The sequence below is a fragment of the Salinibacterium sp. CAN_S4 genome (assembly GCF_015752305.1).
Lineage (GTDB): Bacteria > Actinomycetota > Actinomycetes > Actinomycetales > Microbacteriaceae > Rhodoglobus.
Genome location: NZ_JADOVB010000002.1, coordinates 1 through 56,404, shown reverse-complemented (window position 1 = coordinate 56,404; position 56,404 = coordinate 1). Strand labels below are relative to the sequence as shown.

57 protein-coding genes and 4 tRNA genes (1 of these 61 cut by a window edge) are annotated in these 56,404 nt (G+C 65.2%); 44 read left to right on the top strand and 17 right to left on the bottom strand.

Annotated elements, in window-relative coordinates; genetic code table 11:
* Positions 1–2,685, top strand: partial view of an aminotransferase gene (locus IWX81_RS06655; protein ID WP_199280549.1) — the 3' portion only. Its footprint begins 288 nt before the window's first position; the window shows 2,685 of its 2,973 coding nt (coding positions 289–2,973); the start codon falls outside the window, past its left edge; the stop codon is at positions 2,683–2,685.
* A gap of 604 nt (positions 2,686–3,289) precedes the next feature.
* Here the strand turns inward: IWX81_RS06655 and IWX81_RS06650 are convergent.
* From IWX81_RS06650 to IWX81_RS06635, 4 genes are all read right to left on the bottom strand, one after another.
* The gene (locus tag IWX81_RS06650) at positions 3,290–3,964 is read right to left on the bottom strand and encodes an SDR family NAD(P)-dependent oxidoreductase (RefSeq protein WP_199280548.1); all 675 of its coding nucleotides are present in this window, start codon (positions 3,962–3,964) and stop codon (positions 3,290–3,292) included.
* 5 nt (positions 3,965–3,969) lie between these two features.
* On the bottom strand, positions 3,970–4,512 hold the full coding sequence (locus tag IWX81_RS06645; RefSeq protein ID WP_199280547.1) for a 2,4'-dihydroxyacetophenone dioxygenase family protein: 543 nt from the start codon (positions 4,510–4,512) through the stop codon (positions 3,970–3,972).
* 236 nt (positions 4,513–4,748) lie between these two features.
* Positions 4,749–5,819, bottom strand: coding sequence for an AGE family epimerase/isomerase (locus IWX81_RS06640; protein WP_199280546.1), 1,071 nt, complete (start codon positions 5,817–5,819; stop codon positions 4,749–4,751).
* 91 nt (positions 5,820–5,910) lie between these two features.
* Positions 5,911–6,915 carry a LacI family DNA-binding transcriptional regulator gene (locus tag IWX81_RS06635; RefSeq protein WP_199280545.1) on the bottom strand — a complete coding sequence of 335 codons (1,005 nt, stop codon included), beginning with the start codon at positions 6,913–6,915 and terminating at the stop codon, positions 5,911–5,913.
* 327 nt (positions 6,916–7,242) lie between these two features.
* Here IWX81_RS06635 and IWX81_RS06630 point away from each other — a divergent pair, with 327 nt between their 5' ends.
* On the top strand, positions 7,243–9,246 hold the full coding sequence (locus IWX81_RS06630) for a hypothetical protein (protein ID WP_199280544.1): 2,004 nt from the start codon (positions 7,243–7,245) through the stop codon (positions 9,244–9,246).
* Positions 9,247–9,282: 36 nt separating this feature from the next.
* Here IWX81_RS06630 and IWX81_RS06625 read toward each other — a convergent pair whose 3' ends face one another.
* Positions 9,283–10,446, bottom strand: a complete 1,164-nt coding sequence (locus tag IWX81_RS06625) for an ROK family transcriptional regulator (protein WP_199280543.1) — start codon at positions 10,444–10,446, stop codon at positions 9,283–9,285.
* 115 nt (positions 10,447–10,561) lie between these two features.
* On the opposite strand from IWX81_RS06625, the gene IWX81_RS06620 reads away from it, so the two are divergent.
* From IWX81_RS06620 to IWX81_RS06570, 11 genes are all read left to right on the top strand, one after another.
* Positions 10,562–12,724: an alpha-galactosidase gene (locus IWX81_RS06620; RefSeq protein WP_199280542.1), complete on the top strand. Its 2,163-nt coding sequence runs from the start codon at positions 10,562–10,564 to the stop codon at positions 12,722–12,724.
* 75 nt (positions 12,725–12,799) lie between these two features.
* Positions 12,800–14,056, top strand: coding sequence for an ABC transporter substrate-binding protein (locus IWX81_RS06615; RefSeq protein ID WP_199280541.1), 1,257 nt, complete (start codon positions 12,800–12,802; stop codon positions 14,054–14,056).
* A gap of 12 nt (positions 14,057–14,068) precedes the next feature.
* Positions 14,069–14,986, top strand: a complete 918-nt coding sequence (locus tag IWX81_RS06610; RefSeq protein WP_199280540.1) for a carbohydrate ABC transporter permease — start codon at positions 14,069–14,071, stop codon at positions 14,984–14,986.
* Entirely contained in the window at positions 14,983–15,837 is an 855-nt protein-coding gene (locus IWX81_RS06605; protein WP_199280539.1) for a carbohydrate ABC transporter permease, read from the top strand. The genes IWX81_RS06610 and IWX81_RS06605 overlap by 4 nt, the downstream gene beginning before the upstream one ends.
* A gap of 31 nt (positions 15,838–15,868) precedes the next feature.
* The gene (locus IWX81_RS06600) at positions 15,869–16,918 is read left to right on the top strand and encodes a zinc-dependent alcohol dehydrogenase (protein WP_199280538.1); all 1,050 of its coding nucleotides are present in this window, start codon (positions 15,869–15,871) and stop codon (positions 16,916–16,918) included.
* The gene (locus IWX81_RS06595; RefSeq protein ID WP_199280537.1) at positions 16,918–17,913 is read left to right on the top strand and encodes a Gfo/Idh/MocA family protein; all 996 of its coding nucleotides are present in this window, start codon (positions 16,918–16,920) and stop codon (positions 17,911–17,913) included. The genes IWX81_RS06600 and IWX81_RS06595 overlap by 1 nt, the downstream gene beginning before the upstream one ends.
* Positions 17,906–18,991 carry a cellulase family glycosylhydrolase gene (locus IWX81_RS06590; RefSeq protein ID WP_199280536.1) on the top strand — a complete coding sequence of 362 codons (1,086 nt, stop codon included), beginning with the start codon at positions 17,906–17,908 and terminating at the stop codon, positions 18,989–18,991. The genes IWX81_RS06595 and IWX81_RS06590 overlap by 8 nt, the downstream gene beginning before the upstream one ends.
* A gap of 140 nt (positions 18,992–19,131) precedes the next feature.
* A complete protein-coding gene (locus IWX81_RS06585; protein WP_199280535.1) occupies positions 19,132–20,046 on the top strand; it encodes a haloalkane dehalogenase in 915 nt (304 codons plus the stop codon).
* A 183-nt stretch (positions 20,047–20,229) separates the two neighbouring features.
* Positions 20,230–20,592 (top strand): putative quinol monooxygenase, encoded by a 363-nt coding sequence (locus tag IWX81_RS15055; protein ID WP_442977633.1) that lies wholly within the window; start codon positions 20,230–20,232, stop codon positions 20,590–20,592.
* Positions 20,593–20,594: 2 nt separating this feature from the next.
* Positions 20,595–21,182: a DUF1349 domain-containing protein gene (locus IWX81_RS06575; protein ID WP_199280972.1), complete on the top strand. Its 588-nt coding sequence runs from the start codon at positions 20,595–20,597 to the stop codon at positions 21,180–21,182.
* A 1,280-nt stretch (positions 21,183–22,462) separates the two neighbouring features.
* Positions 22,463–23,053 carry a hypothetical protein gene (locus tag IWX81_RS06570; protein WP_199280533.1) on the top strand — a complete coding sequence of 197 codons (591 nt, stop codon included), beginning with the start codon at positions 22,463–22,465 and terminating at the stop codon, positions 23,051–23,053.
* Positions 23,054–23,150: 97 nt separating this feature from the next.
* On the opposite strand, the gene IWX81_RS06565 is transcribed toward IWX81_RS06570, so the two are convergent.
* Together IWX81_RS06565 and IWX81_RS06560 are read right to left on the bottom strand one after the other, a co-directional pair.
* The gene (locus tag IWX81_RS06565) at positions 23,151–23,561 is read right to left on the bottom strand and encodes a hypothetical protein (protein ID WP_199280532.1); all 411 of its coding nucleotides are present in this window, start codon (positions 23,559–23,561) and stop codon (positions 23,151–23,153) included.
* Between the two features lie 10 nt (positions 23,562–23,571).
* Complete coding sequence (locus tag IWX81_RS06560) at positions 23,572–23,982, bottom strand: helix-turn-helix domain-containing protein (RefSeq protein ID WP_199280531.1); 411 nt, start codon at positions 23,980–23,982, stop codon at positions 23,572–23,574.
* Between the two features lie 206 nt (positions 23,983–24,188).
* Between IWX81_RS06560 and IWX81_RS06555 the strand changes: the two genes are divergently transcribed.
* Positions 24,189–25,169 carry a tyrosine-type recombinase/integrase gene (locus IWX81_RS06555; RefSeq protein ID WP_199280530.1) on the top strand — a complete coding sequence of 327 codons (981 nt, stop codon included), beginning with the start codon at positions 24,189–24,191 and terminating at the stop codon, positions 25,167–25,169.
* On the opposite strand, the gene IWX81_RS06550 is transcribed toward IWX81_RS06555, so the two are convergent.
* From IWX81_RS06550 to IWX81_RS06540, 3 genes are all read right to left on the bottom strand, one after another.
* A tRNA-Phe gene (locus IWX81_RS06550) sits at positions 25,170–25,245 on the bottom strand. It abuts the gene before it with no gap.
* A gap of 61 nt (positions 25,246–25,306) precedes the next feature.
* Positions 25,307–25,380, bottom strand: a tRNA-Asp gene (locus IWX81_RS06545).
* 75 nt (positions 25,381–25,455) lie between these two features.
* A tRNA-Glu gene (locus tag IWX81_RS06540) sits at positions 25,456–25,531 on the bottom strand.
* A gap of 262 nt (positions 25,532–25,793) precedes the next feature.
* On the opposite strand from IWX81_RS06540, the gene IWX81_RS06535 reads away from it, so the two are divergent.
* Together IWX81_RS06535 and IWX81_RS06530 are read left to right on the top strand one after the other, a co-directional pair.
* On the top strand, positions 25,794–27,068 hold the full coding sequence (locus IWX81_RS06535) for a peptidoglycan DD-metalloendopeptidase family protein (protein WP_199280529.1): 1,275 nt from the start codon (positions 25,794–25,796) through the stop codon (positions 27,066–27,068).
* A gap of 27 nt (positions 27,069–27,095) precedes the next feature.
* Positions 27,096–28,463 (top strand): C40 family peptidase, encoded by a 1,368-nt coding sequence (locus IWX81_RS06530; protein ID WP_199280528.1) that lies wholly within the window; start codon positions 27,096–27,098, stop codon positions 28,461–28,463.
* A 121-nt stretch (positions 28,464–28,584) separates the two neighbouring features.
* Here IWX81_RS06530 and IWX81_RS06525 read toward each other — a convergent pair whose 3' ends face one another.
* Positions 28,585–29,076 (bottom strand): inorganic diphosphatase, encoded by a 492-nt coding sequence (locus tag IWX81_RS06525; RefSeq protein ID WP_199280527.1) that lies wholly within the window; start codon positions 29,074–29,076, stop codon positions 28,585–28,587.
* Between the two features lie 49 nt (positions 29,077–29,125).
* On the opposite strand from IWX81_RS06525, the gene tilS reads away from it, so the two are divergent.
* From tilS to IWX81_RS06470, 11 genes are all read left to right on the top strand, one after another.
* Positions 29,126–30,106 (top strand): tRNA lysidine(34) synthetase TilS, encoded by a 981-nt coding sequence (gene tilS / locus IWX81_RS06520; RefSeq protein WP_199280526.1) that lies wholly within the window; start codon positions 29,126–29,128, stop codon positions 30,104–30,106.
* 7 nt (positions 30,107–30,113) lie between these two features.
* Positions 30,114–30,665, top strand: a complete 552-nt coding sequence (gene hpt / locus IWX81_RS06515; RefSeq protein WP_199280525.1) for a hypoxanthine phosphoribosyltransferase — start codon at positions 30,114–30,116, stop codon at positions 30,663–30,665.
* Positions 30,666–30,787: 122 nt separating this feature from the next.
* Complete coding sequence (gene ftsH, locus IWX81_RS06510) at positions 30,788–32,791, top strand: ATP-dependent zinc metalloprotease FtsH (RefSeq protein ID WP_199280524.1); 2,004 nt, start codon at positions 30,788–30,790, stop codon at positions 32,789–32,791.
* A gap of 7 nt (positions 32,792–32,798) precedes the next feature.
* Entirely contained in the window at positions 32,799–33,365 is a 567-nt protein-coding gene (gene folE / locus IWX81_RS06505) for a GTP cyclohydrolase I FolE (protein ID WP_199280523.1), read from the top strand.
* Complete coding sequence (folP, locus tag IWX81_RS06500; protein WP_199280522.1) at positions 33,362–34,177, top strand: dihydropteroate synthase; 816 nt, start codon at positions 33,362–33,364, stop codon at positions 34,175–34,177. The genes folE and folP overlap by 4 nt, the downstream gene beginning before the upstream one ends.
* Complete coding sequence (gene folB / locus IWX81_RS06495; protein ID WP_199280521.1) at positions 34,174–34,572, top strand: dihydroneopterin aldolase; 399 nt, start codon at positions 34,174–34,176, stop codon at positions 34,570–34,572. Before folP ends, folB begins: the two co-directional genes overlap by 4 nt.
* A gap of 2 nt (positions 34,573–34,574) precedes the next feature.
* Positions 34,575–35,096, top strand: coding sequence for a 2-amino-4-hydroxy-6-hydroxymethyldihydropteridine diphosphokinase (gene folK / locus IWX81_RS06490; protein ID WP_334593380.1), 522 nt, complete (start codon positions 34,575–34,577; stop codon positions 35,094–35,096).
* Positions 35,093–35,575, top strand: coding sequence for a DUF3180 domain-containing protein (locus IWX81_RS06485; RefSeq protein ID WP_199280520.1), 483 nt, complete (start codon positions 35,093–35,095; stop codon positions 35,573–35,575). The genes folK and IWX81_RS06485 overlap by 4 nt, the downstream gene beginning before the upstream one ends.
* Positions 35,572–36,057, top strand: a complete 486-nt coding sequence (locus tag IWX81_RS06480) for a PH domain-containing protein (RefSeq protein WP_199280519.1) — start codon at positions 35,572–35,574, stop codon at positions 36,055–36,057. Before IWX81_RS06485 ends, IWX81_RS06480 begins: the two co-directional genes overlap by 4 nt.
* Entirely contained in the window at positions 36,054–37,667 is a 1,614-nt protein-coding gene (locus IWX81_RS06475; protein ID WP_199280518.1) for a PH domain-containing protein, read from the top strand. Before IWX81_RS06480 ends, IWX81_RS06475 begins: the two co-directional genes overlap by 4 nt.
* Positions 37,667–38,377, top strand: coding sequence for a Rossmann-like and DUF2520 domain-containing protein (locus tag IWX81_RS06470; protein ID WP_199280517.1), 711 nt, complete (start codon positions 37,667–37,669; stop codon positions 38,375–38,377). The genes IWX81_RS06475 and IWX81_RS06470 overlap by 1 nt, the downstream gene beginning before the upstream one ends.
* Before the next feature lie 4 nt (positions 38,378–38,381).
* Here the strand turns inward: IWX81_RS06470 and IWX81_RS06465 are convergent, their stop codons facing one another.
* Positions 38,382–39,254: an alpha/beta fold hydrolase gene (locus tag IWX81_RS06465; RefSeq protein ID WP_334593377.1), complete on the bottom strand. Its 873-nt coding sequence runs from the start codon at positions 39,252–39,254 to the stop codon at positions 38,382–38,384.
* Positions 39,255–39,425: 171 nt separating this feature from the next.
* On the opposite strand from IWX81_RS06465, the gene panC reads away from it, so the two are divergent.
* From panC to IWX81_RS06440, 5 genes are all read left to right on the top strand, one after another.
* Positions 39,426–40,289 carry a pantoate--beta-alanine ligase gene (panC, locus tag IWX81_RS06460; protein WP_334593375.1) on the top strand — a complete coding sequence of 288 codons (864 nt, stop codon included), beginning with the start codon at positions 39,426–39,428 and terminating at the stop codon, positions 40,287–40,289.
* Positions 40,290–40,605: 316 nt separating this feature from the next.
* Positions 40,606–40,956: a TraR/DksA family transcriptional regulator gene (locus IWX81_RS06455; protein WP_199280514.1), complete on the top strand. Its 351-nt coding sequence runs from the start codon at positions 40,606–40,608 to the stop codon at positions 40,954–40,956.
* Positions 40,957–40,990: 34 nt separating this feature from the next.
* Positions 40,991–42,502, top strand: coding sequence for a lysine--tRNA ligase (gene lysS, locus IWX81_RS06450; RefSeq protein WP_199280513.1), 1,512 nt, complete (start codon positions 40,991–40,993; stop codon positions 42,500–42,502).
* The gene (locus tag IWX81_RS06445) at positions 42,502–42,648 is read left to right on the top strand and encodes a hypothetical protein (RefSeq protein ID WP_199280512.1); all 147 of its coding nucleotides are present in this window, start codon (positions 42,502–42,504) and stop codon (positions 42,646–42,648) included. The genes lysS and IWX81_RS06445 overlap by 1 nt, the downstream gene beginning before the upstream one ends.
* 95 nt (positions 42,649–42,743) lie before the next feature.
* Positions 42,744–42,947: a hypothetical protein gene (locus IWX81_RS06440; RefSeq protein WP_199280511.1), complete on the top strand. Its 204-nt coding sequence runs from the start codon at positions 42,744–42,746 to the stop codon at positions 42,945–42,947.
* Between the two features lie 110 nt (positions 42,948–43,057).
* On the opposite strand, the gene IWX81_RS06435 is transcribed toward IWX81_RS06440, so the two are convergent.
* Both IWX81_RS06435 and IWX81_RS06430 read right to left on the bottom strand, forming a co-directional pair.
* Positions 43,058–43,279: a helix-turn-helix domain-containing protein gene (locus IWX81_RS06435; protein ID WP_199280510.1), complete on the bottom strand. Its 222-nt coding sequence runs from the start codon at positions 43,277–43,279 to the stop codon at positions 43,058–43,060.
* Complete coding sequence (locus tag IWX81_RS06430; RefSeq protein ID WP_199280509.1) at positions 43,279–43,878, bottom strand: hypothetical protein; 600 nt, start codon at positions 43,876–43,878, stop codon at positions 43,279–43,281. The genes IWX81_RS06435 and IWX81_RS06430 overlap by 1 nt, the downstream gene beginning before the upstream one ends.
* Positions 43,879–44,194: 316 nt before the next feature.
* Here IWX81_RS06430 and IWX81_RS06425 point away from each other — a divergent pair, with 316 nt between their 5' ends.
* From IWX81_RS06425 to IWX81_RS06385, 9 genes are all read left to right on the top strand, one after another.
* A complete protein-coding gene (locus IWX81_RS06425) occupies positions 44,195–46,672 on the top strand; it encodes an ATP-dependent Clp protease ATP-binding subunit (RefSeq protein WP_199280508.1) in 2,478 nt (825 codons plus the stop codon).
* A 75-nt stretch (positions 46,673–46,747) separates the two neighbouring features.
* The gene (locus IWX81_RS06420; protein ID WP_199280507.1) at positions 46,748–47,251 is read left to right on the top strand and encodes an amino-acid N-acetyltransferase; all 504 of its coding nucleotides are present in this window, start codon (positions 46,748–46,750) and stop codon (positions 47,249–47,251) included.
* Positions 47,251–48,021 (top strand): LLM class flavin-dependent oxidoreductase, encoded by a 771-nt coding sequence (locus IWX81_RS06415; protein WP_199280506.1) that lies wholly within the window; start codon positions 47,251–47,253, stop codon positions 48,019–48,021. The genes IWX81_RS06420 and IWX81_RS06415 overlap by 1 nt, the downstream gene beginning before the upstream one ends.
* 63 nt (positions 48,022–48,084) lie before the next feature.
* The gene (locus IWX81_RS06410; protein WP_199280505.1) at positions 48,085–48,705 is read left to right on the top strand and encodes a hypothetical protein; all 621 of its coding nucleotides are present in this window, start codon (positions 48,085–48,087) and stop codon (positions 48,703–48,705) included.
* Entirely contained in the window at positions 48,705–49,094 is a 390-nt protein-coding gene (locus IWX81_RS06405) for an SseB family protein (protein WP_199280504.1), read from the top strand. Before IWX81_RS06410 ends, IWX81_RS06405 begins: the two co-directional genes overlap by 1 nt.
* Positions 49,095–49,149: 55 nt before the next feature.
* Positions 49,150–49,674 (top strand): MFS transporter, encoded by a 525-nt coding sequence (locus IWX81_RS06400; protein WP_199280503.1) that lies wholly within the window; start codon positions 49,150–49,152, stop codon positions 49,672–49,674.
* Between the two features lie 26 nt (positions 49,675–49,700).
* Positions 49,701–50,591: an aminodeoxychorismate lyase gene (locus tag IWX81_RS06395; protein ID WP_199280502.1), complete on the top strand. Its 891-nt coding sequence runs from the start codon at positions 49,701–49,703 to the stop codon at positions 50,589–50,591.
* Positions 50,592–50,696: 105 nt separating this feature from the next.
* A complete protein-coding gene (locus IWX81_RS06390; protein ID WP_334593368.1) occupies positions 50,697–51,857 on the top strand; it encodes a DUF2510 domain-containing protein in 1,161 nt (386 codons plus the stop codon).
* Positions 51,858–51,939: 82 nt separating this feature from the next.
* Positions 51,940–52,077 (top strand): hypothetical protein, encoded by a 138-nt coding sequence (locus IWX81_RS06385; protein ID WP_199280500.1) that lies wholly within the window; start codon positions 51,940–51,942, stop codon positions 52,075–52,077.
* A gap of 9 nt (positions 52,078–52,086) precedes the next feature.
* Here IWX81_RS06385 and radA read toward each other — a convergent pair whose 3' ends face one another.
* The gene (gene radA, locus IWX81_RS06380; RefSeq protein ID WP_199280499.1) at positions 52,087–53,433 is read right to left on the bottom strand and encodes a DNA repair protein RadA; all 1,347 of its coding nucleotides are present in this window, start codon (positions 53,431–53,433) and stop codon (positions 52,087–52,089) included.
* Between the two features lie 175 nt (positions 53,434–53,608).
* On the opposite strand from radA, the gene IWX81_RS06375 reads away from it, so the two are divergent.
* Positions 53,609–54,070 (top strand): hypothetical protein, encoded by a 462-nt coding sequence (locus IWX81_RS06375; protein WP_199280498.1) that lies wholly within the window; start codon positions 53,609–53,611, stop codon positions 54,068–54,070.
* Positions 54,067–54,372: a hypothetical protein gene (locus IWX81_RS06370; protein WP_199280497.1), complete on the top strand. Its 306-nt coding sequence runs from the start codon at positions 54,067–54,069 to the stop codon at positions 54,370–54,372. Before IWX81_RS06375 ends, IWX81_RS06370 begins: the two co-directional genes overlap by 4 nt.
* Here the strand turns inward: IWX81_RS06370 and IWX81_RS06365 are convergent.
* A complete protein-coding gene (locus tag IWX81_RS06365; RefSeq protein ID WP_199280496.1) occupies positions 54,338–54,700 on the bottom strand; it encodes a hypothetical protein in 363 nt (120 codons plus the stop codon). The genes IWX81_RS06370 and IWX81_RS06365 overlap by 35 nt on opposite strands.
* A complete protein-coding gene (locus IWX81_RS06360; protein WP_334593364.1) occupies positions 54,697–55,422 on the bottom strand; it encodes an SGNH/GDSL hydrolase family protein in 726 nt (241 codons plus the stop codon). The genes IWX81_RS06365 and IWX81_RS06360 overlap by 4 nt, the downstream gene beginning before the upstream one ends.
* Before the next feature lie 43 nt (positions 55,423–55,465).
* On the opposite strand from IWX81_RS06360, the gene IWX81_RS06355 reads away from it, so the two are divergent.
* Positions 55,466–55,552 (top strand) — tRNA-Ser (locus tag IWX81_RS06355).
* The last annotated feature ends 852 nt before the right edge of the window (positions 55,553–56,404 follow it).

Below are 56,404 nucleotides of genomic sequence, written 5' to 3'. Positions count from 1 at the left end.
GATTCGTCGGCGGCGCTACGGACTCCGACGCGACTCGGCGAGTTCGCTGTGCTCGAGGCGGCGAGCGGTTCCCACACCGTGCGGCTCATCCGCTACCTCGACGGCGGAACGCTGCACGGCAGCGGGTACCTCTCGCCGGCCACCGTCGCCGAGATGGGTCGCGTGTGCGGGGCCGTCAGTTCGGCACTGGCGACCCTGCCGACGACGCCAGCAGAACGGGTGCTGCAGTGGGACCTGCGCCAGGGACCCAGGGTGGTGGAGTTCCTCGCCGGGCACATCGCTGACGCGGGCCTGCACGACCGAGTCGTGAGCACGACGCGGGCCGAGTCGCGCCGCGTCGAGCGCAGTGCCACGTCGCTGCCCGTACAGGTCGTGCACGGCGACCTGACTGACGATAACCTGATGCGATCGGCCAGGCCGCACGACGAGCGACTTCTGGATGGTGTGATCGACTTCGGTGACCTGATGCTGTCGTGGCGCGTCGCAGAACTCGCCATCACGATCTCATCCATCCTGCATCACGACGACGCCACACCCCTGTCGGTGCTGCCCGCGATCGCCTCCTTCCACGGCATCCGTCCGCTGGAGATCGCTGAGGTCGAGGTGCTCTGGCCGCTCGTCGTCATTCGTGGGGCCGTGCTCGTGGCTAGCGGGCACCAGCAGGTGGGCGCCGACGAGTCCAATGACTACGCGCTCGATGGGATGGCGCGTGAGCAACTGATCTTCGACCGCGCCTCGTCGGTGCCGTCCGAGGTGATGACCGCGATCATCGCCCACCATCTCGGGCTTACGCAGCCTGCGCCCGCGTTGAGCGTGACACCGTCGCGCCTGTTCGAGACGGACCAGCAGGTCGGGCACCTCGATCTCGGCGTCCACAGCTCTGTTCTCGACGAGGGCGCCTGGATGACGGTCGAGAGTGCCGATCAAGCGCTCGCCGAAGCCGTTGGTGGTCTTCTTGCGGATGGCCGTGACATGGTCCTCGCTCCGTTCGGCGCGATCGACGCCACCCGGAGTCGACCGCTCGCAACCGACCCTGCTGCGACGTGGCGGACCGGCGCGGACGTGTGGGTGGCGGCAAGCACTGGGCTCGTCGCCCCCTGGCCCGGCGAGCTGACGGCGACGGCGACCGAGCTCGTCCTGACCGGCGAAGCTGCGACCCTCCGGATCGCAGCAGACTCCGAGCTGGCAGGATGGGCGGCCCACTCGTCGCGCGTCGACATCGGCACACCGATCGGGATGCTGTCTCCGGGTGGCCGATACCGCATCACCGTGGTCTCGAACGCATTCGAGGCTGATGTTCCCGCCTTCGTCCTGCCGGAATTCGCCGCGGGGTGGATGCCGTACCTCGGTGACCCGTCGGCCCTGTTCGGGCTCAGTGGCGAGGTGTCGTCCCGATCCGCCGAGAGCAGTGACGATCTCATGTCGCGTCGTGAGGCGGTGCTTGCTGGCGTGCAGGAGCACTACTACGCGCATCCTCCGCGTATCGAGCGCGGGTGGAGACACCACATGATCGCCGACGACGGCCGGGTGTTCCTCGACATGGTGAACAACGTCACGGTGCTCGGGCACAGTCACCCTCGGGTGGCGCGGGCTATCGCGGACCAGTGGCGCACGTTCAACTCCAACTCCCGATTCCACTACGCGTCGATCGTGGCGCTCGCCGAGAAGCTCACGGCGCTCCTGCCGGAGAGCCTCGACACGGTCTTCCTCGTCAACTCCGGCTCGGAGGCCGTCGAACTCGCGCTTCGTCTCGCGCGGATACACACGGGCCGCGAAGATCTGATCGCGGTGCGCGAGAGCTACCACGGCTGGACGTACCTGGCCGATGCGGTGTCGACCTCGAGTGCCGACAACCCGCGTGCGCTGGCTTCGCGGCCTGACTGGGTGCACACCGTCGACGTTCCAAACGCCTTCAGCGGCCGCCATCGCGGAGTCGAGGCGAGCCGCTATGCAGACGATGCCACAGCGTTCGTGCGAGACCTCGCCGCGTCGGGGCGACCGCCGGCAGCGTTCATCTGCGAGCCGGTATACGGCAGCGCCGGTGGCGTGACACTGCCGGAGGGATACTTGCGCGCCGTCTATGCGGAGGTGCGCCGCGCCGGTGGCCTGGCGATCGCGGACGAGGTTCAGGTGGGGCTCGGCCGACTGGGAAGCTGGTTCTGGGGCTTTGAGCAGCAAGGAGTCGTTCCCGACATCGTCTCGCTCGCGAAGTCTTTCGGCGACGGTCATCCGCTGGGTGCCGTGGTCACCACAAAAGAGATCGCGGCGAGCTTTGCGGCCGAGGGATACTTCTTCTCGTCGACGGGAGGCAGCCCCGTGTCGTGCGTGGTCGGTGCGACGGTTCTCGATGTGATCGCTGAAGAGGACCTTCCCGGCAACGCCAAGCGAGTGGGGCGACATTTGAAGGACCGTCTGGAGGAGCTCGTGCAACGGCACCAACTGATCGGCACCGTGCACGGAGAAGGCCTGTACCTCGGCGTCGAGATGGTGCGCGACCGCGTGACGCTCGAGCCTGCCACGGCCGAGACGTCAGAGATCTGCGATCGACTGCTTCAGCGCGGAATCATCGTGCAGCCCACGGGCAACTCCAATAACGTGCTGAAGATCAAGCCGCCTCTCTCCTTCGATGAGGCCGCTGCTGACTTCTTCGTCGACGCGCTCGATAGTGTGCTGACCTCACGGTGACAGAACGAGTTACGGTCGACGCGCAGTCAGGTCGACGTCAGCTGGCCGGCTTTACGACCAGAGAACGCCTGACGTCCACTGCGTTTACTGTATTTTTACTGGTGGCTCCGACAAGCGTCGATCCCGTGACCTCACGCTTTTCACTCCGCTCAGACGCTTGAATCAGCGGGCACTGAGATCCGGATTCCTCTTGAAATCAGGGATCTAGGACCCCGGATGATCACCTCAATCTCATTTTGGTTGTGGTTGCTACATAGTCACGCCATGGGGGTGTTAGTGAATCACACACGGGCGCGAGCATCAGCCCAAGATATCCATGATGCGAAGCGGTGGCCCGGGTAGGGATCGAACCAGTGACCCGCGGGTTGAAAACGGTATCGCTCGCCCTCCTGATCCTCATTCCAGCAGCAAAGATGTCGTTCAAGTGGCTCTTGTGAATCAACCATGAGCCACGGAATCAGGTGGCTGCCGTCACGCTTGTGGGCAGGTTGCGGGCTCACACTCGGAACTCTGGGTTCGCCGGGTGCGATCTATCGAAGCATTCCCGACAGAAGTGCATCAGGTCATCTCTGACGTTGAGGTACGGGTCCTGCCGAACAGGGCCTCAGTAGGTTGCGCGTCCGCCGCTGATGTCGTAGACGGCTCCGGTGGAGAAGGTGACTTCGTCGGAGGAGAGCCAGCTGACCAGTGCGGCGACCTCGGCCGGCTGCCCGAGGCGCTTCATGGGCACGAGTGAGGTGATGTAGGCGAGCACGTCGGGGGCGGTGGTTGCGTTGAAGGGGGTTTCGATGACCGCGGGTGCGACGGCGTTGACGATCACCCCGGTGGCGACGAGTTCTTTGCCCAGCGATTTGGTCAGTCCGATCACGGCGGCTTTCGAGGCCGAGTAGGAGGAGAGATTGGGGTTGCCCTCTTTACCCGCGATCGAGGCGATGTTGACGATGCGTCCCCAGCCGCGTGCGATCATGCCGGGCACGACGGCGCGGGTCACGGCGACCAGTCCGAAGACATTGACGTCGAAGGTGCGCTTCCACTCCTCCAGAGTCCCCTCCCAGAGGGGAAGGTTGGGTCCGACGATCCCGGCACTGTTGACCAGGATGTCCACCGGCCCGGTCTCGGCAATCGCCCTCTGCACCGCGGCGGCATCCGTCACGTCGACCTGAACATCGGCCGTGGCGGCGAGGTCGAAGGTGACGACCTCGATGCCGTCGGCCCGCAACCGCGCCGCACACGCGGCCCCGACCCCACTTGCCCCGCCGGTGACGATCGCCCTTCGCACGGCCACTACCTGATGAACTGTTCGACGAAGTCGCGACCCAGACCCACCCGTTCATAGTGGGCGCGGGCGTTCTCGATCTTGGAGAAGACGTCCTCCACGCCGGTGGGGTTGCCGTCGGGATCGACGTAGACATAAGCGCCCGTGACGTGGAACAGGGTGGCCATCTCCTCTACGTCATCCGGGATTTCCAAGGTGTGAATGTCGCCCGGTGGCTCGAAGGCATAGCTCCCCTCCTCCGCCCACCAGTTGTGCTCGAGATAGTGCCAGCGACCCTTGAGCACGGTCGCGTGCACCGGACCGGTGTGCCGGTGCCGAGAGAGGATGCCGCTGCGACGCACGCGCAGCACGTTGACGAAGTACCCCTGGCTCACAGACAACGCCAGCGGCTTAAAGCTGACGTCTGTGGACTGGGGAACCCACAACCTCTCGTCGTCGTCCAACGCCAGCGCATTGGGGACCACCAGATCATCAGGCACACCGAACAGAGCCGGACCCCGATACGGGATCGACGCCTCCTCCTTGCTGGCCTCCGCCGCGTTGTACGCCATGGCAATCTCCTTTGTTTCGTTGATCTCGATCAGGGTTTGGCCAGTCGCTCGCCCATGCGCTTGAGGCGATTGCTCACCTCGATCGCGGCGCGAACGGTGTGGTAGGCGCCCGTCCAGTGGTTGCCCAGGCTGTCGTCGACCGGGTCTCCCGACCGCGTAGTGCGGATCCGCCACTCGCCCGACGGAGCGATTAGATGCCGCGAAGCGAAGTCCCAGGTCGAGGCGAATGCGGAGAATTATTTCTCATCGGGGTCCAGAGAGTACGCGTTCAGCCAACCGACGAGGGCCTCCGCGTTCTGCCAGAACTCCTTGCCGGTATCGGCGGCTGGCCCGATCGGTGGGCCATCGCGATAGACGCCACCGAACTGCTCGTCGAATCCGAATTGCAAGGCGTGGTCGGCCAACGCGGTCACGACCGCTGTATGAGCACCACTCTCACCCAGAACCTCGTCGGCCCGCTCGATCAACCAGCCGAGCTCGAGGTTGTGTCCGTAGGAGGTCGTGGGCGGCAGCGTCGCGCCCCGCGTCGTGGGACTGCGCTCGGCGATCCATGTTTTGTCGATGATGATCGGCGGGATAGGCGAGAGATCGAGCGAGTACTGATTTCCACCGGCCCCGGACGTGTGATCGATCATTCTGTCGACGATCAGGTCGCGAACTTCACGAAGGCGCCGGGCATGCTCCTGCCGACCGGTCACCGCGAACAATTCGGTCAGTGCCTCCATGAGATGCATGTGGATGTCGAGGGACTTGCGATCGCCCGCCTGAGCGCCGTCCCCAGCGAGCCGCCATGACGAATCCAGATTCTCCAAAAACCCGCCAAAGCGTGTGTCTGCTGCCTCCGTCACGATCCGGTCCCATGTGAGACTGGCCAGGTCGATCGCTCGGGTGTCGGCGGCCACGCGGCCGTACATTGCCAGTGCGTACACCGCGAAGCTCTGACCATAGATGAGCTTGGAGCGATCGATCGGCGCACCGGCGTTGTCGACGATCCAGTGCCAACCCCCGTGCTCGCGGTCGTGGAAGTGGTCGAGGAGATAGTCGAAACCCATCGACGCAAGCTCAAGGTAGGCCGGATCCGCGGTGTGCTCGTGAAGCGCCGAGAACGACCACACGAGTCTGGTGTGAGAGAGAAGGTACTTGCGATCCTCGGCCACTGGGTTGCCGACGGCATCGAACGACGTGCGGAAACCACCGAATGTGGAGTCGGGGGCACGATGGGCCCAGAATGCGGCGAGGTTCGCAAGATGGGCATCCACCTGCTCGGTGATGAGAGAGACATTCCGTGAATTGACCTCGGTGTCCATTTCGACTTCGCGCTCCTCCACGCCGGTGATGTCCCGGACGTGCAGTCACGCTAGCAAAAAGTACACCCATGTACAAACAGCGACCTGATGACTAGCCCGACGAACTCGAGCGGATGACCAGTTCGTAATCGAGGGTGACTTCCCGGGCCGGGCTGTCGTCGCCGCCGATGCGGTCGCTCAGCAGGGAGAGTGCGACCGCGGCGATCTGTGCCTTGTCCGGGCGAATCGTTGTGAGTGTGGGAGTAGCAAACCGACCCTCCTCGATGTCGTCGAACCCGGCGACTGCAACGTCGTCGGGAACTCGGACGCCAGACCGCTGAAGTTCGTGCATCGCCCCCAGCGCGAGCAAATCGTTGAAGCAGAAGACAGCATCGAACAGGATTCCGGACGCGAGGAGCTCCCGGACCGCACGTGCTCCCTCCGCCCGGCTGAAGGCGGTCACTGAAACTTGCAATGCGGATTCCGGTGACAGGCCAGCAGCGCGTAGGGCCAGAAGGTAGCCGCGTTGCCGTTGGTAGGCGTTCGTTGACTCTCCGCCGCTTTGGAGGCCGATCGCGGCGACGCGTCGACGGCCGACGCCGACCAGATGCGTTACGGCGTCGAGGGCGGCCGCGACGTTGTCGATGGCGACATGATCCCCCCGAGAGCTGCCGATTCTTTCACCCAGAAGCACTGTGGGAACTCCGAATGATGATGGCAGGTCCGGCTCGCCGAGGCCCGAAGGGCTGAAGATGAAGCCATCGACCTGAATTTCGTCGAGCTCCTTCAGAACCGCGCGTTCGCGTTCCGGCGCTCCATCGGTCTGCTTGACATGCACCGAGAGGCCGGTTGCGGCAGCGGCTCGAACGATCGCGCTCGTCAACTCGGAGAAGTACGGACTATCGAGCCAGGGCACGGCCAGCGCAATCGCGTCGGACCGTCCGGTTCGCATCACGCGGGGCGCCAGGTTGATGCGGTAGCCCGTTTCGGCAATCGCGTCTCGTACTCGCCGTTCCGTCTCAGGGCGCACGGCGGGCCATCCGCGAACGACGTTGGACACCGTCTTCGGCGACACCCCAGCCCTTGCCGCGACATCCTCCATCGTTGGTCGAGCCATCGGACGCCACCTCACTGCACAGGGGGCGACGGTCGCCCGATGATTCACGGTAACAGCGGATACCTGCTTGCTCCTGCATTCGCCGAAGGGAAACCGACGGATTCGAACCACATCTTTACATGCATGAACTAAACGCGGTAGCGTCGCCTCTCGATGGCCGCTGGCAGAGGCGGGGGCCGCGAATCTAAAGGAGAACCGCTCGTGATCAGCTCCGCGTCAACGTCTCGTAACTGGGGTTCAGCGCGCGAGCGTGCCGTCTTCTCGCCGGTGTGGCCTGAACGTTCCTTCTGCTTCCACCCGAGCCTGCCGCCCCGTCGGAATAGCGCCGTGGAGGAGATCAGCCAGTTTCAGCCGACGATGCTGACGTGGCCGGGGATGGGCGGCGGGTCGATCTCCCTTCCTTACCTCGAGTCCGAGATCACGGGCGACATCCCCGCTCGCTTTCGCTACTACGGCTACCTTAATGACGGTGAGTTCATGCGCGCCTGCCAGGCACGTGGCATCAAGTTCTTCGGAGTGGTGTTCTGCGCTCAGGGCTGGGAGGTGCCCGCGGTGTTGAGCGCCGACGGGCGCCAGGTGATCGACCTGAACCTCCCCGAGGGGCAGACTCACTCAAGCTGGCTCGGCTTGCGGGAGTTCTCTCAGAACTCAGTCCCAGGGCTGTGGGGTTCGTTCGAGTCGTACTTCCCCGACGGCCTCCACGACTCTCGAGGCCACCGAGTCGACGATCTCTGGACCGAGGGATCGTGCATCGACATCACTGGCTCGCCGATCCGAACCCAATGGGTCGAGGTCGTCGGCATGAGCCATCAATGCCATTTCATGGACCTGAACAACATCGTGTGGCGCAACTACCTCCGCGCCATCATCCGAATCCAGATCGACTCGGGTGTCGACGGCGTCCAGTTCGACGAACCGATGGCTCCCACTCAGTACGGCGGATGCTTCTGTTACGACTGCGTAGAGGGCTTCCGCAACTTCCTCACCCAGTCCCCGTCTACCCGTCACGAGGCAGTGCGCAAGATCCTCGGCGCCGCGCGCTTGGATATCAAGGCCTGGCTTCTGGGCGAGGGGCTCTCCCGAATCGACGAGGCACCCGCCGAGGTCGCGGATGCTTATGCCGAGTTCACCAAGGACTCGCTCACGAGGAGCATGCGAGAGCTTGCGGACTATGCCCGGACCTATGCGATGGAGCACCATGGCCGGAGGGTGGCGGTATCGGCGAACGTCTATGACGCCTTGCCGGTGTATGACGAGTTCGTGGACTTCCTCGATGTGCTGGTTCCCGAACATGCTCACACGCGATGGAACCAAGGCGTGTGGACCAGGTACGCGGCCGCGTTCGCCCGGGGACTGCCACTGTGCGCAGGCATCAATCCCTACAATGAGCACACCCTTGCCGAACTCTCGGATGGCTTCGCAAGAGGCAAGCTCTCGTCGCGACTGTCAACGCTCATGTTCGAGGCGGCGGCGCTCGGCATCAACCTTGCCGTGCCATACGGGTCTTGGATGGGCAACCAACGCCCCGGTGCCATGTACGTTCCTGCGGGCCCGACGTCGGCTGCGCAGGACTTCATCGTCGAGAACGCCGAGCTCATCGACGCGGAGCCGGCCAATCCCGTGGCAGTGCTCTACTCCGTCGAGTCGAACTATCTACGGGCGGCCCGAGCGCTGCGCGGAACCCCGGAAAAGCAGACGGGGCGCCACTCGCTGGAACTGGCCCAGCCGCCCCTGGTGCTTGCCGGCGATCTTGTCCAGTCCGGGATTGCGTTCGACGTCGTGTTTGTCTCGGACACGGCGGAGCGTGGTGAGCTCCTCCTCAATTCCCTAGCCGGATACGACGTCGTGATGGCTCATGGGTGCGAGCGGCTGAGTGATCAGCAGCTCGCGATCCTCGAGGACTATCTCCGCTCCGGGGGACGGATCATCGCGGACGACGCCTTCGGAGGCGAATCAAACTCTGCGGGCGTGGCGCGGCTGGTCGGAGCCCCGGGCTTCTCGACAGGCAACCGTGTGCCCAAGGACGCGATCCTCGATCTCGGAGGTTCCGACGAGCACGAATCCATCGCCGTCAGTCTTCGGCGGGTGCGCACGGACAGCGACGGCGACCGCGCGGCGCTGCACCTCGTCAACTACCAATTCGATGAGGACGCTGACCGAGTGCCCCGACGGCTGGTGCGCCCGACGGTCCGGCTCCCGTTCTTGCCGACCAATGCCAGCCTGATCCGGCCTGGCGTGCCGGCCCGGGACCTCGAGCTCATGCCGTCGGAGGGCGGGGTCATCATGGAGGCCTTCGAATTCGATCAGTACGCGATCGTGCATCTGCGTTAGCGACACCGAGTGAATGAGCGCGCTGGGCGCGCTGGGTCAGTCTGCCGCCGAATCGCCCACGAGTTGCCGACGTGGGAACGCGGCCTGAATGGCGACGACGGCGGCTCCGCGCGCCCATTCGACGAAACTCATCGGCTTGATAATGGGCAGGGAGTGACTGGCTTGATCCCACGAGTACGCTCGGAGGCCCTCTTCGAGCGAGGATCGGCCGACGCTGGCGATCTGCACGCCCTCTCCGGAGAGAATCACTCGCTCTACGCCCGTCATCGCGGTGACATCGGCTGTCGCCATGCCAAGCGCCCGGGCGGCATCCTTGACGACCCTCGACGCCGCTGGATCGCCCTGCGAGGCCAGAAGCAAGACCTCTTCATAATCGAGGGTGCGACCATGTGCGACGCTTGCGGCAGCGATGATCGAGGATGCCTCCAGGTAGGCCACCAGGCATCCTCGGTGGCCTCGTGGGCAGAGCGGACCCGACGGGTCCACGGGATGGTGCGCGACCAGCTCTCCGACCGTCGGCACGACCTCGTCTCTGATGACCAACCCGTAGCCGATCCCCGCACCCACCGTGATGACCGCGAAGTTGGAATAGTCGCGTCCCGGCCCGAACCAGTGGAGTGCCCGCATGAGGCCTGCCACATCGTGGTCGAGGTAGAGCGGAGTGGTGATCCGCTCCTGCAGCATCGCGCGGAAGGGCACGTTCTGCCAGCGCATGAAAGGTGAGTCCACGACGATCTCACCGTCCTCGACGCGGCCTCCGACGGTGACGCCGATTGCGGTGATGGGTGTCGATGAGTTCGACTCGAGCTCCGCCACCAAGTCGACGACGATGTCCAGCACCTTGTCGACATCGAAGGATGTGACCGGCACGGACACGCTTTGGGAGACGTTCGCCCGCAGATCGGTCACCACTCCATAGATCAGTTCTGAGGTGAGCTTGATGCCGATGAACGAGTACTTTGACGCCGGCACGTTCAAGGGCAGGGACGCCTGACCCCGGCCCGACTTTCTCACCGCGCCTTCTTCGACGAGCACGCCGAGCTGGAGGAGTGGCTTGACGACGCGCGTCAGGGTCGGAGATGACAAGCCCAAGCGCTGGGCCAAAGCGGCGCGAGAGAGCGGCCCATTGACCAGCACCTCGATCGCAACGGCAATCGCGGAGTCGGGGAGGCCGCCGACACCGTCAGTCTCTTCGTTCATGTTCTACCTCAGAAGCTAAAGCGGGGCAGCCCGCCCGATGAAACGGGAAATGACGAACCTCTTGACACGTTCTACTTTTGATACGAAACTAGAACGCAAGTCAAAGGAGCCTGCAATGAGACTAACCACAACCGTGAGCGAGCGGGAGTGCGTCGTGATCTCTGCGGGCGGAACCACACTGGTGGTCGATACGTCAGGCGGAGTGCCCGACATCCTCTATTGGGGGCCTCCGTTCGAGGCCTCTGATGACGCTGCTCGTATCGTCGATGCACTCACCGAAGTGCAATGGACGAGCGACGGTCCTCAGTCTCGCCTGCACCCCGGAGTAGTTCCCGCGCAGTCATCGGGTTGGATGGGAACCCCGGGACTGGAAGGCCATCGGGACGGCAGATTCTTCACGACCCGATTCGAGCGGGTTTCGAGCACCCGCGATTCTTTGGCGGATGGCACCGAGGTTCTGAAGCACGTCGGGAGGGACTCAGACGCTTTAGTCTCAATCGAGGTTGAGGTCCACGCTCTCTCGTCTGGCCTGGTGCGGGTACGAGCCATCATCACGAACGACTCGACCGTCGAGAATTATGTCCTCAACTCGCTGAAGATGGCGCTTCCAGTGCCAGCGCAAGCCACCGAGATACTCGACTTCGCGGGCAAGCACCTGAAGGAGCGCGTGCCGCAGCGACAGCCGTTCTCCTTTGGAACCCACCTGCGCGAAGCTCGTCGTGGGAAGCCCGGATCTGACGGCGCCTACGTTCTCGTCGCGGGAACAGAAGGCTTCGCACATACGCGCGGTCAGGCATGGGCAGTGCACGTGGGGTGGAGCGGCAACCAGACCCTCTTCGCGGAGCGTTCGATGACCGGCCGCCGTTACATCGGAGGTGGGGAGCTGCTGCTTCCCGGCGAGGTCACGCTGCCGCCCGGGAATTCCTACTCCGCACCGTGGCTTTACGCGGCTCATGGCGTCGGGCTCAATGAGATCACCGCCCAGTTCCACGCGCACGCTCGCTCCATCCAGCGGTTCTCCCACCCCCGCCCGGTGATCCTCAATACGTGGGAGGCCGTCTACTTCGATCACGACATCTCAAAGCTTCGTGCCCTGCTGGATGCCGGCGCCGAGGTCGGGGTCGAACGCTTCGTCCTCGACGATGGATGGTTCGGCGCCCGGGTCAACGATCGAGCTGGACTGGGCGACTGGCAGGTCAGTGCGCAGACCTGGCCCAACGGACTGGCACCCCTCGTCGCCGAGGTCAGGGCCCGAGGAATGCAGTTCGGCCTCTGGTTCGAGCCGGAGATGATCAACGAGGACTCTGAGACCGCAAGAAGCCACCCGGAGTGGATTCTGGGTGCGGGGGAGCGACTACCGCTTCCCGCCAGGAATCAACAGGTCATCAACCTCGCCAATCCCGACGCCTATCACTACGTGCTCGAGTCGATCAGTTCTCTCGTGGCCGAACTTCAGATCGACTACATCAAGTGGGACCACAATCGCGACCTCCTCGAAGCGGGGGATCGCGCTGACAATCAAGCGCGAGTGCACCTCCAGACCCGGGCGACCTACGCGATGATGGATGAACTCCGTCACCGCCATCCGTCCCTCGAGATCGAATCCTGCGCGTCGGGCGGGGGCCGTGTCGACTTGGGAATGCTCGAGCACACCGACCGCGTCTGGGGTAGCGACTGCATCGACCCCCTCGAGCGCCAGCGGATTCAACGAGGAACTGCCCTTCTTCTGCCGCCGGAGATCGTCGGCTCTCATGTCGGGGCGCCGACAGCGCACACGACACATCGCACCCATTCCCTCGCGTTTCGTGCTGCCACGGCCCTGTTCGGGAGTTTCGGAATCGAGTGGGACCTGCTCGCGGCAAGCGCTCTCGACCGAGCTGAGCTGTCGGAATGGGTCGACCTCTACAAGCAGACCCGAGCTCTCGTGCACTCCGGCCGATACCTGGTGTGCGACACGGACGACGAGACCTACTGGTGTTACGGTGTCGTCGCTCAGGATCAGAGCGAGGCGATCTTCGCGTTCGTGAGCATCGACTCATCTGCCGCGGCAATGCCGCAACGAATCCAGCTGGTCGGGCTGGACGACGCCGCGCAGTACCGCCTCGAACCGATCAATCTCTGCGCTTCCGCGCTGGCCGGACTCGCCAGCGGCCCACCCCGCTGGGTTCAGGAAAACTCCGTCGCATCCGGTCATCTTCTGAGGACCGTGGGTGTGCAAGCACCGCTGCTCTACCCGGAGCAGTCGTTCTTGGTGCGACTGGTTCGGGCGGACAACTGACAGTCCCCGCCCGAACCAACGCCCAGTACCGCGGTACCAGCACCAACTCGCAATCAAAATACAAAGGAGTAGATGATGAAAAAGTCTATCGCCGCGGTGAGCGTACTCGCCGCGTTGACGCTTGTGCTTGCCGGGTGCGCCCCGGCCAGCGAAAGCGGAACCACAGAGATCCGGTATCAGATTCAGGACCCGGAGGATGCCGACAGCCTGGCGCTGATACAGGGGTCCGTCGACCAGTTCAACGACGCTAACCCCGACATCAAGGTCACGCTCGAGGCGGTCCCGCTCGACCAGCAGCGCACCGTGCTGCAGACCCAGCTGCGCTCGGGTGAGGGTCCGGACGTCTTCCAGTACGACACTGGCCCCGGCTACGCTGGCGCGCTATCCGAGGCGGGTCTCCTGCTCGACCTCACCGACGCGTACACGGAGAACAGCTGGCCGGTCTACGACTTCGCCAAGGAGCGCGTGACGTTCGACGGCAAGGTCGTTGGTATTCCGCAGGAGCTGGAGTTGCTCGGGGTCTACTACAACATGGACATCCTGGCTGCCAGCGGTCTGGAGGCTCCGGCGTCCGTAGATGACCTCTTCACAGGCGGAGAAAGCCTCATCGGGGAGGGGATCATTCCGTTCACGTTTGGCGATGAGCCCGGGTGGCCGGCATTCCACATCTTCAGCATGTCTCTGGTCAGCGCCCTCGGGGCGGACAAGGTGCAGTCGCTGATCGATGGCGAGAGCCAGTGGAATGAGCCTGAGGTCGTCAAGGTTCTCGACCTTGTTTTCAAGCAGTTCTTGGACGCGGGACTATACCCGCCGACCCCGACGGCCCTGACGTACGATGACGCGAACTCCCTGTTCCTGTCGGGTCAGGCGGCGAAGAACCCGACGGGCAGCTGGCTGATCGCCGATCTGGCTGACGCGGACTTCGAGATCGGCTTCATGCCGTTCCCGGCATCCGATGGTCCTGGCGCGTTCACGGGCGGCCTCGGGGCAGGGACGTTCGTCTCTGCGTCGACCAAGGCTCCTGAGGCGGCAATTACGTTCATGAGCTTTCTCGTGAGCGAGGAGCGCGGTCGCTATGAAGTCGAGACGCTGCAGCGCATCCCAGCGTTCCCGGTCGACACCGCCGGCATCGAGATCTCGCCGCTCTTCGCGAATGTGATCGAAGAGGTCAACAACTTCGCTACCGGCGGAGCGGCGCTCGGTGCCAGCATCGACGTCAACATGGGTGACGAGTTCAACAAGGCGATGTCCGACGGCATCCAGGCGCTGCTGACCGGTTCGGTCACGGCGCAGGAGCTTGCGGACTCCCTGCAGGCTGCGTCCGAGCTCTAAGGAAAAGAAGGAATGTCTCACACCACCAGCACCGTGCCACGTCCCACGCGGATCGCGAAGGCACGGCTCGGATACCTCTTCATCGCGCCGGGAGCGGTGCTGGTGGTGACCTTCTTCATCTTTCCTCTGGGAAACGCTCTCTATCTCTCGTTCCTCGACTTCGACGGGATCAGCGCGAACCCGCCGTTCGTCGGACTCGACAACTACGTACGGCTCCTCGCCGATCAATTGGCGATCGATGCCATCGGCAGAAACTTCCTCTGGGTCATCGTCGGCACCATCACCCCCCTGGTCCTCGGGCTGATCATGGCGCTAGCCCTCTGGACCCTCGGAAGAGGTTCGGTCCTCTACCGAATCCTCTTCTTCCTCCCGCATCTGCTTCCGGTCGTCGCGGTCGGCGTGGTCTGGGGATGGATTTACAACCCCATCCGTGGCTGGCTCAATGAAGCCCTCCGGCTCGTGGGCTTGGAGTCGCTTCAACGCGGCTGGCTCGGCGAACCTGATACGGCTCTCTGGGCAGTTCTGGCCACGGCGATCTGGGCCACCTACGGATTCGTCTTGATCATTTTGCTGTCCGCCCTGGGCAACGTCGATGAGGAGCTGCTTGAGGCCGCCCGCCTCGACGGAACCAACGCCGTGCAACGTGTCTGGCACATCGTTTTGCCCCAGATCGTGCCGGTCTTCATCCTCGTCACCACGTTGACACTCGTTGGCGGCTTCGCCGTCTTCGACATCGTGTTCGTGATGACCGGCGGCGGCCCCGCGAACGCATCAAACCTCCTGGGCACCTACGCCTACGCGAATGCTTTCCAGTTGGGCAACCTGTCCTACGGCACGACTCTCGCGTTGGTCATCCTCGTTCTGTCCGTCCCGTTCGTGATCGCGCTGAACCTCATCCAGCGTCGACTTTCCCTGAGGAACATCCGATGACGCTCGACACCCGTTCACCTCGGACCACGCGAGTGCCGTTGCGAGCGGTGCCCCGGCATGTGACCCTTGCCCTGCTCGCTGCTTTGAGCACCTTCCCGATCGTGCTCATCCTCTCGACGGCCCTCAAAACCCCCGAGGACGTGAGAACGAACCCGTTCGGCTTGTTCAGCAGCTTCTCGTGGGACAACATCGTTCAGGCGTGGACGGCGGGCAAGTTCAGCGAGTACTTCTTCAACAGCGTGCTGCTCACCGGCCCAACGACCATCCTCGTCCTGGTGATCTCCACAATGGGGGGCTATGCGTTCGCGCGACTTCCGTTCCGCGGGCGTGGACTGATCTTTTACGTGTCGACTCTGGGGCTGCTCGTGCCCTTCTTCGCGTACATGATTCCGCTGTACTTCCAGCTCAAGACGATGAGCCTGCTCAACACCTATCCCGGAGTCGTCCTCGTTCTGACGTCGATCGCCCTGCCGTTCGGGTTGTTCTTCATGCGGGCGTTCTTCTTGGAGTTGCCCAACGAGATCGAGGACAGCGCACGGATCGACGGGTGCAGCGAGTTTCAGATCTTCCTTCGCGTGATGCTTCCCCTCGGCGCTCCCGGACTGGGAACCCTTGCCATCTTCACGGCACTGCAGACGTGGAACAACTTCCTCGTTCCCCTGCTGTTTCTTCCCGGCGGATCGCTCAGACCGCTCACCACCGGCATCTACCTCTTCGCCGGGGGCCGTAGCGCCGAGATCGGCCCGCTCGCCGCCGGCACCCTTATCACGATCATCCCGATCATCGTTCTCTTCATCGCACTTCAGCGACAGGTCGTCGCAGGGTTCCTGGCCGGCGCGGTCAAGGGCTGAAGACACATCTAACGGAAGGCACAACACCATCGTGGGCGAGCTACTCAGATTCTCCGCACCCCGCCAGGCTCACGTCGTCGAGTTCGAGGACGAGATGCCGGGGGCGCAGCAGTACCGAATCGAGACCCTGTATTCGGGGATCTCAGCGGGAACCGAGCTGACCGCATATCGCGGGACGAACCCATACCTCAACCGCCGTTGGGTGGCCCAGGAGCGCCTGTTCGTCGACGGAGGGACAACCGTCGACTTCCCGATCGATGGAACCGGGTACGAGGAGGTCGGCACGATCACGGCAGCAGGTCCGGGCGCGGACATGTCCATGGTCGGACAGCTCGTGTGGGGCGACTGGGGACATCGGACGAGCTGCGTCCGAGACGCGGACTGGGTTCAGGCGCGAGTGCTGCCTGATGGGCTGGACCCCAAGCTCGGCATCTTCGCGAAGATCGGTGCCATCGGTCTCAACGCGGTGCTCGATGCTGACATCCATATCGGCGAGACGGTAGTCGTGTTCGGGGCTGGCGTGCCGGGCCAGATCGTCGCGCAACTCGCCCGGTTGAACGGCGCGCGAGTCATCGTCGTCGACCCTGACGAGTCCCGCCGAGACCTGGCAACCCGTCTTGGCGCCGCCCTGACCATCGACCCCATGACCAACGATGTCGCCGACGTCGTCAAAGGCCTCACTGACCACCGTGGAGCCGACGTCGTGGTCGAGATGAGTGGTAGCTACGTGGCCCTTCAAGAATCCATCCGGGTCGTCGCCTACAGCTCGAGAGTCGTCGTCAGCGGCTTCTACCAGGGCGAAGGAGCCGCTCTGCGTCTCGGCGAGGAGTTTCATCACAACCGGGTCAACCTCGTCGGGTCCCAGATCTCCGGCGTCTCGCCCTCCATCCAGCACCGCTGGGACGAGTTGCGGATGTCGCGGACGGTACTGGCGCTGGCTCGGGACGGGCAACTCAATCTCCGCGACCTCATCTCCCACACCGTCACCTCCGCCGACTCCCCGGCGGCGTTCGAGATGATCGACAGCAGCCCGAGCGGCGTGCTCCAGGTGGTCATCGACTACCGGACTAGCACGGACTAATGGGCACATCTGTCAAGAAGCAGCTCCAGTGGGGGATTCTCGGGACGGGCCTCGCCGCCAAGCTGATGACACGAGACCTCGTTCAACAGGGCCATCAGGTAGCTGCGGTCGGATCGCGGGGGCAGGATTCGGCGGACTCGTTCGCCGGGCTATTTGGCATCCCGAGGGCTCATGGCTCTTACGAAGCGCTCGTTGCTGACAACTCGGTAGATATCATCCACGTCGCTACTCCTCACAATCTGCACGCCGAGAACGCGACCATGGCGTTGCTCCACGGCAAGCATGTTCTGGTCGAGAAGGCGTTCACCGTCAACCGGGCAGAGGCGGCGACTCTCGCCCAGCTCGCACGGTCGCTCAATCTCGTCGTGATGGAGGCGATGTGGACCAGGTTCCTCCCGCACATGGACTTCGTCAGGGCTGCAGTGCGCCGCGGCGATATCGGAGACATCACCCACATTCAGGCAACCCACGCTCAAGACCTTCCGGCGGACGACGATCACCGCCTGAATCGTCTCGACCTGGCCGGTGGCGCTCTGCTGGATCTCGGCGTGTATCCGATCTCGTTCGCCCATGATCTGCTCGGAAAGCCCCAGGACATCGCCGCTCGGGCCACGTTCAAGAAGACGGGCGTGGACGGAACGGTCTCGACGCACTTCACCTATGCGAGCGGGGCTACCTCCGAAACGTTCTCGTCAAGTCATCAGGCCGCGATCAATGATGCGATCATCACCGGCACGACCGGCCAGATCGCGATCGCTGCGGTCTTCTACGAGCCCGCGGCCGTCGTCGTCACGGACAATGGTGGTGTCGTCCTTTCGCGGTATGAGCGCAGCCTCGCTGGCAGAGGGATGCAATACCAAGCACTCGAAATGGAGCGCCTCGTCACCGCAGGAGAGCGCGACAGTCCGCTCATGCCCTTAGACCAATCAGTCGAGATCATGGGCGTGATGGATGCGATCCGCTCGGAGATCGGGCTGCGGTACCCCGATGAGTAATCACCGGTGGAGCACGGTCGAGGCGTGGGCATGGTTCGAGACCCAGCCGTGGTTGGTGGGGTGCAACTACATCCCGCGCACGGCGGTCAACCAGCTCGAGATGTGGCAGAGCGCCACCTTCGATCTCGAGACGATCGATCAGGAGTTGGGGTGGGCCGCCGGGCTGGGGATGAACACGGTGCGAGTGTTCCTCCACGACTTGCTCTGGCGCGGCGAGGGCGAGAAGTTCCTCGACCGCGTGGATCAGTTCCTGGAGATCGCTTCGCGTCATGGCATCCGTACTCTCGTGGTGCTGTTCGATGACTGCTGGCACGACGGCGCCAAGCCGGGCGCGCAGCCGCCACCGGTGCCGGGTGTTCACAACTCTCGCTGGCTTCAGTCGCCCGGTCGCCGCGCAGCCCGAGACCGAGGCACGTGGGTGCGCCTCGAGCAGTACGTGAAGGCTGTCGTCGGTCGTTTTCGCGATGACGATCGCGTTCTGGGGTGGGACATCACCAACGAGGTGACGAACCACTACCTTCCCGCCCTCGAACTCGTGCCGCCGATCCGAGCGATCGCGTTGACCGCGGTGCGGGTCAGGCAACGGCTGAGCCGCCCGGTCACGGTCGAGCTGATGGTCGCCGCATTCGGGTGGGCTCGGTCGGTCGATCCGACTCAACCGCTGACCGCGGGTGCGTGGCGCAAATCCTCCGGGGAGCTCAACCGCACGCTCTTCGAGCTCTCCGACATCATCACCTTCCACAACTACGAGCCGCTCAGCGAACTCGCGCAGCAGGTCGATGAGCTTCAGCAACTCAATCGACCGACTCTGTGCACCGAGTGGCTGGCGCGTGGCTACGACTCCGAGATCGCGACCCACATCCCGTTCTTCCGCAGCCAGAAGGTGGGATGCCTCAACTGGGGGCTCGTCGACGGCAAGACTCAGACCACCGTCCGGTGGAAGTGGGCCTCTCCTCGACTGCGACGAACACTTCCCTGGTTTCACGATCTGCTTCGTCGCGACGGCACGCCGTACCGTGAGGAGGAAGCCTTCGTGCTGCGCAATGAAACCCACGCGGCCAACGGCAGCCGCTCCTGAGCGCCGCTGGATGCTCTCACCTCCGCCTGCGTCATTGACGGCCAATGGGACTTCTTCCACGTGGCCGGCCCGCTCAGGATCCATGCCGGCACCCGGGCACCCCTCAACCCGATCGCCCTCACATAGACAGGACCGCACGTATGATCGACGCCCTTCGCGAGGGAACCCTGCGTACCCCGGATGAACGATTCGCATCGCTGCCCGACTACTCGTTCCCGCCGAGCTCCTTCACTGACCCCCGGACGCGACTGCGCATGCACTACGTCGACGAGGGTGATCCCCAAGCCGAGTCGACCTTCCTCTGCTTGCACGGTCAGCCGACCTGGTCGTTTCTTTACCGAAAGATGATCCCGGTCTTCGCGGACCACGGCCGCGTGATCGCGCCCGACCTGATCGGTTTCGGCAAGTCCGACAAGCCGATCTCCGCATCCGAATACACCTTTGCGATGCACCGCTCGTCGTTGCTCGCCCTGATCGAGCACCTTGACCTGCGATCGATCACGCTGGTCTGCCAAGACTGGGGAGGACTTTTAGGGTTGACTCTGCCGATGGAGATGTCGGAGCGCTTCGATCGCTTGATCGTCATGAACACGTCGCTGGCGACGGGCGACGTGGAACTCGGTGAAGGGTTTCATCGGTGGCAGCAGTACAACCGTGATCACGTTGACCTTGACATCGCAGAATTGATGGCAGCGGCCAGCCCGGGGCTCTCACCGGCCGAAGCAGCTGCGTATGTGGCCCCCTTCCCAGACCTCAGATACAAGTCCGGCGTGCGCAGCTTTCCCGACCTGGTGCCGACCACGGCCGATCACCCCACGGCGCGCCTCTCTCAACGTGCCCGCGAATGGTGGCGTCAAGAGTGGAGTGGTGCATCGTTCATGGCCGTTGGGGCGCTGGATCCGGTGATTCCCCCAGAGTCGATGGAGAGACTTCGCTCGTGGATCCGCGGGTGCCCGGAGCCCATGATTCTCAGCGATGTCGGTCACTTCGTGCAGGAGCATGGGGAGCAGGTTGCCCGCGCCGCCTTGGCATCGTTCAGCCGGGAGCGACGCTAGGTGGTTCGATGAGATGCAGATCCCGAACCTTGGCACGGACACCATCGCCAACGAGGTGACGACTGATCCCGCCAGCGGCATCGTGCTGCCGCTACAGATCTTCCTGAGGCGTAACCTCGGGATTGCCCTGACCGAAATCCTGTCGCTGGATGCTCTCGCCTCCGACTGCGCCATTGACGGCCAATGGGACTCCCTCTACGTGGCAGGCCCGCTCAAGATACGCGCTGGGAGTGCGCACCCGGTTCACCTCTTCGCGCACGGGGTGCGCTGCTTGACCTTCAGCGTCTTTCGCGCCTCGAGCACGGGTGTCGCAAGTGCGACCTTGCTCTGGACTCCTGCAATCCGGACGTCATGTCGATCCTCGAACGATTTCGTTGCGCGGCCGACTTCGAAGAACATCGGCAGTCGGCGCATTGTGCGCGAAGTGCCGTAGGAGAAATCTTCCGGATGCTCACCTCCCGGAGCGCCAATCAGTGGTCGGTCACCGAATCTGGCCCCATGGATACCCTTGGACCGCCACTGGCTGGGAGTACTGACAGGCTATGAAGATGAACAACATCGCCTGGGCGGCGGGTACATGGACGACCCCGCCAGTCCGCCACGAGACGAAGGATGACGGCCTGTACGTGACCGCGCGGGAGAACAGCGACGCGTGGCGCACCACCTCGTACGGGTTCATCCACGATTCCGAGCATGCGCTTCTGGCACCGTTTGAGCAAGGCAGCGCGGTTGAGGTGACATTCCGCCTGAACTTCGCGGCCCAGTTCGATCAGGCGGGCGTATTCATCCGTACCGACGAAGCTACATGGATCAAGGCCGGGATCGAATGGAGCGATGGGCAGGAGAGTCTGGGCGCGGTCGTCACGCGAGGCGTATCCGACTGGTCTCTATCTCCGACGCCGGGGTGGGACGGACGGCTCGTCACTGTGCGCGCCAGCAGGTCAGGCGACGCTGTGACGATTCGCGCAAGGGTGGATGAGGAGCCGTGGCGACTCGTCAGAGTCGCGCCACTGGACCCGGATGCAGCTGTCTCCGCGGGACCATTCTGCTGCGCGCCCACGCGTAGTGGCCTGACTGTGCACTTCACCTCCTGGCGCACCACCCCGCCTGACGCGAGCCTTCACCCGGAGAGCTGATGAGCCCGACGCTCGCCCACCCCGCTGTCGCTCGCAGGGGGAGTCGCGGCGCGCTCCTCCACTGGTGCTGGCACTGCGTGGGCCATCTGCAGTTCCCGCCATTTACACGACACGACAGGTCGGTGGCGGTCCCGCGGGTGCGCGGCGCTCTCGTGTAGGGACAGCGAAAAACCGCTGAAAACCGCAGCCTTTTATGGTGGCTCCGACGGGCGTCGATCCCGTGACCTCACCAATTTCAGTCGTGCCGTTGACGCTGCGGCGGGCCTATACCCGCAAACGAAGAAACGCTCGACCGCGAAGCCGAATCGGTCGTCAACCGCGTATGTGAGCGCCCTTTCGAGGTTTCGCCTGGCGTATTTGTGCGGTGCCGCACCCGCGTCAATAGCAAGTGTCCCTCGTGCGCCGAGCTGTACGGGGGGATTGGGCGGCGATTGCTCGCTCGGGAGAGTTCGACGGCCCGGTTGAGAACTTCCAGTTCTACCTGCTGACGCTCACGGCTCCATTCTTCGGCCGCGAGCATCGGGTGCGGCACGATTCACTCGGTTGATGATGCGTCGTTGCGTTGCGTTGCGTTGCGTGGCGTGGCGCTGGACGTCCCAACCTAGGACTACGCAGCCCAAGTCGCTTGTAATCGTGACTCCGGGCTCCTCCGGGCTCCTCCGGGCTCCTCTGGGCTCGGACCCGGCGACGCATCCGCGACCGAGTTCTTCATCGTCCGTGAATGGCAAGAGCGCGGAGTGCTGCATGTTCAGGCGCTGGTTCGGATCGCTCGCGCTGAGGCTCCCGGAAGCGTTGCACTGGGTGAGGGTGCTCGAACTGCTGTTGCGGTCTCGAAGGTCGACGGCACTCTCGTCGGTTGGGGAGACCAGAGTCAGTGCGATGCATTTCGAGCCAATGGCGACGGTGCTCGAACCACCTGGTATCTCTCGAAAGCTTTGAACTAAGTAATGAAGGACACCGCTCGCGCCGCACTCGGGGAGCAAAATCGCGCATGGGCGCACTTGGCCCAGCTGAATGCAGCGGCGCGTTCGATGCGGTGCTCGGTCAGCTGTCCGCCCGCGTCCTGCGCAAATCGCGTCCATTCGAGCCATGGCGCTCGCTCGCACGTCGTTATTGCGTCGCGACGGACTCGAAACCGAACGGGAGGGTCGTTTACGGTACTCACGAGTGCGGTGCAACATCGGCCATGCAAGTTGCGTTCGGTGAAATGTGGCCTCAGGGAACCGTCTTCCGTGGGCCGGTATGCATTGCTCTGTCCGCGCCGTGTCTAAGGTTCAGATGTGGCCGAGCTGACGCAATTCGTAGATACCTGGGCGGCATCTATTCTGACGCTGGTGTTGATCAGCGTGACCATTTGGTACGCAGTTCAGACGCAAAAAATGGCCAGAGCAGCAAGAGAATCCGCAGACAGTTCTAGAGAAGCAGCGCAATACTCCGCTCGCTCAGCGGCTATCGCGGCGGCTGGTACGGCTGTCGACTTTGCGCTCAGCCCGACATTTGCTTTCGATCTCGAGGTTGAGGGTATGCCATTCAAAGGTGTGCGCGTCGAGTGCGAAGGGGCGGCGGTTTACTTGCACGGCATTGTTCTCGAGGAAGCGCGAGCATTGAATCCCGACACTAAAAACAGCGCAACCTCATTCGAGGATTCTCAGCTATTCGGCGGCGAAAGAACCCCTTCCTTGAACGGCCTGGGCGACACTCCAACGCTCATGCACAAAGAGGAGTTCGTTTTTCTGGAGTTTCCCCGTGAGGATTGGCAGGAATGCGAGGTCGCCAGTCTGGCGATCGCTATCGACTACTCGTTCGATGGTCAGCCGCCTTTGCGTAGCCGCAGGGTGGAGTTTGATTTCTACCACCGGGAGATCGGATAGTCGCCCAAAGGTTGGAAGGCAAGTGGCCGGCGCCTGCAGGGTGCTGGCCGCGCGGCAGCTAGATCTTGTATAGCTAATTTCGGGAAGACACGCTCGCTCAGACTGTGAGCGGCGAAAGCCGAGCGATGACCTCGTTCGCAATGTGTTCTGGGATCTTCCAATGGAGTTCGCCTGCCTTCGTGGTGATGACAAGGTCAGCGGACTCTCCCCAAGGCATCACCATCTGCTCGTGTGGCCGTTCCTGCGTCATTCGGACGTCGATGACGTCGATCTCTCGGTCGCCCACAATCCCCACGCTGGGCACGAACCGCAGGTGTCCAGGGCTGATCTCACAGACGCCGGTACTCCACTCAGTCCCGATATTCAGGACCCGGCCGTCCGACGCGCGAATGCCGCAGCGCACCTTGTCCTGGGCGAGAAGCCGACGATCGGCGGCTCGCCCCTTGGGCACGAAATCGGGCGCGAGGGACAGCAAGAGGCTGCCGAGGATGTCGAGGACGATGCTCACGAGGAGATCTCTACCGGTATTCGTCGATCGGAAGCGGGTTCTGAGCCCAACGGTTGATTGTGCTCACCCCGACTCCTAGGAGTGCGGCGGCGTCCCGCTGGGTGTAGTTCATCTTCGTCAGAGCGTACTCCGCGACTACCAGCTCCCGGGAGTTGTAGTTGCGACGGTATGCACGCATCCCGCTAACTGTGCGTCGGAACCTCTCGCGCATCTCGGTCTCATACTTCTTCATCGATTCTTCGTGGCCGTATTTGTGACCCTTTCGACCGTCATCGGCGAACCTCGCGTCGTCGATCAACTCCGCGACGGCCCATGATTGCTGGGAAAGCTCTCGCATTCGGGCGCCTACGTCCCCGCAGTTGAGCTCTTCGAAAACGGTGGTTGGGCCGTCATCCAAGGGCTTGTCGTTCTTCGTCACCATGCGCCAAAGCTGGCGCTGGCGCTGGCTCTGTGGACTCGTTCGCGAACGTGAACAAGATCGAGAATGAGGATGCACGTGAGCGCTGCGCGGACGGGCTGGACGGCGGTGGGAGTAGCCGGTGCCGAAGGCCCGGCGTCCCCACCGCGGTCGGCCCGCTGCACATCGCATCGGGTGAACCTCAGCTCGTTCCTGCTCGGGATCGCTTTATGACCACGGTGGTGGAGCTTTACGAGCGCTACCGTCCGTTGATTCTGAGCAACATTGCGCCCGGGACCGGCCGCGCGTACACATACGCCTGGGGCAGGCGTGTTGGCCCAACTTTCGCCACTCGAGACATTGAGCAGATAAGCACGCTCGAGGTGGAGCTGGCGGTCGCGTCGTGGTCGGGCGCCTACTCCACTCGAGTCGATGCGCGTAGCCTGCTCTCGCGGATTTGCCGCACCGCGATCAAAGGCGGAATCATTCCGACAGATCCCTGCGTCGGAGTCGAGCGTCCGCGCACTCACGACAGCGACCCAACTTCGCGTGCAGTGAACCTGGGGCAGATCCAATCGCTGCTCAAGGCGCTGCCGCAGAGCGGTCCTTACCGCCGTTTCGTACTCGCCATGCTCTACACCGGCTGTCGCTTGGGTGAGATCGCCGCCCTCCGTCCCGCCGATATCGACTGGGCGACGAACACGATCAACATCAGCCGTACGGCCTCACCCGGCCTCACCGGACAGCTTTTGATTGGGCCGACAAAGGGGCGCCGCGTGCGCGCGGTCCCGTTGGCTGCTCCGTTCGCTCCGATCGTCCGGGAGGCGGCAGCGGGCAAGGACCCCTTCGAGTGGTTGTTCCCTGGTCCGCGCGGGGGCACGATCAACTCAAAGAATCTCAGCCGCGCGCTGGATTGGTTCACTATTCGCGAATCGATCAAGCGATTCCCGCAAGATGAAGAGCAACTTCACTGGCATGATTTGCGGCACACCGCGGCGGTCATGCTCTTTCGCGCGGGGCTGTCGGCTCCGGACGTGCAGGCGATCCTGGGGCACTCGTCCCTGGCCGTGACGCAGCTTTATGCCAACACCCGCAACGATGCCGCGAAGCGCGGCGCGGTAGCACTGAGTGACTTCTATGCCCCGAAATCGAGAGGTCAGTTGGAAGGGGGTGAGGAAGCCGCACAAACGGCCTCTGACCTGGATATTTAGTGGTGGCTCCGACGGGCGTCGATCCCGTGACCTCACGATTTTCAGTCGTGCGCTCTACCAACTGAGCTACAGAGCCGTGCAGGTTTTCACCCATACTGCACAAAAAGCCCCTCCTTTCGAAGAGGCTTTCTGCTTTGCGACCCTGACCGGACTTGAACCGGCGACCTCCGCCGTGACAGGGCGGCGCGCTAACCAACTGCGCTACAGGGCCTAGCTATTTAGTTCTGTTCACACTGCGTTCTGCTCAGACAATACTGCGTCCTGCTCAAACATTTCTGCCTGTGTCTGGTGACCCCAACGGGATTCGAACCCGTGCTGCCGCCGTGAAAGGGCGGTGTCCTAGGCCACTAAACGATGGGGCCTCGAAGTCACAGAACTTCTTAGCTACCGAGGGACAAGCATAGGGGTGCTTTGGGCAAATGCCAAACCGGCCCAATTCCGCAAAAGGTGAGGATGTCCGGGGCATCCACCCGAGGTCGCGGTAGTTTCAATCCGTTGTTGAACCTTTACGGATGGGGTTCCACAACTTTTTGCTGGGCATTCGGGCCTCGCGTTGCTACTGTGATCACTGTTAACAGTGTTACTGGCGTGACTGGGGCCGCGCGGAACACGATATGGGGAGCAATGGGCAACACGAATATTCGCCGGGGGGCGTCTGCGGTCACGCTGCGATCGACGCGCAGCCGTGTGATCGCGGTCGTTGCTGCCTTCTGCATCGCCATCACCGCAACGACCGTCTCGACCCAGAACGCGTTCGCTGACGACTATCCGACCTGGAGCGACGTCACCAACGCTCGCAACAACCAGGCAGCGACAGCGGCTGCCGTTGCCCAGATCACATCCCTCCTCGCCCAGCTCGAGGCCGACGCGATCCGCACCCAGGCCGACGCTGAAGCCAAGGGCACGCTCTGGCAGGAAGCCGAGAGCAAGTTCGCCGCCGCCGCCGCACGGGCTGCAACGCTGCAGCAGCAGGCCGACGTGTCCAATGCCACAGCGGCCGCCTCGGAACAGCGCGCAGGCCAGATGGCCGCCCAGCTCGTCCGCAACGGTGGCGGGGACCTCACCACCAACCTCCTGCTGAATGCCCAGGATGCCGACAACCTGCTCGACAACCTCGGACTGTCGAGCAAGGTCTCCGAGCAGGCGTACGCCATCTACGAGCGCGCCATCGTCGACCGCAACACCGCGCAGTCGCAGACCGATGCCGCCGACGTGGCCCAGGCCGAACTCAAGGTGCTCAAAGAGGCAGCCGAGAAGCTCTTCATCGAGGCGCAGGCCGCCTCCGCCGCTGCCGCCGCGGCCGTACAGGCGCAGCAGACTCATAAGCTCGAACTCGAAGCCCAGCTCAGCGCGCTGACCGCAGCAACTGCCGTCACCGAAGCCAGCTACCTGCAGGGCGTGCAGGTCCGTGAAGAAGCTCGTCGGGCCCAGGAAGCGCGGGATGCGGCAGCCGCCGCGGCCGCCAGCCTCGAGGCCGGTGAAATCAGCCTGAGCGGCTGGGTGCGCCCCGCCGGCGGCTACATCTCGTCGGTCTACGGCTGGAGCATCGGCTACGGCAGCAACTTCCACAAAGGTACAGACCTCGCGGCCGGTTGCGGCGCACCCATCTTCGCCGCGGCATCCGGAACCGTCACATACGCGGCACAGGGCTGGAACGGCGGCTACGGCAACATGGTGATGATCGACCACGGCAATGGCGTCACCACGCGCTACGGCCACATCGTCAACGGCGGCATTCTCGTCGGGCAGGGCCAGTCGATCGGCGTCGGTAACCAGATCGCCCGCGTCGGCAGCACCGGCAATTCCACGGGTTGCCACCTCCACTTCGAGGTGCTGATCAATGGCAACCACACCGACCCCGTGCCCTTTATGGCCAATCAGGGCATCTCGCTTGGCTGATCGACGCGGCGCGGTCTCCGAGCGGTAATGCCTGCGCATCACCGCCCCTGGGGGGCGCTCACCATCGTCGTCTCCGCAGGCCTTGTGCTGGCCATGGGCGTTGCCGGGCCGGCAGCAGCCGTCGAGTATCCCTCGTGGGATGACGTGCAGAACGCACGGCAGAACCAGGCAGCAACGGCAGCGACCGCCGCCGAGATCGAGGGATTCCTCGTGAGCCTCGAGAATGAGGCGGCGAAGCTCGGTCGCGCGGCCCAGATCAAGGGCGAGTCGTACAACGTCGCACGTGAGGCCCTGGACGCGGCATCCAGCACCTCGGCACGGCTCAATGCCCAGGCTCAGGATGCCGCGGCGCGGGCCGCGCAGTCCAGCCGCCGTGCCGGGCAGATCATCGCCCAACTCGCGCGCAGCGGTGGCGGAAACCTCAGTGTCACGCTCATGCTGAGCCCGCAAGCGGACGACCTGCTCGGAAGCCTCGCCTCGATGACCAAGCTCACCGAGCAATCCGCCCACCAGCTCGACGACGCCAACCAGGACAAAAATGTCGCCACAGCCCTGACAGCGCAGGCCACGACCGCCGAGGCCGCCCGCAAGGCCCTCGCCGACGAGGCGAAGGCTGCCTTCGACGACGCGAGCGACGCCTCCAGGGAGTTGGCGGCGAAGATCGCCGACCAGCAGGAGGCCGCGGACCAGTTGTACGCGCAGCTCGCCGCGCTCAAGGGGACGACCGCCGACCTCGAGCGGCAATACATCGAGGGGAGGACGGCAACGCGACCGACCCCGGGTGGCCCGACGGCACCCACGGTTCCCACGGTGCCCACTCGACCTGCGCCGAATCAGCCCGCCCCGACCCAGCCGACGCCGGGCACGCAACCTCCCGTGGTCACTCCTCCGGTCGTCACCCCGCCGGTGGTGACTCCTCCGGTGGTGACTCCTCCCGTAGTGGCCCCGCCCGTGGTCACGCCCCCGGTGGTGACGCCACCGCCAGCACCAGCGCCAGCACCAGCGCCAGCACCGGCCCCGTCCACGGTCGAGGCGGCGATCGCCTTCGCGACAGCCCAGCTGGGCGACCGCTACCAGTACGGCGGATCCGGCCCCAACGACTGGGATTGCTCAGGCCTGACGAAGGCGTCGTACGCGGCGGCCGGCGTCTACATCGGTGCGCACGGATCCACCAGCCAGTATCGCTACCTGAGCGGCCAGGGCAGGCTCGTGCCGATCAGCCAGATGCAGCGCGGCGACCTGATTTTCTACTCCGAAGACGGCTCGTACGTCTACCACACCGCCATCTACATCGGCGGCGGCAGGATGATCGAGGCCCAGTATGAGGGCGTGCCGGTGAAGATCGCCCCCGTCCGCAGTTGGGACCTGATGTCGTACGTCGGTCGTCCCGCCTGACGGCGGTTCGGCATCCACTCGGAATGCCCGCCGACATGACGCAAAAGGCTGCTATCCGCGAGCGGTAGCAGCCTTTTGAGTCACCTCGACACGGGTGGTCGGGGGAAGGATCGGGCGGGGACTAGTGCTTGCCCTCGGCGAGCTTTGTTATGCCGGCCTGCACGATGGCGTCGGCCTCAGCGGCGTCGCCCCAGCCGTCGAGCTTGACCCACTTGCCGGGCTCGAGGTCTTTGTAGTGCTCGAAGAAGTGCTCGATCTCGCGGCGGGTGAACTCCGGGATGTCATCCAGGTCCTGGATGTGCGCCCAGCGCGGGTCCTTGGCCTGCACGCAGATGACCTTGGCATCGCTGCCGCCGTCGTCGGTCATGTTAAAGACGCCGACGGGGCGCACGGAGATGCCGACGCCGGGGAAGGTGGGCGCGTCGAGAAGGATGAGCGCGTCGACGGGGTCACCGTCGAGTCCGAGCGTGTTCTCGAAGTAGCCGTAGTCGGTGGGGTACGCGAAGCTCGTGAAGAGGTAGCGGTCGAGGAAGACGCGACCGGTCTCGTGGTCGACCTCGTATTTGTTGCGGCTCCCCCGGGGGATCTCGACAACGACGTCGTAAGCGGTCATGGGCTGTGCTCCTCAAAAGTCTGGTGTTTTCTGCCGTTAACGTTATCGGATGAAGAACCAGCGTCCGAGACTGTCTCCCGCCATCGCGGATGTTCGTCGCGCGGTGCGTGCGGCGCTCCACGACGGCGAACTCGTGCTCGTCGCGCTCTCCGGCGGCCCCGACTCCCTGGCGCTCGCCGCGGCTGTGGCGTTCGAGGCTCCCCGGGCGGGAGCGCGCGCGGGCACCGTGATCGTCGACCACGGGCTGCAGGCGGGGTCGGCGGATGCCGCGGCCAGGGCTCGCGGCCAGGCCGAAGCCCTCGGGCTCGACCCGGTGCGGGTAGAGACCGTCACCGTGGGGGTGGACGGCGGTCCGGAGGCCGCGGCCCGCACGGCCCGGTACCGCGCCCTCTCCGAGGCGGCGTCAGGGTTGGGCGCGGCAGCCGTGCTGCTCGGCCACACGCTCGACGACCAGGCCGAGACGGTGCTGCTGGGTCTCGCGCGGGGCAGTGGCGCCGCGAGCCTGCAGGGGATGGCCGCCGAGACGGGGATCTACCGGCGACCGCTGCTGGGCATCCGGCGCCAACAGACCGTGCAGTTCTGCGAGGACTCCGGGCTCTCACCCTGGCACGATCCCCAGAACTCCGACCCGGCGTTCACGCGCGTGCGGGTGCGGTCGACCGTGCTGCCGATGCTCGAAACCGAGCTCGGGCCCGGCGTCAGCGAGGCTCTCGCGCGCACGGCCGGGCAGTTGCGCGAAGACGCCGAAGCGCTCGATCATTTCGCCGAGGAGATCGCCGAAGACCTCGCCGAGCATTCCGAGGCCGGCATCTCGTTGCCGGTAGGCGCGCTCGCAGCAAACCCGGCCGCGCTCCGGCAGCGGTTGATCAGGCTGGCGGTCGACAGCGAGTTCCACGTGTCGCTCAGCCGCAGCCAGACGCTCGAGGTCGCGCGGCTGGTCACCGACTGGCACGGGCAGGGCGCCATCGACCTGCCCGGCGTTAGGGTGGAACGGCACGCCGGACTGCTGCTGTTCAGCGCTCGAGATTAGGGAACACATGGAACTCGCGGACGTTACCGCCGACCTCACCGAGGTGTTGCTCACCGAGCAGCAGATCAACGACAAGATCGCCGAACTCTCGCGTCGCATCGAGCAGGACTACGCGGGGGAGCGCGTGCTGCTCGTCGCCGTGCTGAAGGGCGCGGTCATGGTGATGGCGGATGTCGCCCGCGAACTGAAGATGCACGTCGAGCTCGACTTCATGGCGGTGTCGTCGTACGGCCTCAGCACAGAGTCGAGCGGTGTCGTGCGCATCCTGAAAGACCTCGACACCGACCTCAACGGCCGGCACGTCATCATCGTGGAAGACATCATCGACTCTGGCCTCACCCTCGCCTGGCTCCGTGGCAACCTCGCGAGCCGCGGCCCGAAGTCCCTCGAGATCCTCGCCCTGCTGCGCAAGCCGGATGCCGCGAAGGTCGAGGTCGACGTCAAATACTTCGGTTTCGACATCCCGAATGCCTTCGTCGTCGGCTACGGTCTCGACTACGCGGAGAAGTACCGCAACCTGCGGGGGATCGCGGTTCTCGCGCCGCACGTCTACTCCTGAAATACGGCCGAATCGCCCCGTAACGCCTGAGGCGAACATCCAGCCGACGTGCAGCGCGGTAGCGGTAGCCTTGCAGGACGTTTCTCCAGCAGGAAAGGTCTGGGCCTGACGGCCCGAACATCATGGACTTTAAGCGCATCTTCAAGGGCCCGATCGTCTACATCGTGCTCGCTATCGTTGCCGTGTGGATCGGGTCGACCCTGCTCATGGGTGGCGGATTCAAGGTCATCTCCACCCAGGAGGGTCTCGACCTGCTGGAGGGCAACACCGTCGAGTCGGCCAAGATCGTGGATGGCGAGCAGCGCGTCGACCTCACGCTCTCCCGGGCAGACGGCGACAACGGCACCCAGGTGCAGTTCTACTACGTGGCCCCGCGAGGCGAAGAGGTCGTCACCGCGATCACCGCGTCTGACGCGAAGTTCGACGATGAGGTTCCCCAGACCAATTTCCTGACTAGCCTGCTGGGCATCCTGTTGCCCTTCCTCATCATCGGCGTGATCTTCTACTTCCTGCTGACCCGCATGCAGGGCGGCGGAAACAAGGTCATGCAGTTCGGCAAGTCGAAGGCCAAGCTCGTGGGCAAGGAGTCGCCGAAGGTCACCTTCGCCGACGTCGCAGGCTCAGACGAAGCCATCGAAGAGCTCGAGGAGATCAAAGACTTCCTAAAGGATCCCGCGAAGTTCCTCGCCGTCGGCGCCCGCATCCCGAAGGGCGTGCTGCTGTACGGCCCTCCCGGAACCGGAAAGACCCTGCTCGCCCGCGCGACGGCCGGGGAAGCTGGAGTGCCGTTCTACACCATCTCGGGTTCCGACTTCGTCGAGATGTTCGTCGGCGTCGGTGCCAGCCGGGTGCGTGACCTGTTCGACCAGGCCAAGCAGAACTCCCCTGCCATCATCTTCATCGACGAGATCGACGCCGTCGGCCGTCACCGTGGTGCCGGGGTCGGTGGCGGTAACGACGAGCGCGAGCAGACCCTCAACCAGCTGCTGGTGGAGATGGATGGGTTCGACGTCAAGACCAACGTCATCCTGATCGCTGCCACGAACCGTCCCGACGTGCTCGACCCCGCGCTGCTGCGCCCCGGCCGCTTCGACCGCCAGATCGGCGTCGACGCGCCCGACCTCCAGGGCCGCAAGCAGATCCTGCAGGTGCACGCCAAGGGCAAGCCCATGGCCGACGGCGTCGACCTCGAAGTGCTCGCCCGCAAGACCCCGGGGTTCACCGGTGCTGACCTTGCCAACGTGCTGAACGAGGCCGCGCTGCTGACCGCGCGCAGCAATGCCCAGCTCATCGATAACCGCGCCCTCGATGAGGCCGTCGACCGCGTCATGGCCGGCCCGCAGCGCCGCACGCGACTGATGAACGACAAAGAGAAGCTCATCACCGCGTACCACGAGGGTGGTCACGCCCTGGCTGCCGCGAGCATGCGCAACACCGACCCCGTGACGAAGGTCACGATCCTTCCCCGCGGTCGTGCGCTCGGCTACACGATGGTGCTCCCGCTCGAAGACAAGTACTCGGTCACGCGCAACGAACTGCTCGACCAGCTGACCTACGCCATGGGCGGTCGCGTCGCTGAGGAGATCGTGTTCCACGACCCGACGACCGGCGCATCCAACGACATCGAGAAGGCCACGGCGATCGCCCGCCGCATGGTCACGGAGTACGGCATGAGTGCGAAGGTCGGATCGGTGAAGCTCGGCCTGACGGCCGGAGAGCCGTTCCTCGGACGGGACATGGGCGCCAGCCGCGACTACTCCGACACCATCGCCGAGACGATTGATGAAGAGGTGCGCAAGCTCATCGACCAGGCTCACGACGAGGCGTGGCAGGTGCTCAACACCAACCGCGACACGCTCGACAGGCTGGCGACGGAGCTGCTCGAGAAAGAGACCCTCGACCACAACCAGCTCGCCGAGATCTTCGTCGGCATCGAGAAGCTGCCGGAGCGCCCGTTGTGGCTCTCGAGCGACTCACGGCCGCTGTCCGACCGCCCGCCGGTGAAGGTTCCGACCAAGGCGCCAGTGGATGCCGGCCTCGTCGATGGCGGTGTCGAGTCCGACTCCCCAGCGGCAGCGAATCGCCCGCCCCGCCCCCTCCAGACTCCCGGCATCGCCACGGCCTAGGTCGGCCATGGCTGTCGACTCCGGACGCATTGAAGCGGCCGTGGCCGAGATCCTTGCCGCGATAGGCGAGGATGCGGCACGGCCGGGTCTGCGGGCGACCCCGAAACGGGTCGCCGAGGCCTACGCCGAGTTCTTCGCGGGAGTCGGCGTCGACCCGTCGGCGGCTCTCGGCGATACCGTCGTGAGTGACGGACTCGGCGAACTCGTGCTGGTGCGCGATATCGAATTCAGGTCGATCTGCGAGCATCACCTGCTGCCGTTCCTCGGCGTCGCACACGTCGCCTATGTACCGGGGGACAGGATCGTCGGCCTCGGCAGGCTGGCCACTGTCGTCACGACCGCCGCAGCGCGGCCACAGTTGCAGGAGCAACTGACCGAGCAGATTGCCGACTCCATCCAGTCAGGGCTCGCGCCGCAGGGCGTGCTGGTAGTCGTGGATGCCGTGCACGGCTGCGTGACGGCGCGAGGCGCTCGGCAGGCCGGAAGTTCCACAGTCACCATGGCGTCCCGCGGTTCGCTGTCAGATCCCGTGCAGCGCGCGGGAGTGCTCGCCCTGGTCGGCGGCCAGTCGTGACGCGCACCGCGCCGAAAGTGTTCGGCATCCTCAATGTGACCCCGGATTCGTTCAGCGACGGCGGGCAGTATTCCGATCTCGGCGCGGCCATCGGCCACGGCATCGAGCTGTTCGAGCACGGCGCCGATGTCGTCGACGTCGGTGGCGAGTCCACCCGGCCCGGGTCGACCCGCGTCGACGTGGAACTGGAGCAGGCGCGCGTGTTGCCGGTGATCCGGGGGCTCGTCGCGGCCGGTGTTCCGGTGAGCGTCGACACCCTCAACGCCGACACCGCACTCGCCGCGGCGGTGGCGGGGGCATCCATCGTCAACGACGTCTCTGGCGGGCTCGCCGACCCCTTCATGCCCAGGGTCATCGCCGAGACCGGGCTCGACTACATCGCTATGCACTGGCGTGCTCCGGATGCCGGCGCCGGCGCCATCGACCACTACGACGACGTCGTCGCCGACGTCGGGGTTGAACTCGGCCACCGCCTCGACTCGCTCACCGCGGCCGGGGTGGACCTATCGAGAGTGATCATCGACCCAGGGCTCGGCTTCGCGAAGACCGCCGAGCACAACTGGCGCCTGCTGGCGGGGCTCGGCGACCTGGAGTCGCTGGGCTGCCGCGTGCTCATCGGCGCGTCGCGCAAGAGATTCCTGGGCGAGTTGCTGTCGGATGACGCCACAGCGGCCGACCGCGACCTGCCCACCGCCGTGGTGACGGCCCTGGCCGCGGATGCCGGTGTCTGGGCGGTGCGGGTGCACGACGTGGCATCCACCATGGCAGCGCTCGGCGTATGGTCGGCCTGGGAGAAGGGACGAAGCGCATGAATCCGCTCGACACGATCACGCTCACCGGGTTGCGCGCGAACGCATTCCACGGAGTGTTCGACTCGGAACGCCGTGACGGCCAGGTGTTTGTCATCGACGTCGTCGCCCATCTCGACCTCGCGGCCGCCGGACGTTCTGACGATCTCGAGCAGACCGTGCACTACGGCGTCCTCGCCGAGGAGGTTGTCGCGGCCGTCGAGAGCGACCCCGTCGACCTCATCGAGACTGTCGCGGAACGGGTCGCCGCCGTCGTGCTCTCCCATCGAGCCGTTAAGCTCGCCGTCGTGACCATCCACAAGCCGCAAGCGCCGATCACCGTGCCCTTCGACGATGTCGCGGTGACGATCACGAGAGCCGCCGCATCCGCCGCACCACAGTCCATCGGGTTCGGCTGATCGTGGTGGTGAACCTGGCGATCCTGGCTCTCGGCAGCAACCTCGGCGATCGCGAACACGCGCTGCGCGCGGCCGTGCGGGAGATCTCCGCGCTCGACAGGCTGGTGATGGTCGCGGCATCCGGAATCGTCGAGACGGCCGCGGTGAAGCCAGACGGTGTCGACCCGGACGCGCCGGCCTACCTCAACGCCGTCGTGGCGGTGCGCACCTCCCTTGCGCCGCTCGAGCTGCTCGCCGCGGTCAACGCCATCGAAGCTGAGCTCGGTCGCGTCCGCGGAGTGCGCTGGGGCGATCGCATCATCGACATCGACATCATCTCCTACGCTGACCTCGAAGTCGATTCGCCCACCCTCACCATCCCTCACCCGCGCGCGGCCGAGCGGTCGTTCGTGCTCACGCCCTGGCTGCAGGTGGACGAGGATGCCGCCATCCCGGGCCGCGGACGGGTCGCCGACCTGCTCGACGCCCTCGACGCCCCCGCCGACTACGCCCCCGCCGACTACGCCGCGGAGCCGCTGCTGTGACCCGCACCAAGCCCGCCTCCCTGGTGCTGCTCGCCGTCCTCGGCGGTGGAGCGATGTGGTTCATCGAGACTGCGCTGGCCGCCTCCGGTCGCGCCGTCGTGCTCCCTCCCGTGACCCTCGGTGTCGCGCTCGTGCTCATCGGCGTCATCATCGTCGCCATGGCGCTGCCGGTGCGACGGGTCTCCCGGGGCGTGGCCAACGCGCGGGTCGACCCCTTCTACGCGACCAGGGTGCTGATGCTCGCGAAGGCATCGAGCCTGAGCGGTGCCCTGCTCGGCGGTGGCGGCCTCGGCATCGTCGGCTACCTGCTCAGCCGGTCTGTCGTTGCGTCGCCCAACGCCCTCACCATGTCCATCGTGGCGGCGGTCGGTGCAATACTGCTGCTGGTGGCCGGACTAGTAGCCGAACACATGTGCAGCATCCCGCCCGACGACGACAAGCGGGACGACGGCGCCCCAGACCCCCGAGGTATCTCATGACGAACCGGCTCGAGATACCTAACGCCGAGTGGCGCAGGGTCTCGCCGCGGTACGTCGTGGTCGACTTCGTGGGCACTCTCGTGTTTGCGATCGTCGCGTGCGCGGTCACCTCCATCCCGGCGGTCCTGACCGGCAATGCCGTCCTCTGGGCCATTCCGGCGTCGCTCGCCGTGATCTTCGTCATCACTCTCGCGCTGACGCCGCGGCGGGTCCGATCCATCGGCTACCAGCTTCGGGATGACGACCTGCTGTTCCGGCGCGGGCTGATGTTCCAGAGATTCGTGGCCGTGCCGTACGGCCGCATGCAGCTCGTCGACATCAATCGCGGGCCGCTGGATCGCGCCGTCGGGCTGAGCGAACTGAAGCTCGTCACCGCTGCGGCGGCAACGGGAGTGGTCATCCCCGGGCTCGTCGCCTCAGACGCCGAGGAGCTGAGAGACAGACTGGTGGAGTTGGCCGAAAGCCGCAGGGCCGGGCTGTGACCGAGCGCGACGTCATCGGCACGGGGTCCAGGCTCGCGGACGGCGAATGGCACAGGTTGCACCCAGCGACCCCCGTGTTGAAGGGCGGCATCGCGCTCGTCGCGATCGTCGGCGTAGTGATCGTCAATATCCGCGATGTGCTGATCAATACCTTCATCGGTGGCGACGGCCGCGGTGAAGAGTACGACCCCCTCGTCTGGATCTACGAGCACGAGTTCGCCGGGCTCATTGCCCTCGTCCTCCTGGGCGGCGTGCTGCTGTTCGTCGGCGGGTTCTATGTCTCGTGGCGCATGCACAGGTTCAGGATCACCGACGAACAGGTCGAAGTGCAGAGCGGTGTGCTGTTCCGTACGAACCGCCGGGGCAGGCTCGACCGCATCCAGGGCGTCAATGTGTCACGGCCGTTCCTCGCCAGGCTGTGTGGTGCGGCGAAGCTCGAGGTCAGTGTCGCCGGCCAGAACGCGAACGTGCAGCTCGCCTACCTCGGGTCGTCGGCGGCGGATGAGCTGAGGCGCGAGATCCTCCTGCGCGCCTCGGGCACCCAGTCCGCGGCGGCCACGGAAGGCGCGGCAGCCCCCGGCGGCGTGATCGGCCAGCGGGTCGCCGAACTTCTCGGCCCCGAGCTCGATCCCGATGCCGCCCCGCCCGAGTCCGTCGTGCAGATGAACCTCGGCCGACTCATAGGATCGCTGCTGCTCAGCGGCTTCACGGTGATCATCATCGTGGCGATCATCGCGCTCGTCGTGGTGACCACCACGACGCGTGAGCCCTTCTTCCTGTTCGGTTTCGTACCTGCCCTCATCGGCATGGGCGGTTACTACGTGTCGAGATTCACGCGCTCCCTGCGCTACAGCATCGCCTCGACCCCCGACGGCATCCGGGTGGGCTTCGGGCTGCTGTCGACGAGCAATGAGACCCTTCCCCCCGGCCGGATCCACGCGGTGCAGGTCAGCCAGCCCCTGCTCTGGCGCCCCGCGGGTTGGTGGGAGATCAAGATCAACCGCGCATCCACGTCCTCGGCCAGCGGTGCTGCCGGCCAGGCAAATACGACGATCCTTCCCGTGGGTAACGCCCAGGACACGATGCGGGTGCTCGAGCTCGTGTTGCCGGGCCTGGTCGACCCCGCTGCGATCGAGATGCTGGAGCGCGGCATGCGGTCGAAGGGTGGCGACGACGGCTTCACCAATTCGCCGAAGCGCGCCAGAGTCATCCGGTGGTTCTCCTGGCGTCGCAACGGTTTCGCGATCGTGCCGGGGGCTGTCATGTTCCGCACCGGCGCTGTCTGGCGCGAGCTCACGGTGGTGCCGCAGGCGAGGCTGCAGAGTCTCGGCCTGCGCCAGGGCCCGTTGCTGCGCCGGCTCGGCCTCGCGTCGCTCACCGTGCACACCGTTGCGGGGCCCGTCATCGCGCGACTGGGCGCGATCGACCGGGACGATGCCGTAGCGGCATTCTCGGCGATCGAGAGTGCCGCCGTGAGCTTCGCCGATGTCGACACCAGCCACCGGTGGCGTGCGTCAGTTCCGACAATTCCCGCGCCCACGGAGGCGGAGCCCCAGACCGTCGTCGGGCCACCACCCCCGCCGCCGTTTCCGGGCGCGGGTCACCCCTGATGGCCGCGCAGTCTGGCCGACTCGGGGTCGGCATCATCGGGGCGGGCAGGGTCGGCCCTGTCATCGGCGCCGCGCTCGCGGGAGCGGGGCACGCGATTGTGGGCATCGCCTCGATCTCCGAAGACAACCGGGATCGTGCGCGAGCACTGCTTCCCGAGGTTCCGATCCTCGAGATTCCTGTACTGCTCGAGCGCAGTGAGTTGGTCATCCTCGCGATCCCCGAAGCGGAGATCGAGTCCCTCGTCACCGGGCTCGCAGCCACGGGCTCGTGGCAGCCGGGGCAGCTCGTGCTGCACACCGCCCCCGGTCTCGGCTACTCGGTGCTCGCGCCGGCCATCGCCGCGGGTGTCATCCCGCTGGCCATCCATCCGACCATGGTTTTCACCGGTACCTCTCTCGACCTGGTCAGGATGCGCGAGAGCTACTTCGCCGTGACGGCGCCGACCCCCGTGCTTCCGATCGGGCAGGCGCTCGTGGTCGAGATGGGCGGAGAGCCGATCGTGATCGCGGAAGAGGACCGCGCCACCTACGCCGAGGCGGTGTCGACGGCGTCGACCTTCTCGGCCTCCATCGTGAGCCAGTCGACCGCGCTGCTGGCCGACCTCGGGATCGAGTCACCCGCCACCGTGCTCGGGCCGCTGCTGCGGTCATCGGTCGAGACGGCGCTCCAGGCGGCGGGCGGTGACCTGCTCCGGGGGCTCCCGGAGTAGCAGCTCAGTCTGCGAGGAGGTCGCGGGCGAATTCGGCGACAACCGCGGCTCCGGCGGCATCCATGACGATCGTGTAGTGGTTCACGTCCGAGACGGTCACGACCTCGAGTGCGGGCAGTTCGGCCAGCCACCGGCCGAGCGCCGACGCGGAGTAGAGCGGCACGTCGTCGTTGCGTGGTCCGCGCGGAGCGACCAGCATCGTGGTCCCCTGGCGGATGGCGGCCACCGCGTCGACGACGTCGGGGGAGCCGTAGAAGTCGATGGCATCCCGTCGCATGGCGTCGATCGACGTGCGCGAGTGCATCACGGGAGGCTCGCCGACGAGGTCGTAATCGACGTAGGCCTCGATCATCGGCGTCCAGGCTTCCTGGATCGCCGGATGGGTGGATGCAAAGGCGCGGTATGCCTCGCGGCTCGAAAACGTCAGGCTGAGGCGGTCGATCGACGGGCTCAGCGCCTGAGCGGCATTCCCCAAAGTGAGCCCGTGGGGCAGCGGGAGGGTGAGCCCACCGTCGACGAGCAGCACTCCGCTGACGCGATCCGGATGCCGATGCGCTGTGACGTTCGCGACGAACCCGCCCATCGAATGCCCGACGAGAGGCACACGGTCGAGCCCCAGTGCGTCGATCACGGCGACCACGTCGAGTGCGTGCTGCGTCATCCCCCAGGGGCCGGGAAGCTCGCTGCTGGCTCCGCGCCCGCGCAGGTCTGGAGCGATGATCCGGGTATCCGGCATGGCTTCCGCCACCGCAGCCCAGCTTTTATGGGAACCGGTGATGCCATGGATGACGACGAGAGGGTGCGCATCGGCCGGGCCCCATTCGGCCACCGCGAGGCGTCCGCCGTCGACGGCGATCTCTCGGGTTCGGAAATTCACGGCATGCTCCATCGACAGTGAACCGTCTCCGTGCGGGTGGCCGCCCGCATGCTGGCGGGGACAGTAGGGAGATGGCAACACTTTAATCCCTTCAGGGTCGCAATGGGGCACTAACCGTCTATGTCCGTGCCGGCCGCCTGCGGCTTATACGATCTATGGGGAGGATCCACGGTGAGAGCAACACAGAAACCTGTCGTGATCGAGACGATCCGCGGAATCCGCGAAGCACTCGCGGCCGAACGCGCGGCCGGTCGCACGATCGCACTGACGCCCACCCTCGGTGCGTTGCATGACGGCCACCTGTCGCACCTCGAGCGCGCCGCGGAGCTCGCCGATGTGATGGTGGTGTCGATCTTCGTCAATCCGACCCAGTTCAGTGACGCGGCAGACCTCGACAAGTATCCGCGCACCCTCGATGCTGACCTGATCGCGCTCGAGGCCGCGGGCGTGCACTACGTCTTCGCGCCGAGCGTCGAGGAGATGTATCCCGATGGACCGACCCAGACCATAATCACCGCTGGCAAGGTCGGCACTCTCTTCGAGGGGGCGTCACGCCACGGCCACTTCGACGGCGTGCTGACTGTCGTCGCGAAACTGCTCGACATCATCACCCCGAATGTCGCAACGTTCGGACAGAAGGATGCCCAGCAGCTGTTCCTCGTGCGTCGCATGGTGACAGACCTGAACCTGCCCGTGCGCATCGAAGCCATCGAGACTGTGCGGGAATCCGACGGACTGGCGCTCTCCAGCCGCAACCGCTTCCTCGACGCGAACGAGCGCAGGGCGGCACGATCGCTGTCCATCGCGCTGGAGGCGGCGTCGTCATCAGCGGAACGCGGGCTCGACGCGACCCTCGCGGCCGCGCAGGGTGCACTGATGGGGGAGTCGCTCGTGCAGCTCGACTACCTGAAGATCGTGCATCCGCAGACCTTCATGCCGGTGGATGACGGCTACCGCGGCCCCGCGATCGTCATCGTCGCCGCCATGCTCGGAACCACCCGCCTCATCGACAACGAGCCGATCTACCTGGGCTGAGGAGCTGAGCTGCGACCCCGGCTCGCCCGGCGCGTGTGCAGCTCGCCCGGCTCGCACGGCTCGCCCGGCGCGTGTGCAGCTCGTGGTGCACGCGCGTGGGCCGTGGAGCCGCGAGAGATGGTCTCGAAGAACGTGCCGCCGAAATGGAGATGTCAGTTCAGACTGACATCAATCTGAACTGACATCCTGTTTTTCGGGAGGCGGGTCCCGGGGTGGCCGTGCCAGGGAGGCAGGTCCCGAGGCGCCGGAGTCGCGATCTGCGACCCGATCCGCAACCCGAGGCGGACCGCTCGACGCGAGTACGCTTGACAGCCTGATGGATGAGTCGAGCACCGCAGCCCAGCGCGCACGGCTCGAGGAACGCTCGCGCGACGCTCGAGCTCTGGAGGTCACCCTCGAGCGGGAGCGTGCGGCGATGGTCGAGGCATCCAGCGCGTCCAATGCCGACGACGAGCACGATCCCGAGGGCGCGACCATTGCCTTCGAGCGCGCACAGCTCGACGCCACCATCGCGGAAGTACACCGGCAGCGGGCCGACCTCGACTCGGCGCTCGTGCGACTGGATGATGGCACCTACGGAATCTGCGTCGTCTGCGGTCTCCCCATTCCGGCGGCGCGGCTCGAGGCACGCCCCTCGGCGACCACCCACGTCGCGTGCGCCCCCTGAGCGTGCGGGAAACCCCCGGTAACATGGGAGCGCTATGAGCGACAACACCACTGAGCCCACACCGCCCGACGAACTGACTGCAGATGAGGTCAGCGAGCAGAAGGCTGTACGACTGGGCAAGCGTGAGCGGCTCATCGCGAGCGGTCGCGAGGCGTACCCCGTCGCCGTGCCCGTCACGACGACGATTCCTGCGCTGCGCGAGAAGTACGGGCACCTGGTGGCAGATGACACCACGGGAGATGTCGTCGGCATCGCCGGTCGCCTGGTGTTCGCCCGCAACACCGGCAAGCTCTGTTTCGCGACGCTGCAGGCCGGAGACGGATCCCGAGTGCAGGCGATGGTGAGCCTCGCAGAGGTGGGCCAGGAGTCGCTCGACGAGTGGAAAGAGTTCACCGACCTCGGCGACCATGTTTTCGTCAGCGGTGAAGTCATCTCCAGCCGCCGCGGCGAACTGAGCGTCATGGTCAAGGAGTGGCAGATCGCCGCCAAGGCCGTGCTGCCGCTGCCGAACCTGCACTCCGACCTGAGTGATGAGTCCCGCGTGCGAAGCCGCTACCTCGACCTCATCCTGCGCGAGCAGGCCCGCTTCACCGTGCGCGCCAGGGCGAAGGTCAACGCCTCGCTGCGCGCCACCTTCGCCGCGCAGGACTACTTGGAGGTGGAGACCCCGATGCTGCAGGTGATGCACGGTGGGGCATCCGCCCGCCCGTTCGCCACCCACAGCAACGCCTTCGACACCGAGCTGTTCCTGCGGATCGCGCCCGAACTGTTCCTCAAGCGCGCCGTCGTCGGCGGCGTCGACAGGGTGTTCGAGATCAACCGGAACTTCCGCAACGAGGGTGCAGACTCCACCCACTCCCCGGAGTTCGCGATGCTCGAGGCCTACGAGGCCTACGGCGACTACAACCGGATGGCCGACCTCACTCAGCAGCTCGTGCAGAATGCAGCGCTCGCCGTCGCCGGCCAGCTCGTGGTGACGTGGGCCGATGGCACCGAGTACGACCTCGGCGGAGACTGGGACCGGGTGTCGATGTACGAGTCGGCGTCCGCGGCATCCGGGCTCGACATCACCCCGGACAGCCCATACGACTACCTGCTCGCCGAAGCGGCGAAGGTCGGCATCGAGGTCGATCACCCCACCCACGGCAAACTCGTCGAGGAGCTGTGGGAGCACTTCGTCAAGCCGAACCTGACCCGACCGACGTTCGTGATGGACTTCCCCGTCGACACCAGCCCTCTCGTGCGCGACCACCGCACCATCGCCGGGGTCGTCGAGAAGTGGGACCTGTACATCCGCGGCTTCGAACTGGCGACGGGATATTCCGAGCTCGTCGACCCGGTCATCCAGAGAGAACGTTTCGTCGAGCAGGCGCTCCTCGCCTCGAAGGGCGACGTGGAGGCCATGCGCCTTGATGAAGAGTTCCTGCGGGCGCTCGAACACGGGATGCCGCCGACCGGTGGCATCGGGGTCGGAATCGACCGACTGCTCATGGCCATCACGGGTCTGGGCATCCGCGAGACGATCCTGTTCCCCCTGGTGAAGTGATGAGCGACCTCAAGCTTCCCGGCGAAGACAACAAGAAAAAGGGCCCGTCGTTCAACCGGATCGCCATCTGGGTGCTCGTGGGCGGCGTCGGTGCGTACCTGCTGATCTCCGGCGTCATCGGGATCCTGGTCAAAGCCAACCAATGAACCGCCGCACCTCGAGACTGGTCACAGGCCTAGCGTTGGCTGGGATGCTGGTGATCATCGCCGTCGTCTTCATCATCAACAGTTACGCTTGATCCATGCCTCAGGATTTCTGGTCCAACGCGATCTACTCGGTCGCCCCGACCATCCTTGTCGGCCTCGTGTTCTGGTTCATCATCCGCGCGATCCTCAGAGCCGACGGCACCGAGCGTAAGGCGAGAGCCCGCATCGAAGCCGAGGAGCGCGCGAAGCTCGGCATGCCCGCGGCGCCGGCGCCGGCCCCGGCTGACCCGAAGGCCTGACGCGCGCGGTCAGGTCCCGGCATCCGCTCGCTCAGAGCGCACTTTTCGCCCTTCCGGCGCGCTCAAAGGGCGAAAGTTGCGATGTCACCCTCCCGCAACCGCGGTTGCTGTCAGGAACGCACCAGGAGTTCGCCGACGTCGCAATCGAGTGCCTCGCATATTGCGGTGAGTGTCGAGAACCTGATTGCGCGTGCGCGGTCGTTCTTCAGCACCGAGAGGTTCACGACGCTCACCCCGACCAACTCGCTGAGTCTGGCCAGGGTCATCTGTCGTTCCGCGAGCAGCTCATCCAGCCGACAGTGGATTCCGCCGGGCCCGTCGTCGTCCGCCATCAGACGAGTCCGCCGGTCTCACGTTGCATCCGCTGCCCGATCTCGAACGCACCGGCGACCACCGCCAGTGCGAGCCCCCAGCCCAGCGGAGCGAGGTCGACCGTGACGAGAAACATCGGAAACTGCTCCAGATCGAGCCCGACGAGCGCGCGCTGAGCCGCCATCCCGTTGAGGGTTGGTGTGCCGAGGCCGGAGAGGATAACGAGCAGCGAGACCGCGCCGATTCCCCAGGTCGCTGCCGCTCCAAACGGCTTGCCGTGGAACACGCGCACGCACAGCCAGGCCACCACGGCACAGATCCCGATCACCAACAGCCAGGTCAGCACCGCGGCCCCGATGAGGAACGCTCGCCCGCCCGCAGAGAGCTCTGCGACCGTCAGGGTGACTGTGTCGAAGGTCGCGCTCGCGAACCCGGCGTCCAGGGGTTTCGTGGTCGGAACACCCGTCAGTTCTGCCGGGCCGGACGCGAGGCGAATGATCCGGCCAACGAGGAACACCGTGTCGACGACCCCGATCGCCGCCGCTCCGCCGGCGATCATCCCGAGGATGACCTTCTCGGCCAGTTGGCCCGCCCGTGTACCGCTGGTGAGAGTGCTCATGTCGACTCCATATCGTTTGTCGATAGTAACGATAAACAATATGCACCGTCTATGCAAGGCTTTCCGAGTTCCTCAGATTGAGCGTCAATACGAGTTCACAACTCCTGCAGATCGACCGGACGTCGTGACCCCACCCGCGAAAACTGGCTCAGCTCCGGAGCAGCACCCGCAATCTGCAGGAGTTGCGAACACGAGCGGCATCGGCCTCGCGAACACCCGTCACGCCTAGGGCGAACAGCGGACTTTTTCGCGGGCCACGAAGTTACTCTCTTTATATCGGCACCGAATCCTGCCCGGTGCCTAAGGAGTGAAGAAGATGTTCGAACGTTTCACAGACCGAGCTCGTCGTGTTGTCGTCCTGGCCCAGGAAGAGGCCAAGATGCTCAACCACAACTACATCGGCACTGAGCACATCCTGCTCGGGCTGATCCACGAGGGCGAAGGCGTCGCCGCCAAGGCCCTCGAGTCCCTCAACATTTCGCTCGACGCCGTGCGCGAGCAGGTCCAGGACATCATCGGCCAGGGCCAGCAGCAGCCGACCGGCCACATCCCGTTCACCCCGCGCGCCAAGAAGGTGCTCGAGCTGTCACTGCGCGAGGCGCTGCAGCTCGGCCACAACTACATCGGCACCGAGCACATCCTGCTCGGGCTGATCCGCGAGGGCGAGGGTGTCGCAGCCCAGGTGCTCGTGAAGCTCGGCGCCGACCTCAACCGGGTGCGCCAGCAGGTCATCCAGCTGCTCTCGGGCTACCAGGGCAAGGAAGCTGTCGCTGTCGGCGGTAACGACGCGACGCCCGACAAGGGTTCGCAGATCCTCGACCAGTTCGGCCGCAACCTCACGCAGGCCGCTCGCGACGGCAAGCTCGACCCGGTCATCGGGCGCGAGAAAGAGATGGAACGGGTCATGCAGATCCTCTCCCGTCGCTCCAAAAACAACCCCGTGCTGATCGGTGAGCCCGGCGTCGGCAAGACCGCCGTCGTCGAGGGCCTCGCTATCGCGATCGTGCGCGGCGACGTTCCCGAGACGCTGAAAGACAAGCAGCTCTACACGCTCGACCTCGGCTCGCTCATCGCCGGTAGCCGCTACCGCGGTGACTTCGAGGAGCGCCTCAAGAAGGTCACGAAGGAGATCCGCACCCGCGGTGACATCATCACCTTCATCGACGAGATCCACACCCTCGTGGGTGCCGGAGCCGCCGAGGGTGCGATCGATGCCGCGAGCATCCTGAAGCCCCTCCTGGCTCGAGGCGAATTGCAGACCATCGGTGCGACCACCCTCGACGAGTACCGCAAGCACTTCGAGAAGGATGCCGCTCTCGAGCGCAGGTTCCAGCCCGTGCAGGTGCACGAGCCCTCCCTGCCGCACACGATCAACATCCTCAAGGGGCTGCGCGACAAGTACGAGTCGTTCCACAAGGTGTCGATCACCGACGGCGCGATCGTGGCCGCCGCGAACCTCGCCGACCGCTACGTCGCCGACCGCTTCCTGCCCGACAAGGCGATCGACCTGATCGACGAGGCCGGCGCACGCCTGCGGCTCTCGATCCTGTCCGCCCCGCCGGAGCTGCGTGAGTTCGACGAGAAGATCGCCCTGGTCCGCGGCCAGAAGGAAGGCGCGATCGAGGACCAGGACTTCGAGAAGGCCGCGTCGCTGCGCGACGAGGAGAAGAAGCTGCTCGGCGAGCGACTGCGTCTCGAGAAGCAGTGGAAGTCCGGCGACGTCTCGACCACCGCCGAGGTGGATGAGGGTCTCATCGCCGAAGTTCTCGCTGCGGCAACCGGCATCCCCGTCTTCAAGCTCACCGAGGAAGAGTCTTCGCGACTCATCTTCATGGAGAAGGCTCTGCACATGCGCGTCATCGGACAGGAGGAGGCCATCTCGGTTCTCTCCAAGACGATCCGACGCACCCGCGCAGGCCTGAAGGACCCGAAGCGCCCCAGTGGTTCGTTCATCTTCGCCGGCCCGACCGGTGTGGGAAAGACCGAGCTCGCGAAGGCTCTCGCGGAGTTCCTCTTCGACGACGAGAACGCGCTGATCTCCCTCGACATGTCGGAGTACGGCGAGAAGCACACGGTCTCGCGACTGTTCGGTGCCCCTCCCGGATTCGTCGGATTCGAAGAGGGCGGCCAGCTCACCGAGAAGGTGCGTCGCAAGCCGTTCTCCGTGGTGCTGTTCGATGAGATCGAGAAGGCTCACCCCGACATCTTCAACTCGCTCCTCCAGATCCTGGAAGAGGGACGCCTGACGGATGGCCAGGGTCGCGTGGTCGACTTCAAGAACACCGTGATCATCATGACGACGAACCTCGGAACGAAGGACATCACGGGAACCCCCATCGGGTTCACCTCGTCGACAGACACCGCCACCGGATACGACCGGATGCGCGGCAAGGTCGTCGAGGAGCTGAAGAAGCACTTCAAGCCGGAGTTCCTGAACCGCGTGGACGAGACCATCGTCTTCCCGCAGCTCAGCCCGGAAGAGCTGTTGCAGATCGTCGACCTCTTCATCAAGCGACTCAGCGATCGACTGATGGATCGCGACCTGACGGTCGAGCTCACGCTCGCCGCCAAGCAGCAGCTCATCAAGATCGGCTTCGACCCGTCGCTCGGAGCCCGGCCCCTGCGCCGTGCCGTGCAGCACGAGATCGAAGACCGCATGAGTGAGCAGATCCTGCACGGTGAGCTCAATGCCGGTGACCACGTTCATGTCGACTACCTCGACGCGAAGTTCGTGCTCACCACGAGCCGCCAGGCCGGACTCCCCGAGAAGGAGCCGGAAGCGGTCGAGGCCTAACCGTACTGACGGTCGAGCCCGCCGGAATTCACCTCACAGTGGAATCCGGCGGGCTTGATCCGTTTAAGGTGGAGCGTGGCAACTTTCACCGTCAGGCCGGCCCGCACCAGCGACGTTCCCCTCATCCAGGCGCTCGTCGAGCCGCTCGCCCAGCAGCGCATCCTGCTCGGTAAAGACCGGGTTGTGCTCTACGAGGCCGTGCAGGAATTCCGGATCGCCGAGAACGAGGCCGGTGAGGTCGTCGGGTGCGGCGCGTTGCACGTGATGTGGGAAGACCTCGGCGAGGTCCGTACCCTCGCTGTCGCCCAGGACTGGCTCGGCACAGGAGCCGGCCACGCGATTCTCGAGAACATCGAGCAGCATGCCGCCACCCTCGGCCTCACGCGGCTGTTCTGCCTCACCTTCGAGACGGCGTTCTTCGGACGGCACGGCTTCAGCGCGATCGCCGAAGACGTCGTGGCTCCGGAGGTATTCGCCCAGCTGGCGCTGTCTCCCGACGAGGGTGTCGCCGAGTTCCTCGACCTCTCGCGCGTGAAACAAAACACCCTCGGAAACACGCGCATGCTGAAATTGCTGTGATGGATGTCTCGCGGGTCTCGATCGGCCTTGCCGGGGCCCTCGACCACGAGATCATCGCGGCTCTCGCTCCCGCCATCGAATCGCTCGGATTCCGCGGGCTGTGGCTCAACGACACCCCTGATGGCGACGCGCTCGCCGGTCTCGCTGCCGCGGCGGACGTCACGACCACCCTCAGGCTCGGAACCGGAGTGATTCCGCTCGATCGACGGGACCCCTCCGAGATCGTCGGGGCGCTCGCCGGCCTGCCCCAGGGGAGGTTGTCGCTCGGCATCGGGTCGGGGGCTGCCCGGCATCCGCTCGGCCTGGTGTCGCGGGGAGTGCAGGAGCTTACCGAGCGCAGCGAGGCATCCATCGTCGTGGGAGCACTGGGGCCGAAGATGCGCAGGATGGCGGCCGAGGCCGCCGACGGGGTGCTGTTCAACTGGCTCACCCCCGACGCCGCTGCCGATGCGATGCGCGACCTGCGGGGTGCTGCGGGCGGTCGTGACGTGCGCGGCATGCTCTACGTGAGAACCGCCATGACCGAGGATGCCCGTGGTGCGCTGCGCGCGGAGGCCGAGCGCTACGGCAGCTACCCCTCCTACGCGGCGAATTTCGAGTGCATCGGTGCCACGGCGATCGAGACCACCATCGACGGCTCGGTGCCGGGCGCCCTGGCCGCGCGGATCGCCGACTACGAGCGGGCGGTCGACGAGGTGGTGCTGCGGGCGATCACCGCCGAGCAGTCTCTCGATGCCTATCTCGACTTCATCCGGAAGGTTGCTGGCTGAATATCCGGCCAGCATGGGCGTGCCCTCGCTCCGCTAGTGCGTCGACACGCCTACCCTGTGTGCATGTCGACGTTCCGAACTCCGGTCGGCCCCCAGCCCAGCAAGGTGTACTGGCGCCGCCGCCTTTTTGTGATCCTGGGTCTGGTTGCGGTCATCATCATCGTGATCCTCATCGTGAACCGTCCGACCGGGAGCACGCCCGTCGCGACGCAGACCCCGGGCGGCACGTCGTCGCCGCCCGCGGCGGCACCGACCGAGCCGACTGCCGCGCCCGGTGAGACAGTCGCCTGCGACCCGACCATGGTGACGGTCGAGCCCACCACGGATGCCGCGGCCTATGACGCCGGTGTCGCCCCCGTGCTGTCTTTCGCCCTCACGAGCCGCATGACCAACCCGTGCACGATTTCGGCAGGCTCCGACCAGCAGGACTTCATCATCACGAGCGGCAGCGACCGTATCTGGAGCTCCAAGGACTGCCAGCTCGATCCCGTCGCGGCCACGGCGACCCTCCTGCCGGGCGTTCCACTGGCCGGTTCCTCGGTCAGCTGGGATCGCACCCGATCGGCGACTGACACCTGCGAGACCGAGCGGCCGCAGGTCGACGGCGGTGGAGCCACGTACCGGCTCGAAGTTAACGTCGGTGACGTGGCATCCGTCACCCAGCAACCGTTCATTCTGAACTGATGGGCGACGACACACCCTCGCTCGGGTCGGAGCAGCTCGCGACAGCGCTCGAGGCTCAGGATGTCGCGGCTGTTGCCTTCGCGCTGCGCAACGACCACGTGGTTGTGCCCATGCTCCCGGTCGATGGCCCCCCGCAGGTGCGGGTCTTCCGTCGCGGGGACGCCGACCGCTACATGCTGCTGCTCTTCTCCTCGACGGACACCTATAGGCAGATGGTCCCCGAGGAAGACGACCACCGCGTGCTCGGCTACGACGCTGCTGCGCTGCGCGAGTTCCTTACCGAGAACATCGGGGTGCTCGAATCCGTGTGGTTCGACGTCGCCGGCCCGCACGCGATGCAGGCCGCCCCGCAGGATGTGCTCGACGCACTGCAGCTCGACACCCACTGACGGCCACGCTGCTGGCCGCCGTCATCTCCACCCCATCACCGGCAGGCTCGGCGACATGTTCGGAAAGCGCCGGATCCTGCTGCTCCTGCTCGCGATCCTCGTCGGTGGGTCCATCTTCTGCGCGCTGTCGACGACGCTTGTTCCGCTGGTCATCGGGCGGGCGTTCCAGGGGATCGGGATAGGCGTGATCCCGCTCGGGATCAGCATCCTGAGAGACGTCATCCACCCCACAAATCTCGGCGGAGCTGTTGCGCTCGTGAGCGCCACCCTCGGCGTCGGCGGTGCCCTCGGCCTGCCGCTGGCCGCGACCATCGCGCAGTTCGCCGACTGGCACTGGCTGTTCATCCTCGTCAGGGCACTGGGCCTCGGGGTCGGTTTTGCGTATACGGCCATGCCGACCCTGATCATGCAATCGGTGCCGCCGCACGAGACCGCCGCGGCAAACGGGCTGAACTCGGTGATGCGCACCCTCGGGTCGACATTCCCGGCCACACTCGTCGGCGTGGCGATCGTGTTGTTCATTCCGAGGAGGCAGCACCGCTACGACACGTCGAGCATCCCCATCCAGAGCGGCCCGTGAACAGCGCGACCTGAAAGAATGCTGCAGTGCCTGAACACGTCCTCATCATCCTGAATCAGCCTTCGGTCGACGCTCCTGCGCACGACCCGGAGGCAGCGCCCTTCGCAATCACCGACATCGGGCAGCCTCACCTCAGCGTGATGGATCTCGCGGCCACCCGGGGTGACGGTGTCTTCGAGACACTCAGCGTCTGCGGGGGATACCCGCAGGCCTTCGATCATCATCTCGCTCGGTTCGCCCGTTCCGCCGCGATGCTCGACCTGCCAGCGCCCGACCTGGTGGTGTGGGCCGCGGCGATCAGGGCGGCGGTGGTCGAGCTCGATGCCGCGGACGAGTCGTTCGTGAAGATCGTGCTCAGCAGGGGAGTCGAGGGTGGGCATGTACCTACCGGCTGGGTGTACGCCGCACATTCGCCCGACCACACCGAGGCGCGAACGGCGGGAATCTCCGTCGTCACGCTCGATCGTGGCTACCGTCACGACGTGGCGAGCACCTCCCCGTGGCTCCTCGCCGGCGCCAAGACCCTGAGCTATGCGGTGAACAAGGCGGCGATGCGGGAAGCCGAGCGTCGCGGAGCGGACGATGTCGTGTTCGTCTCGAGTGACGGCATCCTGCTCGAAGGCCCGACGTCGACGCTCGTCTACCGTCGGGGCGACACGATGGTCACGCCCGATCCCGCTCTCGGCGTGCTCGACGGCACCACCCAGGCGAATCTCTTCCGTTTCGCTGAGGCCCGCGGAATGACGACCGCGTTCGAGCGGCCGGCGCTGGGCGAGTTGTTGGGGGCGGATGCCGCGTGGCTGGTGTCGAGCGTCAGGCTCGTTGCGCCGATCCGCCGTATCGATGCCGTGGACGTGCCGATCGATGCGACCCTGACCGGCGCGATGAACGAGCACCTGCTCGGCCTGCGGGAATGACGTACTGAGTTTTTCTCCAAAACGGCCGGATTGTCCCCCTTACTGGGCGTGACAAGAGGGTAGAACAGGGTTTCTATGAACTTGCTCTACCATTACTCTGATCTTGTGGACGACAATTTCGGTGTGGCGGCGGGTTGGTACCCCGATCCGCTCGGTCTTCCCCAGCTTCGCTGGTGGGACTCCCAGGCCTGGACCGAGCACACCTCGGAGGCCAGGGCCCCGATCGTCGTGCATCCCACGACCATCCTCGGCTTCGCTGACGACGATGACGAGGATGAGCAGCGTACCCCGACCCATGATGGCGAGGAGTTTCTCTCCCGTCGTGAACAGCGTGCCCGCGAACGTCGCGAGAACGGGGACCTGCTGCAGGCCTCAGACATGCAGATCGAGGCCGGTACCGAGACGACGGAGGATGCCGAGGTCCCGCTCGGGCTCGACGTCGACGAGGAGCACAACGAACTGAGCGCGCAGCCCCTGCTCGCGATGACGCTTCGCGAGCTCGAGCCTCCCCTCACCGACACTGTCGATGAGGCGACTCCCGGCCCCCGGCGTGCCAGCTCCCACGCGAACGCACTGCCGATGGAATCCCTTCTCTCGGCGCTGGCGGAGGACCTCCCCGTTGCCGAAGAAGAAGCACCAGCCCGCGCCATCAAAAAGGTGAAGACCTACACCGTTGCGGTGTGGGCGATCGCACTGATGCCCCTGTTTCAGGTCGCCGCCCTCATCGTGTTCGTGACCGTGCTCGGCCTCGGAAGCAACTGGCCGCTCATCATCGCCACCATCGCGGTTCCGTACTTCATCGTGATCGGCCTTGCCTCCTATGACAGGCTCGAACTGCAGGTGCGCGGGCACTCGAAGCCCGCGAGCGGATTCTGGGCGGTGCTCGGTGCCCCGGTGTACCTGACCGTGCGCGCGATCCGCACCTATCGCCAGTCCGGCAAGGGATTCGTGCCTCTCGTGATCTTCGCGCAGGCCGGGCTGCTGGTGCTCGTCGGCATCCTCGTGGTGCCCGGGATCCTGATCGCTGCGCTGCCCGGACCGTTCGCTGCGGAAGCCGCGCAGTCTGCCCAGGCGACCGCACTGGCGATCGGCGGCGACATCACCCTGGCCTGCCCGACCCCACCGCTCATCGTCGGGGACACCTTCGCCTGCATAGCGACGAAACCCAGCGGCGAGACCGACTCTGTCTCCATCGCCCTCGAGCGTGAGAACGGCTGGATCGCGTGGCGCGTCAAGGACTGGGGCTCCTGGACGCTGGCCGATTAGTCGGCTGCGCGTGGCCTCTGCCACGAATCCCGCGAAAATGACAGGCCTTTACGGGATCGCTCATGGCGAGTGTGCTGGAGTCATGACAAACGTTACGCCCACGGGTGACAACCGGATCCACAGCGCCGAAGACAACTCCAAGGCCATTGCTGACGCCGAAGAGCTGGAAAACGCCGACCTTCCCCAGGATGAGGAAGACCGCCTCGACAGCCACAGCTGAGCCTCAGGATTAGAAGTCGGGCACGTCCACTCGTTCGGCGGTGGAGCTCGCAAACGCGAGGCGGATCGCCTCTCGGAGGTGCATGGCGTCTGAGTCGATAACCGTGGAAAAACCGAGGCGCTTCGCCTCTGTCACGCGCTGCTTCGCATTCGACGCCGGCCTGATTTCGCCAGCAAGGCTGATCTCGCCGATGACGGCCTGCGTGACGGGGAAGGCCTTGTCTTTGTAAGCGCTCGCAATAGCAAGGGCGATAGCGAGGTCGGCTCCAGGCTCGGTAACACGGATGCCGCCCACGGTGGAGACGTACACATCGAACGTCGAGAGCGGCAGCCCGGCGCGCCGCTCGAGCACCGCGAGAAGCATGGCGACCCTTGACGAATCCACGCCATTGACGACCCGCCGCGGCTGGGGTGCCTGCGTCTTGACGATGAGCGCCTGTACCTCGACCGGGAGCGCCCGCCTGCCTTCGACCGCGATGGTGACGCACGTTCCGCTGGTGGGCGTTCGCGCCCGGGAGAGGAACAGCCCGCTCGGGTCTGCGACCTCGGCGATGCCGTCGCCGGTCATCTCGAAGCAGCCCACCTCGTCGGTCGGGCCGAAACGGTTTTTATGGGCACGCACGAAGCGCAGGCTGGTCTGGCGGTCGCCTTCGAACTGCAGCACGACATCCACGAGGTGTTCGAGCAGTCGCGGGCCAGCGATGGTTCCGTCTTTGGTCACGTGGCCGACGAGCAGCACCGGCAGGTTGCGGTCTTTGCTGACGCGGATGAGGGTGGATGCCACTTCCCGCACCTGTGACGGACCGCCGGCGAGCCCATCCGTCAGCCCCGACGACACGGTCTGCACGCTGTCGACGATGACGAGCTGCGGCTGCACCTGGTCGATCTGGCCGAGGATCGTGGCGAGATCGGTCTCGGCCGCGAGGAAGAGCGATGGCTGCAGCGCGCCGGTCCGTTCGGCGCGCAGGCGCACCTGGCTCACCGACTCCTCGGCGCTGACGTAGAGCACGCGCTGCCCGGAGGCCGCCGCCCGTGACGCCACCTCGAGCAGCAGCGTCGACTTACCGACGCCGGGTTCACCGCTCAGCAGGATCGCCGCGCCCGGCACCACACCGCCGCCGAGCACCCTGTCGAACTCCGCGATGCCGCTGGGCCAGTGCGCCACCGATTCGGCGCCGATGTCGGTGATCGCGCGAGCCGCGCGACCCTCGGGGACGGCCACGGCGTTGACGCGCGCGGCGGGCTGTGCGGAATCCTGAACCGTGCCCCACTGCTGGCACTCGCCGCAGCGGCCCACCCACTTGATGCTCTGCCAGCCGCACTCGGTGCAGCGGAAGTTGGTGGTGACTCTGGCCATGCCGCAAGCCTAGATCGGGCGGGCGACACTGGAGGGTTCCCCTTTCATAATTCAGGAGGGTGTGATGGAGGTGGGGTGTGTGTGGCTGATGCGACCCCGGCACCACCGTGCACCACTCTGGCCACATAACCTCCTGAATAATGAGAGCAGGGCGTGGCGGGGATAGGGTGACTGTGTGAGCGATTCGCGCAACTTCGACCCCCGGTTCGACCCGGCGTTCCAGCGCGGATTCGTGGATGACGATTCCCGCGCGCCCCAGCGTCACGGCGGCATCGAAGCGCTCGGGCTGGGTGGTGAGCCGATCGGGCTGCCGCCACAGCCCGTGGAGTCGCGCGAGGCGGCGGTGGCGGAAGTACCGGCGCATCCTGAACCTGTCGCGGTCTCGCTGGAGGGCAACCCCTGGGTGAAGGTGCTGTGGGTAATAGCGCCGGTGTTCATCCTTGGCGGGCTGATCGGGCAGGCGTGGGCACAGTCGCTGCTGTTCAACGGATCGTTTACCAGCGGTCCCAGCGCTTTCGAGAGCTACGTGGTGCCTAGTGTTGTTCAGGCGGTGGGCCCATGGATGGTGCTCACGGGGCTCGCCGCCCTCGTCGGAGTGGTGTTCCTGCACGCCGTGCGCTGGCGCGCCGCCGAATGAGGCACGCGCCCCTCGCCATGCTCGGTGCGGGCGTCGCCGTGGTGCTGATCGGTTGCGCGGTGTTGGCGTTCGCCGTGAACGACTATCTCGGAAACCCGCTCGCGGTTAGCAGCACAGCGGGACTGCGGGTGTTCAGGAGCCCGGATGGCAGTCTCGGATCGTACGACTTCTTCCGGCCGGGGCCAGGGGTCACGCTGATAACGGCCGGCGGGGTGCTCATGTTCGCCTCCCTCTTCCTGCTGGCGGTGCTGTGGCGCGGTAAAGCCGTCAGCGGTCGAGGATGGCGTTCTCGAATTCGGTGACCGATCCGCCCATCGAGGTGAGCTTCTCGGCGCTGAGTGCGACGGTGATGGTGCCATCGGCGTGGTGGGCGAACACGGCGGGAAGCGGGGTCGATGCTGTGGCCGCCAAGAGGTCGGCGTGGAGTTCGTTGCGGTGCAGCACGGTGACCGGCACGCCGAGGCGGGCCACCATCCTGTCCCACTCCGGCTTGCGCCTGACGGGGGAGTGGGTGATGTCACAGAGGGCGCACTCTGCCGTGCCGAGCAGATGGCCGATCACGTAACGCACCTCCCCGACGATGCCGCCGTCGGCGTTGTAGACGCCGGTGTACTTCACGATGACGGTCACAGCTGGGCCAGTCGTCGGGCCACGGCCGGTTCGAAGGCTGCCGCCCAGATCCGATATCCGCGATCGTTCGGGTGGAACAGGTCGCCCGCGAACTGGGTGGTGATGCCCCAGAGCCCCTGGCGGTCGGTCAGGGTGTGCAGGTCGACGACCGTGAGCCCGCGCTGTGCGGCGGCGGCGCGCAGCATCCTGTTCGCGACGCGCGCTTTCTTCTGGCCGGGCAGGAAGTAGAAGCTCGGCAGGTCAGCGACGATCGCGTGCGGCGGAACCGCGTCGAGGATCACGCCGATCTCGCGCTCGAAGCGCTGCTCGTCGAAGTTTGCGATGTCGTTCGCACCGATGCAGACCGTCACGATGTCCGGATCGAGTTTCGCGAGCTTCGGCAGCTCGGACTCGATCGCGAGCCCGAGGGTGGCGCCCGAGATGCCGAGGTTAGCGACGCGGAGGGTGCGATCGGTTCGACCCCGGATGCTCTTCGCGAGCACCCCCACGTAGCTGTGATCCGGCCGGCTGGCCCCGATACCCTGCGCCGCCGAGTCGCCGATGGCGACATACAGCAGTTCGCCGGTCTCCTTGGTGCGCTCCCGCCAGAATTTCGAGTTCACCGGGATGTTGTTGGCGAGCCGGATGCGCCACTCGTCCTGGCGGCGTTTCAGCCAGCGCGCCCAGGCCCAGATCCCGCCGCCGACCGCGGCCATCGCCACCGCACTGATCACTATCTTCACCCTGTGAGCGTACGTGGCTCCAGCGTGTACTAAACTCTTCCCCGGAACCGTGTCCGAGCGGCCGAAGGTGCAACTCTCGAAAAGTTGTGTGGGTGAAAGTCCACCGTGGGTTCAAATCCCACCGGTTCCGCCGAGGAAAGTAGACCGTCCCGCCAGGGGCGGTCTCTTCCGTTTAACTCAGGGTCTGCTTTCGTCGGCGGAAGTGGTCGGACGCGAAGCCACTCGTGGGCCCCCGCTGAGCAGTCAGCCGCATTGCGCGTTCGCTCAACGCCGGACTTTCCCACAACCGCGCAATGTGGATGCGGCTCAGTAGGGGAGTCAAATCCCACCGGTTCCGCCAGTGGGCTGTTCTCGATTCTTAGCGTTTACGTTCTCGAATCTCAGCCAAAGGAGAAAGGGCCACCAGAATCTGGTGGCCCTTTCGTTGTTTTGAGCGGGATTTTCCACAGAACCTGCTCACATACCTATTGGTGAGCTGCCCGGAACCGCGCGGTGGTTCTGAAGTTTCGTTTCTGGCGCGACCGATTGTCCCTTTTGGCGTCAGATTTGGCTGGTGTGCCGACCATGAAGGTCATGTCAGTGTGGGCGGGGCGACCGCGGGCGGTCTCGTCCGTTTTCGTGTCCGCGCTGCTGTGGCCTTGATGGCCTCCGATGTCGCAAGTTCTACTGCCGCACGTTCCACAGCATTTCCTGCTCGCGCGCTGACAGGGTAATTGCTCAGGCCACGAAGGTCCCGCCCCCGTGCGTATTTTTTGGCGGGTGTGCGCGCCTCGTCACGGACGAAGCGAGCGATGCGGCGAAGGTTTGCTGATACGAGGGACATGATCATCAAGAAGTGTTGCGCTGCTAACCCCCTGATGCGTCGGACTCCATCCGGTCTCGTGCAGTGGGCTGCTGCGGATATCTCGGACAGTGGGCCCTCTTAAAATGAGGGTTCACTGAAAGTAGAGAACCGCATGACCGCACCACGCCGGAAATTTAC

Coding starts and splice junctions, on each gene's coding strand:
- IWX81_RS06645 (WP_199280547.1), bottom strand. CDS start 4,512: ATGGCGTACAACGCGGCGGAGGCCAGCAAGGAGGAGGCGTCGATCCCG.
- IWX81_RS06640 (WP_199280546.1), bottom strand. CDS start 5,819: ATGGACACCGAGGTCAATTCACGGAATGTCTCTCTCATCACCGAGCAG.
- IWX81_RS06635 (WP_199280545.1), bottom strand. CDS start 6,915: ATGGCTCGACCAACGATGGAGGATGTCGCGGCAAGGGCTGGGGTGTCG.
- IWX81_RS06625 (WP_199280543.1), bottom strand. CDS start 10,446: ATGAACGAAGAGACTGACGGTGTCGGCGGCCTCCCCGACTCCGCGATT.
- IWX81_RS06620 (WP_199280542.1), top strand. CDS start 10,562: ATGAGACTAACCACAACCGTGAGCGAGCGGGAGTGCGTCGTGATCTCT.
- IWX81_RS06615 (WP_199280541.1), top strand. CDS start 12,800: ATGAAAAAGTCTATCGCCGCGGTGAGCGTACTCGCCGCGTTGACGCTT.
- IWX81_RS06610 (WP_199280540.1), top strand. CDS start 14,069: ATGTCTCACACCACCAGCACCGTGCCACGTCCCACGCGGATCGCGAAG.
- IWX81_RS06605 (WP_199280539.1), top strand. CDS start 14,983: ATGACGCTCGACACCCGTTCACCTCGGACCACGCGAGTGCCGTTGCGA.
- IWX81_RS06595 (WP_199280537.1), top strand. CDS start 16,918: ATGGGCACATCTGTCAAGAAGCAGCTCCAGTGGGGGATTCTCGGGACG.
- IWX81_RS06590 (WP_199280536.1), top strand. CDS start 17,906: ATGAGTAATCACCGGTGGAGCACGGTCGAGGCGTGGGCATGGTTCGAG.
- IWX81_RS06585 (WP_199280535.1), top strand. CDS start 19,132: ATGATCGACGCCCTTCGCGAGGGAACCCTGCGTACCCCGGATGAACGA.
- IWX81_RS15055 (WP_442977633.1), top strand. CDS start 20,230: ATGGGACTCCCTCTACGTGGCAGGCCCGCTCAAGATACGCGCTGGGAG.
- IWX81_RS06575 (WP_199280972.1), top strand. CDS start 20,595: ATGAACAACATCGCCTGGGCGGCGGGTACATGGACGACCCCGCCAGTC.
- IWX81_RS06560 (WP_199280531.1), bottom strand. CDS start 23,982: ATGGTGACGAAGAACGACAAGCCCTTGGATGACGGCCCAACCACCGTT.
- IWX81_RS06555 (WP_199280530.1), top strand. CDS start 24,189: ATGACCACGGTGGTGGAGCTTTACGAGCGCTACCGTCCGTTGATTCTG.
- IWX81_RS06535 (WP_199280529.1), top strand. CDS start 25,794: ATGGGCAACACGAATATTCGCCGGGGGGCGTCTGCGGTCACGCTGCGA.
- IWX81_RS06530 (WP_199280528.1), top strand. CDS start 27,096: ATGCCTGCGCATCACCGCCCCTGGGGGGCGCTCACCATCGTCGTCTCC.
- IWX81_RS06525 (WP_199280527.1), bottom strand. CDS start 29,076: ATGACCGCTTACGACGTCGTTGTCGAGATCCCCCGGGGGAGCCGCAAC.
- tilS (WP_199280526.1), top strand. CDS start 29,126: ATGAAGAACCAGCGTCCGAGACTGTCTCCCGCCATCGCGGATGTTCGT.
- hpt (WP_199280525.1), top strand. CDS start 30,114: ATGGAACTCGCGGACGTTACCGCCGACCTCACCGAGGTGTTGCTCACC.
- ftsH (WP_199280524.1), top strand. CDS start 30,788: ATGGACTTTAAGCGCATCTTCAAGGGCCCGATCGTCTACATCGTGCTC.
- folE (WP_199280523.1), top strand. CDS start 32,799: ATGGCTGTCGACTCCGGACGCATTGAAGCGGCCGTGGCCGAGATCCTT.
- folB (WP_199280521.1), top strand. CDS start 34,174: ATGAATCCGCTCGACACGATCACGCTCACCGGGTTGCGCGCGAACGCA.
- IWX81_RS06480 (WP_199280519.1), top strand. CDS start 35,572: ATGACGAACCGGCTCGAGATACCTAACGCCGAGTGGCGCAGGGTCTCG.
- IWX81_RS06470 (WP_199280517.1), top strand. CDS start 37,667: ATGGCCGCGCAGTCTGGCCGACTCGGGGTCGGCATCATCGGGGCGGGC.
- IWX81_RS06455 (WP_199280514.1), top strand. CDS start 40,606: ATGGATGAGTCGAGCACCGCAGCCCAGCGCGCACGGCTCGAGGAACGC.
- lysS (WP_199280513.1), top strand. CDS start 40,991: ATGAGCGACAACACCACTGAGCCCACACCGCCCGACGAACTGACTGCA.
- IWX81_RS06445 (WP_199280512.1), top strand. CDS start 42,502: ATGAGCGACCTCAAGCTTCCCGGCGAAGACAACAAGAAAAAGGGCCCG.
- IWX81_RS06440 (WP_199280511.1), top strand. CDS start 42,744: ATGCCTCAGGATTTCTGGTCCAACGCGATCTACTCGGTCGCCCCGACC.
- IWX81_RS06435 (WP_199280510.1), bottom strand. CDS start 43,279: ATGGCGGACGACGACGGGCCCGGCGGAATCCACTGTCGGCTGGATGAG.
- IWX81_RS06430 (WP_199280509.1), bottom strand. CDS start 43,878: ATGAGCACTCTCACCAGCGGTACACGGGCGGGCCAACTGGCCGAGAAG.
- IWX81_RS06425 (WP_199280508.1), top strand. CDS start 44,195: ATGTTCGAACGTTTCACAGACCGAGCTCGTCGTGTTGTCGTCCTGGCC.
- IWX81_RS06415 (WP_199280506.1), top strand. CDS start 47,251: ATGGATGTCTCGCGGGTCTCGATCGGCCTTGCCGGGGCCCTCGACCAC.
- IWX81_RS06410 (WP_199280505.1), top strand. CDS start 48,085: ATGTCGACGTTCCGAACTCCGGTCGGCCCCCAGCCCAGCAAGGTGTAC.
- IWX81_RS06405 (WP_199280504.1), top strand. CDS start 48,705: ATGGGCGACGACACACCCTCGCTCGGGTCGGAGCAGCTCGCGACAGCG.
- IWX81_RS06400 (WP_199280503.1), top strand. CDS start 49,150: ATGTTCGGAAAGCGCCGGATCCTGCTGCTCCTGCTCGCGATCCTCGTC.
- IWX81_RS06385 (WP_199280500.1), top strand. CDS start 51,940: ATGACAAACGTTACGCCCACGGGTGACAACCGGATCCACAGCGCCGAA.
- radA (WP_199280499.1), bottom strand. CDS start 53,433: ATGGCCAGAGTCACCACCAACTTCCGCTGCACCGAGTGCGGCTGGCAG.
- IWX81_RS06370 (WP_199280497.1), top strand. CDS start 54,067: ATGAGGCACGCGCCCCTCGCCATGCTCGGTGCGGGCGTCGCCGTGGTG.